The following is a 45,442-nucleotide window of genomic DNA, read 5'->3' as shown; positions in this document are numbered from 1 at the left end:
GCGCGGGGCGCGCCCCGCGCAACAGCGGCTCCCGGTCGCGGGGATGCATCCGCCGCTCCGTCTCCGGGCCGATCGGGCGCCGGTATTCCGGCCGCGCCGGAGCGGGCGTGAGGCCGCTCCCGCAAACGGTCTGGGACTCGAACGAGCATGCCCAGAGCCGCTCCCGGGTCCCGGTCGGCAGGACAGTGCGGGCGAGGCGGGTCTTGAGCAGGGTGCGCCAGATCAGCGAGGCATTGCCGAAGCTGCGGCTCCGGGCGATCTCGGCGCGGAACGAGGCGGGGTCGATCGGTCCCGACCAGCGCAACACGCCGAAGCCCGGCAGCCGGTCGGTGCTGACGTCGACGCTGAACGCCTCGGCCGGCTCGGCGCGCAGGAAGCCGTGCAGCCCATCGACCTGGAAGGGGGAGCGGATGCGCAGGACCTGACGCGGCCGCTCCTGCGGCACGCGCCCGGCGGCGTCGACCAGCGCGCACCAGGGCGCGGCCGAGCCGTCGAGGATCGGAATCTCGGTGCCCTCGACGGTGATCGCCGCATTGTCGATGCGGGAGGCCGAAAGGCTCGCCATCAGGTGCTCGATGGTGCGCAGCTTGCGGCCTTGCCCGAGATCGAGGGCGGTGCTCATCCGGCTCGCGACCCAGCGGGCGGTGACGGCCGGGACCTCGGCGCGGGTGTCGGTGACCGGGCAGCGCACGGCGAAGCGGATGCCGTGGCCGGCGGGGGCGGGCGCGATCGTCACGCGGGCGACCCGGCCGGTATGCAGGCCCGGGCCGCGCAGCCACACGCGCCGGCCCAGCGTCGCCTCACGCGACGCACCGTCCGCCGCGTGCGCGACGCCCTCGATCCTCATCCCGTTCGCCCGACCGTTCCGCCGGCCGATGCATCGGCCGTCGTCTGCTGTTCCCCAGGGGACAGCGCGGTTGTTCCGTGAGCGCGACGGCTAGGACAGCAGTCTCTTCGACCCCGGGACTTGGGCCGCGCAGGACCCGCCTTCGAGCGCGTGCACGCTCGATTGCGAGTCTGTTCTAAGGAGACTGGCGATGACTCGACACTCGGCCGTTCGGCCTAGTTCAAGCGCGTCGAGCCGGAGGCCGGGCGGCGCGCGTCGCCCGGGAACAGGTCGGTTCGATTGTCGACGGTGGCCGTATCTCTGCGGCATGTGCGAAAGCTGCTGCTACGACCCCCTCTCCACGGAACTCGGGCCGGCCCGAGTTTCACACCCCCATGCCCAAGTCGTGTAGGCCGGACTTGGGATGGGGAAGGGTGTCGCTCGGATGCGGGGCGCGAGAGGCGAACCGCGCTGCCGGAGAGGTCGCGCGCTCGATGAAGGGCGGGTCCCTGGATCCGCGTCGCGCTGCCCCTCTCGGCGGGACGTCGTCCCGCTGCGCTCACCGCCCGCCCTCGCAATGCAGGACTGTCCGGGGAAAATCATTTTTGAAATCAAATGCGGGATCGCCTCTCCCGAGTGGGAGAGGGCAGGGGCGATCGAAGATCGCGCGAGGGTGATACGCTTCAGTGTCAATCGCTGAGCGTGGTGCTGGTGGCGGAACAGCCCGAATTTTCTGCGGAACCGTAGCGCCCTCACGCGGGATCTTCGATGCCCTCTCCCCTCTCCCACTCGGGAGAGGGGCCACTTCTTTTCTCCGGACAGCCCCGCTCGCGACGGGGAAGGATTCCGACGCGTGGGCCTGGAACCGGTCAGCCCGCCTTCAGCGCCGTCCCGACCGCCTCGAGGCTCTGCAGCTTCTTGATCGGCCCGATCGCCGCGAGGGTCGGGGCGCCGGCGATGAGGGCGCGCCCGGCCGCCCGCACGTCGTCGGGGGTGACGGCGTCGACCTTGGCGATCACCTCGGCGGCCGGGATCACCCGGCCCCAGGCGAGGAGCTGGCGCGCCGTGCGCTCGATCCGGCCGCCCGGCGTCTCCAGCGCCGAGAGGAGGGCGACCTTGAGCTGCGCCTTGGCCCGGGCGAGCTCGGCCGCATCCACCGTCTCCGCCGCCTCGCGCAGGCAGGCCAGCGTCACCTCGACGAGGCCCGGCAGGTCGCTGCCCGCGGTGCCGGCGCCGATGCCGAACAGGCCGCAATCGCTGAACGGCCAGTGGAAGGCGTGGATCTCGTAGGCGAGGCCGCGGGTCTCGCGCACCTCGTGCCAGAGCCGCGAGGTCAGCCCGCCGCCGAGCACCTGCGCGAAGAGGTGGGTGGCGTAGTAGGCGTCGTCGCGGAACGACAGTCCGGGCAGGCCGAGGACGAGGTTGGCCTGCTCGAGCTTGCGCGGCATCCGCCGCTCGCCGCCGCGATACTCGCCCGGCACCGCCTCCGGCGCGTCGCTGGCCGGCATCGATCCGAAGTGCTTCTCCGCCGCCGCCACGATCGCGTCGTGCTCGACGGCCCCGGCCGCGGCGAGCACCATCCGGCCGGGGGTGTATTCGCGGGCGAGATAGGCCTCGATCGCGGCCCGGTCGAAGCTCTTGATCGTCTCCGGGCGCCCGAGGATCGGCCGGCCGATCGGCTGGTCGGGGAAGGCGGCTTCCGTGAAGGCGTCGTAGACGACGTCGTCCGGCGTATCCTCGACGGCGGCGTATTCCTGCAGGATCACGCCCTTCTCGCGGGCGAGCTCGCCGGCCTCGAAGGCCGAGCGGGTCAGGATGTCGCCGAGCACGTCGAGGGCCACCTCGGCATCCTCGCCGAGAACCCGGGCGGTGTAGCTCGTCTGCTCGACGCTGGTGGCGGCGTTGATCTCGCCGCCGACATTCTCGATGTCCTCGGCGATCTGGCGGGCCGAGCGCGTCGCCGTGCCCTTGAACGCCATGTGCTCGATGAGGTGGCTGAGCCCGTGCTCCTCCGGCCGCTCGTTGCGCGAGCCCGCCCCGATCCAGACCCCGAGGGTTGCGGTGGCGACGCCCGGCATCGCCTCGGTGGCGACGGTGAGCCCGTTGGGCAGCCGCGTGACCTTGAGGTCCGGCGAGGCGCCGAGCGTCGCGAAGTGCTGGTTCATGCGGCGCTCCTCAGGATGCGGGCGCGCTCGCGGATCGCCCTCTCGACCGCCGCCTCGTCGTTCGGCAGCACGGTGAAGCGCTCGCGCCGCTCCAGAAGGTCGGCGAGATGCGGCGGCAGGGCCGGGCGGATTCCGGTCGCCGCCTCGACCGCGTCCGGGAACTTCGCCGCATGCGCCGTCGCCAGGGCCACCACCGGCGTCGCCGGGTCGGTCGCCAGCAGCTTGCGGGCGGCGCGCACGCCGATGGCGCTGTGCGGATCGACGATCTGGCCGGTGCCGCGATAGACGTCGCGGATCTCGGCCACGACCGCGTCCTCGGGCACCGCCGCCGCGTCGAACTCGGACCGGATCCGCGCCAGCGTCGCCGGATCGAGCGTGAACGCGCCCGATTGCTTGAGGCCCGCCATCAGCCGGTTGACGGCGGCGGAATCGCGGTCGAGCGCCTCGAAGAGCAGCCGCTCGAAATTCGACGAGACCTGGATGTCCATCGACGGCGAGGTGGTCGGCGCCACGCCCCGCACCTCGTAGGTTCCCGTCGCCAGCGTGCGGGCCAGGATGTCGTTGGCGTTGGTGGCGACCATCAGCCGTCCGACCGGCAGGCCCATCCGCTTGGCCGCCCAGCCGGCCAGGATGTCGCCGAAATTGCCGGTCGGCACCGAGAACGAGACCGGCCGGTGCGGGCTGCCCAAAGCCACCGCGCTGGTGAAGTAGTAGACCGCCTGCGCGGCGACCCGGGCCCAGTTGATCGAGTTGACGCCCGACAGCCGCACCTCGTCCGCGAAGCGCGGGTGCTGGAACAGCGCCTTCACGATCGCCTGGCAGTCGTCGAAGGTGCCCTCGACCGCGAGCGCGTGGATGTTCTCGGCATCGACCGTGGTCATCTGCCTGCGCTGCACCTCGGAGACGCGGCCATGGGGATAGAGGATGAACACGTCGACGTTGTCGAGGCCGCGGAACGCCTCGACGGCGGCGCTGCCGGTATCGCCCGAGGTGGCGCCGACGATGGTGGCGCGGCTGCCCTTGGCCTTGAGCGCGTGGTCCATCAGCCGGCCGAGCAGCTGCATCGCCACGTCCTTGAAGGCGAGGGTCGGCCCGTGATGCAGCTCGAGCAGGAAGAGGTTGTCGCCGAGCTGGGTCAGGGGGCAGACCGCCGGGTGCCGGAAGGTGGCATAGGCCTGGTCGATCATCCGGTCGAAGTCGGCCTGGGCGATCTCGCCGTCGACGAGCGGCGAGAGCACGGTCTTGGCGGCCTCCGCATAGGGCCGGCCGGCGAGACCCGCGATGGTCTGCGGCGCGATCTGCGGCCAGTCCCGCGGGATGTACAGGCCGCCGTCGCGGGCGAGCCCGGCCAGCAGCGCGTCGGTGAAGGTCAGCGGCGCGGCGCTGCCGCGGGTCGAAACATGGAGCACGGTGATCAGTCCTGAGGCTGGCGCACGCCCTACACGAAACCGGCGCGCGCGTCAGCCCGCGGGTCAGGCGCTCGCGCCCGGCGCCTTGCGCAGGCGGCAGCCGGTGATCCGCCACGCGCCGTCCGCTCCGCGCTCCAGGGTGTAGAGCGCCTCCCAGTCGGCGCCCTCCTGGTCCTGGATGCGCACGCCCTGGGCGCGGCTCCCGTCGGGGCGCTCCTCGTCGGTGCCGAACTCGAAGCGGCGGTTGCGGTACACCGCCGCGTAGCCCTGCCGGACCATGCCGATGAAGATCTCGGGGCTGTCGAAGATCGACCGGATGGCAGGCGCCGCCTCGGCATAGGCCGCAGCGGCGTCGTCGTGCCGGAAGGCCTCCTGCTGGCGCAGGATCACCGCGCGGGCCGCATCCCGGTCGCTGCCGGCGGCGAGGGCGCCGTGGCCGACGGCGAGCAGGGTCATGAGGGCGACGAGGGTGCGCATGGATGGGACCCTCCCGGAGAACAGACTTCTCCGGGTGCCGCAGCGTAGCAGGCCCGCAGGCCTGCCACAATCAGAAGTCGTCTGCACCTTGGTCTTGTGCCCTGATCGGCCCCCCGCCCCCGATCGGCGGTCAGACCCCGCTCGCCTTGCGTCCCAGCTCCACCCCCCGCAGGTTGTTGGTGGTGCCCGGCCGGCCGAACGGGATGCCGGCCACCGCCACGACGAGGTCCGGCGCCTGCGCGAACCCTTCCTGGGCGGCGACCTCGGCGGCGCGGTCGACCATCGCCTCGTAGGACTCGATCTCCGGGCCGAGCACGGAATGGGCGCCCCAGTACAGGCTCAGGCGGCGCGACACCGCGGCGTCCGAGGTCGCGGCCAGGATCGGCACGTTGGGGCGCTTGCGGGCGATGCGGGCGGCGGTGGTGCCGCTCGACGTGAACGCGACGATCGCCGCCGCCTCGATCGCGTCGGCGAGGGTCGCGGCGGCGGCGGCGACGGCGTGGGGCGGGCTGTCCTCGACCTCCGGCTCGCTCGCCCGGACGAGCGAGCGGTAGAGCCGGTGCTGCTCGGTGCGGCGGATGATCCGGTCCATCATCGAGACCGCCTCGATCGGATACCGCCCCGCCGCCGATTCGGCCGAGAGCATCACCGCGTCGGCGCCGTCATAGACGGCCGTCGCGACGTCGGAGGCCTCGGCCCGGGTGGGCGAGGGCGCCCCGACCATCGATTCGAGCATCTGGGTCGCCACGATCACCGGCTTCACCGCCCGGCGGCAGGCGCGCACCAGCTCCTTCTGCCGGCCCGGCACGTCCTCGGGCGGCAATTCGACGCCGAGATCGCCGCGGGCCACCATGATCCCGTCGGCGATGCGGATGATGTCCTCGATGTGATCGAGCGCCGAGGGCTTCTCGATCTTCGCGATCAGCCCCGCCCGGCCGGCGATGAGACCGCGCGCCTCCATCACGTCGGAGGGGGTCTGGACGAAGGACAAGGCGACCCAGTCGACCCCGAGCTCGAGCCCGAAGGCGAGGTCGCGCCGGTCCTTCTCGGTGAGCGGCGAGAGGGCCAGCACCGTGCCCGGCAGGTTGACGCCCTTGCGGTCGGAGATCGGCCCGCCCACCACCACGTCGGCGTCGATCGCCGCGTCGTCGACGCCCGTGACCCGCACCCGGACCCGGCCGTCGTCGATCAGCAGCTCCTGGCCCGGCGCCACCGCGGCGAAGATCTCGGGATGGGGCAGGGGGATCGCGTCGGTGCCGCCCTCGCGGCCCTCGCGCACGAAGCGGATCCGGTCGCCGGTGGCGAGGTCGGCCTTGCCGCCCCGCAGGGTGCCGATGCGGATCTTCGGGCCCTGCAGGTCCTGCAGGATGCCGATCGGCCGGCCGGTCTCCTTCTCGAGCGCCCGGATCGCGGCGTGGACCCTGGCGTGGTCGTCGTGGGTGCCGTGGGAGAAGTTGAGCCGGAAGGTGTCGACCCCGGCGAGGAAGAGGGCTTTCAGCCGCTCCGGCGTGTTGCTGGCCGGGCCGACGGTGGCGACGATCTTGGCATGGCGGTGGCGACGCATGGGGCGCTCCTGGCTCGTCGACTGGTTCAGGGCTTGGTGCGGCGATAGAGGTTGGTGAAGCTGACATTCATGCCGCCGCAGGCGCTGTTGTCCTCGGCGAGCAGGAAGGGCGGGAGCAGCGTCAGGCGCAGGCGGCAATCGGACGGATCGCCGGCCGCGTAGGGCAGGGTGCCCTTGTCCCCCATGGTGAAGGCGAGGTCCGCCCCCTTCGGAGCGGCCTCGCCCTCGACCTGGCCGATATTGACCGCGCCGCGGCGGACGCGGTCGGGGTCGAGGGCGCCGTAGGTGGCGTCGCCCTTGACGTCGAGGGTGCCGGCGGCCCTCCCCGGCCGGATCACCAGGGTCTGTTCCGGCGCCGTCCAGGTGCCGGTCCAGTCCTTCGCGGCCGGGGCCGGGGAGGCGGGCGCCGGGGCGACCGCGCCGTCCGGCAGCCATCCGGAGCGGACCGCGCCCGTCTTCCCGACGTAAGTGGCGCAGACGAAGCCCGGCTGCGCGCCGCCGAGGATCACGAGGTTGCCCGGCACCAGGAAGGCCTTCTCGCGGCAGGCCGGATCGGGCCCGGGGCAGCCCTTGCGCCCGGATGCGCCCATGACGAACGGCACGCGGGCCTCGCCATCCTTGATGGTGCCGAGGCGCGGCCCGGTGCCGGCGCCGAGCGCGCCGTAATCGGTGCAGTCGCCCTCGGCCGCCAGGGCCGCTCCCGGCCCGGCGAGCCAGGCCAGCACGGCCAGCCCCGCGCGGCCCCGCATACCCCCTTGCCGTCTCCTGCCGCCCCGCCGTCCTCTGTCCTGCATCCCCGCGATCCCTCGCTCGTTGCGACACCGCCGCGGAAGCTAGGGCATCTTGGACCAAAGGAGCACCCGTCGGCGCCCGATTAGCATCGGCGCCGCAACGCCACGCCCTTGACGCAGGTTATGCTGCAACGCACCCTATCGCGCAGAAACCAAGTGGTAGCGATACAGACGGGGTATCGACGGTCATGCTGTTCCAGCCGCCCGTATTCGAGACGATCTTCCGCACTCCCGTCGAGCATCGGCTGGTGATCCGCGGCTCGCGCAGCCGCGGCGCCCCGCTCGACGGCGTGCGCTGGTATCACGACGAGTTCGACGCCGCCGGCAACCTGGTCGCCCGCTACGAGACGTATGACGAGGCCGACGAGACCGGGCGGGAGAGCTGCGGCTGGCGCCGCTACGACGCCGCCGGCCGGCTCGTCGCCCGGCACGAGGTGGCGATGCGGTGGTCGGCCCTCGTTCTCCTGAAGCAGTCGCGGCGCAATGCCGAGATCGCGCTGCAGCGCGGCAACCCACATGGTCACGCACCCGGCACTCCGGCCCCGCGCTCCCGGCAGGGGCTGGCGGCCTGACATCGTCCCGGTTCGTCCTTGACGGTTCGTCTTTGACCTTGGGGCCGGCCACGGCTACGATCCATACATGACCTTCCCGGTTCACAGCGCGCCGATGCGCCGAATTATCCACCCGGCCTGATCCGTCGGGCCGGTTTTCGGCTGTCTGCATCCCGCGAGCGTCTCTCACAAAACTCCCGACCGCTGTCGTCGCTCGCTTTGGCCGCGTCAGCGCAGCGGGAGTTTCGTGAGGCGCACTGAAACCAAGGCGCCGCCGGCGCCCCTGAAGGTCGTTTCGTCATGCCCGTCACCGACGCGGTGCTGCATCTGCTGTGCGGCAAGATCTCCTCTGGAAAATCGACCCTCGCGGCCAGCCTCGCCGCGCGACCCGGCACCATCCTGGTCCGGGAGGATGCCTGGCTCGCCGGCCTCTATCCGGGCGAGCAGACCACGCTGGCCGAGTACGCTCGCAACGCCAAGCGCCTGCGCGGCGTGATGGGGCCGCACCTCGTCGCGCTGCTGCGGGCCGGCCTGTCCGTGGTGCTCGATTTCCCGGCCAATACGCCGGAGAGCCGGGCCTGGATGCGGACGGTCTTTCGCGAGGCGGAGGCGGCGCACCAGCTCCATTACCTCGAAGCCGACGATGCCCTCTGCAAGGCCCGCCTGCATCGCCGCAATGCCGCCGGCACGCATGAATTCACGGTGAGTGACGAGGCGTTCGACCTGTTCACGCGCTACTTCGTGCCGCCGGCACCGGAGGAGGGATTCACGGTCCTGCATCATCGGCAGGCCGGCACAGGCCGGGAGGAAGCCTGAGCCGCCCCTGTCACCCCGCCGTCAGCCACACCAGGTGCCCGTCCGGATCCCGCAGCAGGGCGTCCGCACCGCCGGGCCGCGGAACCGGCCCGGCCGAGACGAGCCGCCCGGCATGGGCGGCGCAGGCCGCCGCCAGGGCCTCGGCGTCCGTCATCGCGATCACCAGGCGGGTCGCCGCGATGGCGTCGGGCGCGAGGCTGGAGGCCGGCCGCGGATGGTCGCCGCGGTAGCACAGCAGCTCGACATGGGGTGGCCGGCCGTCCGGGAAGCCGAGGCCGGTCACCTCCACGGTCGGGTCGGCGACGGCGTCGAGGCGGGCCTGTTCCGGCCCGGTATTGAGCGAGCGCGACGCGACGCGCAGCCCGAGGGACTCGTAGAACGCGACGCTGCGGGCGGTCTCGGCCACCGAGATCGCCGAGTGGTCGAGGCCGAGGCAGGGATCCGTCGCGCCCGGCCGCCGCCAGGCCTCGGGCGTCGCGTCCGGCGGGAAGGCCAGCAGTTCCAGCGGATGGCCTTCGGGATCGCGGAACTTGAACGCGGTCACGCCGCCGGAGGAGGCGGGAAGCCGGACCGGACCCTCGGTGGAGATCGGGCGCCAGCCGCCCCGGGCCGACAGGCGGGCATGGGCCGACCCCATGTCGGAGACGATGATGGCGCAGTGCTGGAACAGCGGGCTGAAGCCCGGCACGTCCCCCGGATAGGGCTGCCCCGCGGGCGTCACCGCCACGAGGTCGAGGGGCTGGCCGCCGAGCCGCAGGGGCACGGTGCGCGCCTGCGCGCCCTTCAGCCCGGTCACGGCGGCGAAGTCCGCGGCCGGCGGCGCCTCGGCATCGGTGAAGCCCAGCGCCTCGCGGTAGAAGCGCGCCAGGCCCTCCGGGTCGGCGGCGGTCAGGGCGATGCGGGCGAGGCGGCGCGCCGCCACGGGGGCTGTCATGAAGTCTGTCACGGGGTCTGCACCCCGCGCCGGTCGAGGAAGATGGCATAGAGCGTGTGCGAGCCGCCGATGAACAGCCGGTTCTTGGCCGGTCCGCCGAAGGTGATGTTCGAGACCCGGTGCGGCACCAGGATCTTGCCCATCAGCTTGCCCTCCGGGCTGAGGCAATGCACCCCGTCCCCGGCGCTCGACCAGACATTGCCGTCCTCGTCGACCCGCATCCCGTCGCAATAGCCCGGCTCGATCTTATGGAAGACGTCGCCGCCGGACAGCGCGCCATCGGGCGCGACGTCGAAGACCCGGATATGCTGGCGCGGGTTCGGCTTCGACTGGTCGCCGGTCTCGGCGACGTAGAGGCGGCGCTCGTCGGGCGAGAAGGCGAGGCCGTTCGGACCGTCGAAATCGCCGGCCATCACCTGGATCTCGTTCGTCCGCGGATCGAAGCGGTAGAGCGCCGGCGGCTGCTCCGAGGCCTGCCGCCCGCCCTCGTAGTCGTTGGAAATCCCGTAGACCGGATCGCTGAACCAGATCGTCCCGTCCGACTTCACCACCACGTCGTTCGGCGAGTTCAGGCGCTTGCCGGCATGGCCGTCGACGAGCGTCGTGACCGTGCCGTCGTACTCGGTGCGATACAGGCAGCGGCCGCGATGCGAGCAGGCGATCAGCCGGCCCTCGCGGTCGCGGGTCTGGCCGTTGGCGTAGTTCGAGGGCTGGCGGTAGACGGAGAAGCCCGCCCCCTCGATCCACCGCATGGTGCGGTTGCGCGGCAGGTCCTGGAACAGCAGGCAATCGGCGTCGCCCATCCAGACCGGCCCCTCGATCCAGCGGAAGCCGGAGCCGAGCTCTTCCAGGGGCGCGTTGCCCAGGATGTAGTGCTTGAAGCGCTCGTCGTGGATCTCGAACCCGTCCATGGCGTCACCGGAACCGGCAGGCCGCCCCGGTGGTCGGGGGCTTGTCGTACTGAACGATCATCAGCACGGCGGGCTCGTTCCCGACCGTGCCGGACCGGTGGCCCTTCTTGCCGTCGACCTCGCGCACGTTCTGGTCCTCGCCGAACGAGATCTCGCCCGGCCCCATCTCGACCCGTGTCCCGTCCATCGATTCGACGAACCAGCGGCCCGAGAGCGGGACGATCCATTGCGGCTTCGGGTTCGGGTGCCAGTCCCCGGTCCAGCCGACCGGCTGCACGGTCACGAACACGGTCGCGCCGTCATGGGTCTTCTGCCCCTGCCATTGCGGCGGGGCCGGCGGCGACATCGACTTCTCCTCGAACTCGGTGAAGGCGCACCGCGTCTGGTGGCTCACCCCGTCCGCGTCGGCCCAGAGGTGCCAGTAGGGGATGTTCGGCTTCCGATCGCTCATCGGGCGGTCTCGCTGACGCTGTAGGGCTTCGACGAGGCGAAGGGGTCGGAGAGGAACGTCCCGACCGTCGCCGCCCCGGTGCCGAAGGTGACGAGCAGGAACCCGCCGGCGAGCGCGAGGTTCTTCCAGAAGTCCCAGAAAAGCTCGCGGCCCTTGCCGCCGGACCAGAAATCCCCCGGCTTCCAGAACTGCTTCCAGAGGAGTGCGGTGACGCCGCAATAGCCGGCGAGCACGAAGGCGGCGAAGCGGTCGGCGATGCCGGTGAGGATGCCGAGCGACATCACCACCTCGACGAACAGGCCGACCAGGATCAGCACGGTGGCAGGGCCGGTGGCGTGCACCGCCTGCCTGGCCTGGCCCACCGCGCCACGAAAGTTCAGGATCTTGTCGAGGGCGCTGAACGGCAGGAAGAGCATCACCAGGAGGAGCCTGACCCCGAAGGCGACCGCGATGCTGAAGGTGTCCATCGATCCGGGAACCCTGCTACCTAGCGCATCTTCCGACGAAGTGGATATTGGTTCGTCGTAGAAAATGCAGTAAAATCAAGCATCTAGAGCGGCGTCCGATCGCAGCGCGATCGGGCGCCGCTCTACGGTGCGCTGCGAAAAGCTAACTGGGGCGGGTCGACGTTCGCGCCAGCCCCGCCATCTACGCCCTCAGCACGATCGAGCGGCCATGGATCATCCCCGCGCCTGCCGCAGGAAGAGGGAGCGTCGATGAGCGAGAACCGGCATTACGACGTCGTCATCGTCGGCTCGGGGCCGGGCGGCGGCACCATGGCATGGCGGCTGGCCCAGACCGGCAAGCGCATCCTGCTTCTGGAGCGCGGCGATTACCTGCCGCGGGAGCGGGAGAACTGGGACAGCCAGGCAGTCTTCGTCGAGGCCCGCTACCAGGCGCCGGAAACCTGGTACGGCGCCGACGGCTCCAGCTTCCATCCCGGCCTGCACTACTTCGTGGGCGGCAACAGCAAGGTCTACGGCTCGGTCCTGCTCCGCCTGCGCGAGAAGGATTTTTTCGAGATCCGCCATCCGGACGGCCTCTCGCCGGAATGGCCGGTGAAGTACGACGTGTTCGAACCCTATTACCAGGCGGCGGAGGAACTCTACTCCGTCCACGGCCTGCGCGGCGAGGACCCGACCGAGCCGCCGGCCCCGAAACCCTACGCCTATCCGCCGGTCACGCATGAACCGCGGATCCAGGAACTGTTCGACGGGCTGAAGCGCGAAGGCCACCACCCGTTCCACCTGCCTGTCGGCGTGCGGCTCGAGGAGCGGGACGGCAAGCCGCTGCCGCACTCGGCCTGCATCCGCTGCGACGCCTTCGACGGCTATCCCTGCATCACCAACGGCAAGGCGGACGCGCAGGTGATCTGCGTCGACCCGGCGCTCGCGGCGCATCCGAACCTCACCCTGATGACCAACGCCTATGTCGACCGGCTCCTGACCGATCCGGCGGGGCGCCGTGTCACCGGCGTCGAGGTCAAGCGCGGCGCGGCGACCGAGGTGTTCACCGGCGACATCGTGGTGGTGGCCTGCGGCGCGCTGTCCTCGGCGCTCCTCCTGCTGCGCTCAGGCAATGACGCCCACCCGCATGGGCTGGCCAACCGCTCAGGGCAAGTCGGCCGCAACTACATGCGCCACAACAATTCGACGGTGCTGGCGATCTCCCGCACCCCGAACCCGACCAAGTTCCAGAAGACGCTCGGCCTCAACGACTTCTATTTCGGCGCTGACGACTGGGAGTACCCCCTCGGCCACATCCAGATGGTCGGCAAGTCGGACGGGGTGCAGATCCACGGCGAGGGGCTGCCGGGTTTCCTGCAATGGTTCCCGGAGAAGCCGTTCGACTGGCTCGCCCGGCATTCCCTCGATTTCTGGCTCACCACCGAGGACCTGCCGATCCCGGAGAACCGGATCTTCTACGACGGGGCCAAGGTGCGGCTCGACCTCAAGCAGACCAACGAGGAGGCCCTGCACCGGTTGAAGGCCAAGCTGCGCGGCCTGTGCGCCAAGCTCGACATCCACCCGCACCTGTTCGACCGCTCGCTCTATCTCGGCAAGGACGTGCCGATCGGCGGCACCGCCCACCAGGCGGGGACGCTCCGCTTCGGTCCCGACCCGGCGACGTCGGTCCTCGACCTCGACTGCAAGGCGCACGAGCTCGACAACCTCTACGTCGCCGATGCGAGCTTCTTCCCGTCGATCGGGGCGGTGAACCCGACCCTGACGATCATCGCCAATTCGCTGCGGGTGGCCGACCACATCATCGGGCGGCTGGGAGCGTAGGGCCTCCGGCTGCGTTCACGGTGCCCATCTCCAAGCTGCCGCGAGCCCTGTCCCGGATCTCCGACTGCGACGCTCGGATCGTCCGGGACGGGGGCCGGCGGACTCGCATGACGCACGCCACCACGTACCCAGCGCATAGGTGCGCCGCCGCTTCCCAGGATATGACGGGAAAGCCCTCGACAAGGAGCCCCCGATGTCCCTGGACCCCGCCCTGCGTGACCGCATCGTCGCCGCCGTGGCCGAGAACTTTTCCGGGCAGGTCGCCTACACCCAGGCGCTGATGCGCTTTCCCTCGACCCGCGGGCAGGAGCAGGCGATCCAGGACTTCGTGTTCCGCACCTTCCGCGAGCGCGGCTATGCCATGGACCGCTTCGCGATGGACCGGGCGCAGATCGAGGCGCATCCGGGCGGCGCGACATTCTCTCCCGAGCATTCCGAGGCGCCGATCGTCGTCGGCATCCACCGGCCGCGGGAGGAGCGGGGGCGCTCGCTGATCCTCCAGGCCCATGTCGACGTGGTCCCGCCGGGGCCGGCCGACCTCTGGACCCATCCGCCCTTCGAGCCCGTGGTGGAGGGCGACTGGCTCTACGGCCGCGGCGGGGCCGACATGAAGGCCGGCCACGCCGCCAACCTGTTCGCCCTCGACGCCCTGCGGCGCATCGGCCTGCAGCCGGCCGCCACCGTGACCCTGCAATCGGTGGTCGAGGAGGAATCGACCGGCAACGGCGCCCTGATGACCCACCTGCGCGGCTACCGCGCCGACGCGGTGCTGATCCCCGAGCCCGAGGAGGAGATGCTGGTGCGCGCCAATACCGGCGTCTTGTGGTTCCGGGTCGAGGTCCGGGGCCGGCCGGTCCATGTGCGCGAGATGGGAACGGGGGCGAACGCCATCGATGCCGCCTACCGGGTGATCGGCGCCCTGCGGCAGCTCGAAGCGCGCTGGAACGCCGACAAGGCGGGCCGCCCGCATTTCGAAGGCGAGGCGCACCCGATCAACCTCAATATCGGCCGGATCGAGGGCGGCGACTGGGCCTCCTCGGTGCCGGCCTGGTGCCGGATCGATTGCCGCATCGCGATCTACCCGGGCACGAGCGCGGCCGAGGCCGCCCGCGAGATCGAGGCGGCGGTGGCGGCCTTCGCCCGCGACGACGCCTTCCTGTCGAACAGCCCGCCGCAGGTCAGCTTCCACGGCTTCTTCGCCGAGGGCTACGTGCTCGACGAGGGCTCGGAGGCGGAAGCGGTGCTCGGCCGGGCGCACGAGGCGGCGACGGGCTCGGCCCTCAGGAGCTTCATGACCGCCGGCTACCTCGATACCCGGGTCCACGCTCTCTACGACCGGGTGCCGGCGCTCTGCTACGGGCCGAAGAGCGAGAACATCCACGGCTTCGACGAGCGGGTGAGCCTCGCCTCGCTCCGGCGCATCACCACCGCCATGGCGCTGTTCGTCGCCGAGTGGTGCGGCACGGAAGCCGCCTGATCCCCTACCAGCGTCCGGCCCGGGGCGGGCGGGCGCTCTCGTAGGTCACCGGCAGGCCGCCGAACGCCTCCGGCCGGCTCGCCGGCCGGGCGCCGGGGACGAGGCGCACCACCAGGGTCTCGCCGGCGGCGGTCCGCCGGCGCGTCACCGCCGCCTGGCCCGGAGGCAGCCCGAGATGGTCGAGCAGCGCCCGGCGCAGGGCGACCGAGGCCCGCTCGCCCGAATCCTGCGCCATCTCGATGATCATCGCGCGCCGCCCGTCCCGTGACCGGAGACCAGGGTCATGCCGAGATCGTCAAGGATCGGTTTCAGCGGAAGCATGTAGCTCTCCTCGGCGCCGCGCCCCGAGAAGACAATGCCCACCGCCCGCCTGGCAGTTCCCGTCCCGGCGGTGACGAGGGCGCCGGAATCGCCGGCGAGCGCGAAGGGCCCGTCCTCGCCGCGCACGACGTAGACCGGATCGAAGAAGACCTGACCGCGGAACTCCGCATCCTCCTCCGCCGAGTGGAAGATCGTGGTGCGGTAGCTCACCGGGAACGGGCCGACGATCTGCGATTCGATCACCCCCCGGGTGAGGCCGGTGCTGCGGCCGACCTTCTCGACCGCCTCCTCCTCGACCGGGTCGGCGGCCTCCTCCGGCGTGTCGTGGTGGCCGCCCTGGCTCGACGACAGGGCCTCGGGATCGAGCAGGCAGAACACCGCCGCGTCGCGGTTGCGCCCGGGGGCGACGCTCGCGGGATCTCCCGGCACCAGGGCCAGGGCGCGGGCATGGTGGCCGAGGGTGCGCGGGTCGGGCAGGCCGGCGCCCACGTCCTTGATCCCCGGACCGACGATCGGCGCGCCGGGCCGGGCGTTCGAGCAGCCGCCGGTGACGTGGTTGGCCGAGAGGCCGTAGAGCACGCCCTCGCCGTCCCGCACCAGGCAGCCGAGGGTGCCGGCCTCCCGCACGTTGCCGAGGCTCACCGAGCTGCCGCAAGGGTAGCGCCCGCCGAGGCCCGCCCGCGGCAGCGGCGCGGCGAGCGCCGCCGGCAAGGCGGCGTCGAGCACCGGCGGCTTGGCGACGCGGAACAGCAGCTCGCCGGTGTCCCGGAAACCCTCGGCCACCTGCGCGCTCTCCGCGAGGGTGAGCGGGCGGGCGGTGTAGATCACCACCGCACCGTCCGCGCCCCGGCCCGGATTCATCCCCACGGCGACGATCGGCTTGCGGATGAAGGCCGTGGCGGCGCTCTCCGCGAAGGCGACGGTCGCGACCGCCATCGCCGGCCCGCCGGCGATCGGCAGCCGCCCGGCCTGGAGCAGGCGGTTGCGCTCGGCCCAGGCGCGCACGGACAGGGCCCGCTCCCGCAGGGCGCGGATTTTCCGGTCGGACGCCATCAGACCGCCCGGCTCACCGCGAAGGCCGGCGAGTCGTCCGGCCCGGTGGCGTGGGAGCCGGTGAAGACCAGCCGGTACTGGCCCGGGATCGCGGGTGCCTGGAGCTTGAGCCGGAGGACCTTGACCCGCGGACCGTCGTAGCGGACCGGCTGGGGCGGGCTCGCCGGGGCCTCGCTCGGCCCGGCGCCGGTCGAGCCGCGCACCGCGACCGCCCCGTCGATCTGCCGGGCCGGGTTGAGCGGGACGACGAGCACGTCGATCTCGGCATTCGGCGCGTAGGTGAACGCATCGACGGAGAGGCGCAGCCGCGGCGTCTCGTCGGCGGTGGCGAACGGGGTCGCCGGCAGGTGCTGGCCGAACAGGCGGTACAAGGTGGTCCGGAAGCGGTCGTCGGTGAAGAAGCCGGTATGGTCGCCCGGGGTGACGTCGTTCTGGGCGTTGCCCGGCACCGCGCTCCACAGCGGCACCGTGCCGTCGCCGGCATCGTCCGCCACGACCATCCGCAGGCGGCCGCCGGATTCGACGCGCAGGCAGGTGGCGTGCCCCGAGGCGCCGAGATGGACGAGGCGCAGATGGGCCGGCCGGGCCCCGGCGGCGAGGCGCCGGTGGGTCGCCTTGGCGACGGACAGGTTCCCGCTCGCGAGGCCGAGCGCCTTGGCGACCTTCGGGTCGTAGAGGTCGAGCGGGTCGGTGGCGTTGCGGCCGGTGTTCCACAGCACCTGCTGCCCCGGGGCGGGGAGGAGCTGGTAGAGCGCCGGGTAGCGCGAATCGGCGCCGATCACGCGCAGGTCCTCGGGGCTCAGGCCCAGCGTGCCCTCGAGGCCGAGCGCCCGGGCGAGCGCCAGCGGCGCGCCGAGCTGGGGGGCGGCGAGCAGCAGCAGGTCCTGGACCCGGGCGAGCCACGGCGCGCCGGCATGGGCCGGTTCCTCCACGGCGAGGCGCGCCACCAGGCCGCCCATCGAATGCGCGACGAGGCTCACCCGAGTCGCACCGTCCGCCACGGCCTTCTGGATGCGCTGCGCCAGGGCGGTGGCGGTGTCGCGGATGTCCAGGCGCCAGTCATACGCGAAGGGGACCAGCGTGCCGCCGCCCGCCAGGGTCGCGAGGTCGGCGAGGAGCGGTTCGTAGACCGCGCGCAGGCAGACCCGGTCGATCACCGCCGTGGCGACGACGGCGGGATCGACGAGCTTGTCGATGCGGCGATAGCCGAGGGTGATCTCGGTGATGGTCGGGGGCCACACCTCCTCGCCGCCGAGGCTGAGGCGCGACCCCAGGATGCCGGGGATGAAGATGATGACGTGCATGACCTCTCCTCCCGGACGGCGCGGCGCCGCCGGCCGTGGCCGCATCATCGCGCGGAATGGCCGTCGGGGCAGCATCGCCTTTCGGAAGAGTGTTGTCCCCGATCCCGGCGACATCCGGGAGGAGCGGCGGCGGGCCCCCGCTCGGGAGGAGCGGCGGCGGGCCCCCGCTCGGGAGGAGCGGCGGCGGGCCCCCGCTCGGGAGGAGCGGCGGCGGGCCCCCGCTCGGGAGGAGCGGCGGCGGGCCGCCGCTCCTCCGGTCCGCTCAATCGAAGCTGCGCTTCGATCCCGACCCGCCGAGGCTGATCTTGCGGGTCTGGGGCGCCGCCGGGGCGGCCTGGGCGGGCTTGGGCGGCGGCAGGTGGGCCTGTCCGTGGACCACGGCGCCGATCTCGCCGAGCGCCTTCACCAGGTCCTCCTTCCCGCAGGTGCGGGCGACCGTGAGGCCGAGCTTGTGGGTGTGGCTCTTGGCGTAGAGATAGCCCGCGAGCTTGGCGCGGGTCTCCACCGGCAGGGTGGCGAGGAGGTCCGGCAGGTCCTCCGGCTCGGCCCGGTAGATCTCCCCGAGGGTCGCGAGGGGGACGGGGCAGTCGCGGTCGGCTTCGGCGCCGCTGGTGGGGTGGCCCTGGATCATGATGCGTCCTCCGGCTGATGGCGTGCCGCCGAACCTAGGGCCGTCCGCCGGATGAAGAAACGGCGGGCCTTTCCGAATCGGGGCGCTCGCGCTCCGGCGCCTCGATGCCCTATGCTGACGCAGGAGACCAGGGGGGAGCGTGGCGCATCATGGCCGGGACCAGGGAAGCGACGACCGACGAGACGGCACGGCCGCAGGGCGACCTCACGGTGCGGACCATCGCGATGCCGGCGGACACCAACGCCAACGGCGACATCTTCGGCGGCTGGGTGATGTCGCAGATGGACCAGGCCGGCGGCATCGCCGGGGTCGAGCGGGCCCAGGGCCGCGTCGTCACCGTCGCCGTCGACGGCATGACCTTCCTGCGCCCGGTCCGGGTCGGCGACGTGCTCTGCGTCTACACCCAGGTGGTCGCCACCGGCCGCACCTCGATGCGGATCCAGATCGAGGCCTGGGCCCGGCGTTTCCGCACCCAGACCCGCGAGAAGGTGACCGTCGGCGTATTCACCTTCGTGGCGATCGACGACGAGGGCCGGCCGCGCCCGATCCCGCCGGCCGCGCCGGGCCTCTCGCCGTGAGCGTCGCCCACGCCGACCCGGAGACGTTCGCCTGCCAGGCCTGCGGCGCCTGCTGCGCCTACTCGGCCGAATGGCCCCGGTTCAGCACCGAGGACGATGCCGACATCGCGCGGATCCCGGCCGCCTATGTCGACGATCCGGCCGGGCGGATGCGCTGCGAGGGCGACCGTTGCTCCGCCCTCGACGGGCGCATCGGCGAGCACGTGGCGTGCAAGGTCTACGCCGTGCGCCCCGAGGTCTGCCGCACCTGCGAGCCCGGCGATCCGGAATGCCTGATCGCCCGGCGGCATCACGGCCTGCCGGTCTAGGCGCACGAGCCCTTGTGCCCGCGAGCCCTTGCGCAATGCTCCCCGGGGCGGCACATCCCCCGGATGATCGATCATCCGACCCGGGACGTCGGCTTCGGGGTCTACCTGCACTGGCCCTTCTGCGCCGCGAAGTGCCCCTATTGCGACTTCAACAGCCATGTCCGCCACGGGCGCCTGGACCAGGCGCGCTGGCGCGCCGCCTTCGCGCGGGAGATCGCCCATGCGGCCGCCCTCGCGCCGGGCCGGACCGTCACCAGCGTCTTCCTCGGCGGCGGCACGCCCTCGCTGATGGAGCCGGCGACGGTGGGTGCGCTCCTCGATGCGGTGGCGGGGGCCTGGACCATGGCGCCCGACGTCGAGGTGACGCTGGAGGCCAACCCGACCAGCGTCGAGGCCGGCCGCTTTCGCGGCTACCGGGCGGCGGGGGTCAACCGCGTCTCGCTGGGAGTGCAGGCCCTCGACGACGCCTCGCTCCGGAAGCTCGGCCGGCTCCACAGCACCGAGGAGGCGATGCGGGCGGTCGACACCGCCGCCGCCCATTTCGAGCGCTATTCCTTCGACCTGATCTATGCCCGGCCGGACCAGACGCCGGAGGCCTGGGCCTCGGAGCTGCGCGGGGCGATCGCCCGGGCGGCCGAGCACCTCTCCCTCTACCAGCTCACCATCGAGGAGGGCACGCCCTTCTACGGCCTCGCCGCCGCCGGCAAGCTCACCGTGCCGGACGACGACACGGCCCGCGCGCTCTACGACGTGACCCAGGAGGTTTGCGCGCGAGCCGGACTGCCGGCCTACGAGATCTCGAACCACGCCCGCCCCGGCGCCGAGTCGCGCCACAACCTGCTCTACTGGCGCTACGGCGAATATGCGGGAATCGGCCCCGGCGCCCACGGTCGCCTCGTCCTGCCCGAGGGTCGCACCGGCACCGCGACCGAGCGCAACCCGGAAGCCTGGCTCGCCCGGGCCGAGGGCGAGGGCCACGGCATCGTCGAGACGGAGCGTCTGAGCCCGGGCGACCAGGCCGACGAGTTCCTGATGATGGGACTGCGCCTGCGCGAGGGCATCGACCCGGCGCGCTACGCCGCGCTCGCGGGCCGGGCCCTCGACCCGGATCGCATCGCCGGACTGGTCGCAGCCGGGCTCGTCGCCCGCAGGCCGGATGGCCGTCTCGCCGCGACCCCGAAGGGCGCGCCGGTCCTCAACGCCGTGGTGGCCGAGCTCGCCGCCTGAGCCTGTCCCGGGGCCCGCTCCGGCAAGGGCTGCCCTCGCGACAGGGTCGGGCGGCGCCGACGAGCGTGAATCCGTCGATCGGCGGGACGGCGTCACCGGTTCCGCGTTGGGCCGCAGCGGCGACGGCGCCGCCTGACGATTCCACGACCGCGCCCCTGCCGTCCGGGACGGGCCGCTCCGTCCGCACGTCCCGGTAGAAGCCGACGGAATGGAAACTCACTCCAAGCGATTGATTTCACGGTGAGATGTCTGAACGCGGGATCGCCGCTCCTTGCAGCGATCCCGGGCAAGCCCGGGATCGCCTGGAGAGGAGGACCCGCGCCAACGCGAAGACCGTCTTCGACGGTTGCATCGGGTGAAGACAACCGACGCTTCGTTTCATCCGCAAAGGACCGCGAAGCCGGTGACGAAATGATACCAACGGCCTGGATGCTGACGCAGCGAGCCGATCCCGGGCAGGCCCAAGATCGACGAGGCCGTTGCTCCATCTCAGAATTTCGCCATCAATTCAAAGTCTTGGCGGAATTTTTATAATAGAAATAAAATCACTTTTATTGAATAATGGTGCTAATATAAGACAATTAAGATGGCTGTCAAGATCATGCCGTTGTGCCTTTCGGATCGGCGAATTGATCGTTCATACAAAAAACTCTTCCATAGACATCAATAAAAAATAACAATGAGATTTTCGTCGCCTAATTATTAGACTCGTTTCTACGACATCGTGTGATATTGGAGTGATCGACGCCGCAGCGACGCTGCGTCATGATAAGAATACTAAACTCATCAGGGGTTTATTATGGCTAAGACTGGTCTTTATCTCGTCGATCTCATTATTGGCAATGTCGGTGCGGAGGGTGCCCCGACCGTTCACTTCCGGGGCTCGGTGTACGCGCCGACGGGGGTGGTCAACGGATCGGCCGAGATCACGCAGGCCATCGCTCCGCCGCAGGGCGACATCCATGTGCCCCATGTCGACGGCGTGATCCGGCACGCGGGTCTCGGGGAGGACAAGCTCCTGGTCACCCTGAAAGGCACCTACACCGTGTCGGCTCTGCCGCCGAAGATCGGAACCTATCTCGGCTACTTCGAAGCGGTGCTCGTGGTCGACCACGACTGGAACGGCACGGCGTCGATCACCTACGAAGGCAAGACCATCGATAACCTGCCGGTGAGGAGCCAGGCCTGATCGAAGGCCGGCGCACAACGCCGGCTGCGGCCCCGGGTGCCTCGGCGCCCGGGGCCTTTCCGCGCGGATGGCGTCGCGTTGGGCCGTGACTCGCGGGCGGATCAGGTGCCCGATGGCCCGAGCGCCCGGGGTGCCGGGCTGACGATCGTCGTGCCGCCGCCGCGGATCTCGAACACCGCCAACGTCCGGTCGCTGGTGCCCTCCGGGCGGAACCGGAAGGTGCCGTCGATCCCGGCGAAGCCCGACGGGTTGGTGAGCGTCGTGTCGGCGAAGCGCTGCGACCCGTATTGCCGGTTCAGCGCCGCGGCGAGGGACACGGCGTCGTAGGCCAGTGTCGCGACCCGCACCGGCTCGGTCCCGAACCGGGCCCGGTAGCGCTGGCTGAAGCCGGTGAAGCCCGCCGGATCCGCCGCGGCGAACCAGCCGCCCTGCAGGGCCGGCAGGGCGAAGACCCGCGGGTCGTTCCACACCGCGGTTCCCACCGGCTTGACCCGGGCCGGGTTGAACCCAGCGCGGGTGAGCGCCGCTCCGGCGGCGTTCAGGCCCTCCGGCGTGTCGGGCAGGAACAGCGCGTCGGCCTGCGGCGCCGGGCCGGTGATCAGCGGGGCCAGGCGCCCGACCGAGGCGGCCGGGTTGCCGGCGGGATAGCGCTCGATCGCCACGACGCGGCCGCCGCGGCGGGCCACCGCCTCGCGGAACTGCGCCTCGACGACGTTGCCGTAGACCGTATCGGGGATCAGCGCCGCGAAGGAGCGCCGCCCCGCCGCCGTCGTCCCGTCGACGATGCGGTCGACCTCGGGCTGCGGCAGGAAGCTGAGCAGGTAGACGCCGCGCGCCGCCACGCTGACATCGGTCGAGAAGGCGATCACCGGCTTGCCGGAGGGCCGCACCGTGGCGGCGGCGGATTGCACGGTGGCGGAGAAGAGCGGGCCGATGACGAGTTCCGCCCCCTCGGCCAGCGCCGCGGCCGCCGCCTCCCGGGCGCCGTCGGGCGTGCTGCGGTCGTCCTTGACCAGGATCTTCAGGTCCGGGCTCTGGGATTCCTGGAGGGCGAGGTCGGCGGCGTTGCGCAACGCCGCGCCGACGGAGGCGCCGGGACCCGAGAGCGGCAGGATCAGCGCGACCTTGACGCTGCCGGTGCCGAGCGTCGCCGCGTCGCCGGACGGACCGGCCGGCCCCTCGACGGGCGCGGTCCGGGTGGCGACGACCGGGCTGTCGACCCCGCCGCAGGCGCCGAGCGACAGGGCGGCGAGCACCAGCGCGCCCCGCCCGAAACGTCTCAGAGTGTCGAGGCCGATGCCCCCCATCGCCCGCTCCTCCGGTCCGGCTCCTGCGCGCCGCGAATCAGTCGCGGCAACCGAGCGGCAACATCCGTGCCCGGTGCATAAAGTCTGCCGGCGAAAAGTAAACGACTGTTCCCGCACGCGCCGCCATGGCGCGAGGGCCGCCGGCCGTGGCAATGTCGCGGCGATGACCCAGCGCAGCGATGATTCCCGCCGACGGTCCCCGGACCGCGCGACCGGCCGGGGCCCGGCCGTCTACACCGCCTTCGGCCTCGCCGCCGAGGCCGAGCCCCTGTCCCCCGGCCTGCACGTGGTGGCGACGCCGATCGGCAACCTGAAGGACGTGACCTTCCGGGCGCTCTCCACCCTCGCCGCGGCGGACGCGGTGCTGGCGGAAGATACCCGCGTCACCCGCACGCTGCTCGCCCATTACGGAATCACCACGCCGCTCGTGGCCTACCACGAGCATTCGGGCGAGGGGGTGCGCGAGCGGATGATCGCCCGCATGAAGGACGGGGAGGCCCTGGCGCTGGTCTCGGATGCCGGCACGCCGCTGGTCTCGGATCCGGGCTTCAAGCTGGTCCAGGCCGCGATCGAGGCGGGCCTCGCCGTCACGCCGATCCCCGGCCCCTCGGCGGCGATCACCGCGCTCGTCGCGGCGGGCCTGCCGACCGACCGCTTCTTCTTCGAGGGCTTCCTGCCCCAGAAGAGCGGGGCGCGGCGCAACCGCCTGGCTTTGCTCGCGGGCGTGCCCGGCACCCTGGTGCTGTTCGAGGCGCCCCACCGCCTGCCCGAGATGCTGGCGGACGCCGCCGAGGTGCTGGGCGGCACACGCCCCGCCGCGGTGGCGCGCGAATTGACCAAGCTGTTCGAGACCGTGCGCCGGGGCGACCTCTCGGCCCTCGCCGCCGAATATGCCGCCTCCGGCCCGCCGAAGGGCGAGGTGGTGGTGGTGATCGGGACCGCGCCCGAGGACGCGCCGGGCCCGGAGCACGATGCCGATCTCGATGCCCGCCTGGAAGCGGCGCTTGCCCGCCACTCGATCAAGGACGCGGCCAGCCTCGTCGCCGACGAGACCGGCCTGAAGCGGCGCGAGGTCTATGCCCGCGCCCTGGTCCTCGCCCGCCGCGCCGACGATGCCGGCGAGGCCTGAGGCGGCGCGCCGCCGGCTCCATCTCGCCCGCGGCCGGCGGGCCGAGCTGCTGGCGGCCCTCGCCCTCCTTCTCAAGGGCTACCGGCCGCTGGCCTGGCGCGTCTCGATCGGCGGCGGCGAGATCGACCTGATCGTGCGCCGCGGGGACGTCGTCGCCTTCGTGGAGGTCAAGGCCCGGCCGACCCTGGAGGAGGCCTCCCTGTCGATCGATGCCCGCAAGCGCCGCCTCGTCTCCCGCGCCGTCCGGGCCTGGATCGCCCGGGAGCCGTGGAGCGCCGGCCTCACCCTGCGGGCCGACGCGGTGTTCGTGGCGCCGGGCCGCTGGCCCCGCCACGTCGTCTCGGCCTTCGAACTGGAGACGGTGCGTTAATCCAAATTCACCGATTGCGTTCATCCTGCGTGCAGCGCAGCATGCCTAAGCTCGCGGGTGCGATGAGGTCGAGGGGCGGGGAGGGCACGAGATGCGCAGCGGTTTCGGGTGCGAGTCCTGCGGATCTCCGGCCGTCCGCCTGCCGGCCGACCTGAACGACGACGCCATGATCCAGTGCGACGGCTGCGGCTGCACGCTGATGGCCTGGGGCGCGTTCAAGCGCCGGGTCGAGGCGCAGGAGGCGGCCGACGCCCGCGAGCCGGCGGAGCGGCTGTCTGTCCGCGCCGCGCAGCCGGCCGCGGGCTGAGGCCGGACGCCATCCCGATGTCAGTCGAGGCGAATTCAGGCGGGAACCGAACGGTCCGCCTCTGTCCGTGATTCCGGTTTCCGCCGCGCGGCCCGGAATGACGAGGAAAGTGTTGTCTCTGTCGAGGAAATCCGACGACGGCGCACAATATCCCGTCGCCTCGCCGAAGCGAGGTCGCGGATCTCTAGCCATATCGGGAGAGCCGGGCCCCGCGGGGCCGGCGCCTCAGCCCCCCGCCGCGATGGCGGCGATCAGGGTGCGCTTGAGGTCCTGCTGGCTGAAGGGCTTCTGCACCACCGGGCGATCGCGAAACGGTTCGCGGATCCCGGCGCCGCCATAGCCGGTGGAGAAGACGAGGGGCAGGCCGCGGCGCACGATCGCCTCGGCGACGGGGTAGATCGGCTCGCCGGCGACATTGACGTCGAGGATCGCGACCACGAAGCTCTCGCTCTCGGCCATCTCGAGCGCCTTGCTCAGCCGGGCCGCCGGACCCACGACCTCGCAGCCGAAATCGAGCAGCATGTCCTCCAGCAGCATCGAGATCGCCGCTTCGTCCTCCACCACGAGGACGCGGGCACCGTTCAGGAGGTCTTCGCTTGTTTCCGTGCCCACGCCGGAGTTCTTTCCCTCAACGCCCCGTACCGAGGCCCGATCGACCTGTCCCTGCCGCGGCGGCATCCGCGCGACCGTCAGGGGTTCCATCCGCCCGCAACCCATGCGGGGCCGCGCCGGCAGACAAGACCTGCGCCGGTGAGCCGTCGCCCGGAAAGCCAGACATGTCAAGCGCACGGACCTGGGACGCGATGCAGCGGCGCCGTGATACTCCCCACCCCTTGAATCGGCGGGGCCTGATCGCAGGGGGACTCGCCGGCATGGCCCTGGCCACGACGACCGCGCGGGCCGACCGGCCGGTCGTCGTGGCCTCGAAGTCCCACGGGGAGGGCATCCTGCTCGGCGAGGTGATGGTGATGGTGCTCCAGCGCCTCGGCGTGCCGGTGACGGCCCGGCTCCAGCTCGGCCCGACCCGCATCGTCCGCACCGCGCTGACCGCCGGCGAGATCGACGCCTATCCCGAATATACCGGCAACGTCGCCTTCTTCTCCGGCACCGATGCCGATCCGGTCTGGCGTCGGGCGGACACCGCCTATGCGGCGGCGAAGGCCTTCGATGCCGAGCGGGGACTCACCTGGCTCAAGGCCGCGCCGGCCAACAACACCTGGCAGATCGCCGTCCAGGGCGACCTCGCCCGGACCCAGCGCCTCGCCACGATGGCGGATTTCGCCGGCGCGGTCCGCCGCGGGCTGATCGAGCTCGCCGCCTCGGCGGAGTTCGTCGAGAGCCCCGCGGCCCTGCCGTCCTTCGAGCGGACCTACGATTTCGTGATGCCGCGGGAGCGGATCGTGATGCTGCCGGGCGGCGACACCGCGGTCACCTTGCGGGCGGCGGCGCAGGGCATCAGCGGGGTCAATGCCGGCATGGTCTACGGGACCGACGGGGCGATCGCGGCCCTCGACGTGGTGGTGATGAGCGACCCCGCCGGCGCGCAGATCGTCTACGAGCCGGCGCCCCTGTTCCGCACCGCGATCCTCGAGCGCTACCCCGCGATCGCGCCCGCCCTCGACCGGATCTTCGCCGGCCTCGACCTCGCGACCCTGCGCCGGCTGAACGCCCAGGTGGCGGTGGACGGCGACACCCCGGAGGCGGTCGCCCGCCGCTATCTCGGATCCCTCGCGCCATGACCTCCCTCGCGCCATGACATCCCGAATCCCATGACCTCCCGAACCCCATGACCGCCCGAACCCCATGACCTCCCGAACCATGACGCGGCCCGCCGCCTGGCTCCCGCTCGCCGCCGCGGGCCTCGCCGTCGCGGCGCTGGTCGGCCTGCCGTTCCTCACCCTGGCGCCGAACCGCCTCGTGCCGGGCAGCCCCGTCGGCAGCGGCCTTGCCGGGGCGGCGGCGGGCGGTCTCGCGCTTTTGGCGGCCTTGCTGCTCGCGGGTCCGGCGCGGCCCTGGCGCGCCCGCCTCGCCCTCCTGGCGGCGCTCGCCGCCTGGTGCGCGCTGCTCGTCGGGGCCGGGCAGGGGGCCGCCGGCCTCCTCGCGGGCAAGCCGCAAGCCGCCCGCGCCGCCCTCGGATCGGGGGCGTGGCTCGCCGGGCTGGCGCTCACGGGCCTTGCCGGGGAGGCGGCCCGGGCGGCCCTGCCCCGGCGGGGCGGCCTCGTCGCCGCCCTGCTCCTCCTCGGGCTCGTGAGCCTCGCCGCCTGGGCGGGCCTCCTCGGCTCCTTATCGCTCGCGGTCGAGTACCGGGTCCGGGCGGGCGCGGTGGGAGAGGCCGTCCTGCACCATATCGGGCTCGCCGGAGCGTCGCTGCTCCTCGCCCTCGCCGTCTCCGCTCCGCTGGCGCTCCTGCACCTGCGCGACGGGCCTGCCGCGCGCCTCGTCGACGGGCTCGTCAGCGGGATCCAGGTCGTGCCGGCCCTCGCGCTCTTCGCCGCCCTGGTGGCCGGCCTGTCGGGCCTGCTCACCCTGGTGCCGGCTCTGCGGGCCCTCGGCCTCTCGGCGATCGGGCCGGTGCCGGCGGTGATCGGCACCGCCGCCTATCTCTGCCTGCCGCTGGTGCGCGGCCTCGCCGCCGGCCTCGCGGCGGCGGATCCCGACGTGCTCGCCGCCGCCCGGGCGATGGGGCTCACGCGCCGTGACGTGCTGCTGCGGGTGCGCCTGCCGCTGGGCGCGCCGCTGCTGTGGGGCGCCCTGCGGGTCGCGGCGGTGCAGAGCGTCGGCTTCGCCACCCTCGGCGGCCTCGTCGGGGCCGGCGGGCTCGGGGCGCTGATCTTCGAGGGCATGGCGCAATTCGCCCAGGACCTGATCCTGCTCGGGGCGCTCCCGGTCATCGGCCTCGCCCTCGCGGTCGATGCCGGGCTCGCCCTGCTGGCCGGCCCCGCTTCCGGGGAGGAGCCGGCATGACCCGCACCCGCGACACCCGCGCCGTCCTGCCCCTCCTGCTGGGCATGAGCCTCGCGGCGCTCAGCCTGCCGGAGGTCGCCGGCCTCCTGGTCCGGATCCTCGGCCTCCAGGCCGGCACGCCGGTTCCGGCCGGGCGCCTCGCCTGGCTCGCCCGCCAGCATCTCGCCCTGGCGCTCGCGGGATTCGCCCTCGCGGGTGGGGCCGGGCTCGGTCTCGGCATCCTGGCGACCCGCGCCGCCGGAGCGCGCCTCCGGCCCACCCTCGACACCCTGGCGGCGGCGGCCCAGGCCGTCCCGCCGCTCGTGGTGGTCGCCCTCGCCCTGCCGGTGATCGGCTTCGGCGCAGCCCCGGTCCTGCTGGCGCTGGCCGCCTACGGGCTGATGCCGGTGATGCGCGGCACCGTCGGGGCGCTGGCCACGGTGCCGGAGGAGGTCCGCCGGGCGGCGATCGGCATGGGTCTCACCCCCGCGCAACGGCTGTTCCGGGTCGAGTTGCCGCTCGCCGCCGGACCGATCCTGGAGGCCCTGCGGGTGGTGCTGGTGCTCGCGGTGGCGACCGCTGCGATCGGGGCGCTCGCCGGCGCCCAGACCCTCGGTACGCCGATCATCGTCGGGTTGCAGAACCAGAACAACCTGGCGCTGGTCCAGGGCGCCGCGGCGGCCGCGTCGCTCGCCTTCCTGACCGACGCGGCGTGGCTTGCCGCGGCGGCGGGATTGGCCCGGCTGCTGCGGGGCTGAGGCTTTACGCCGCCAGTCCGCGCTTGCGCAACAGCGGCGCGGTGCTCGGCAGGCGGCCGCGGAAGGCCGTGTAGGCGCTGCGCGCGTCGCGCAGGTTGCCGGCGCCGTAGACGTAGGTCCGCAGCCGCTCGGCGGTGGTGGGATCGAAGATGTTCCCGGCCTCCCGGAAGGCATCGAAGGCGTCGGCGTCCAGCACCTCGGACCAGAGATAGCTGTAATAGCCCGCCGCGTAGCCTTCCCCGGCGAAGATGTGCTGGAAATGCGGGGTGCGGTGGCGCATCGCGATCTCGGCCGGCATGCCGATGCGGCGCAGGGACTCGGCCTCGAAGGCCAGCGGATCGATGCCGCTCTCGGCCTCCGGCGAGAGATGCAGGTCGAGGTCGACGATGGCAGACGCCGTGTATTCCACCGTGGCGAAGCCCTGGTTGAAGGTGCGGGCGGCGAGCAGCCGGCGCAGCAGGTCCTCGGGCATCGGCTCGCCGGTGCGGTAATGGCGGGCATGGGCCCGCAGCACTTCCGGCTGCTCCAGCCAGTGCTCGTAGAGCTGGGACGGCAGCTCGACGAAGTCGCCCGCCACCGCGGTGCCGGCCAGCAGCGGATAGGTCACGTTCGAGAGGAGCCCGTGCAGGGCGTGGCCGAATTCATGGAACAGCGTGCGGGCATCGTCGAAGGAGAGCAAGGCCGGCTCGCCCTCGCCCCCCTTGGCGAAGTTCATCACGTTGACGATGATCGGCGTCACCTCGCCGGTCAGGCGCTCCTGCGAGCGGAAGCCGCTCATCCAGGCGCCCGAGCGCTTGCTCGGCCGCGCGAAATAGTCGCCGAGGAACAGGCCGATCACCTGCCCGCCCCGGTCGGCGACCTCCCAGGCCCGCACCTCCGGGTGGTACCGCGGGCAATCCGGCAACTCCTTGAAGGAGAGGCCGAACAGGCGGTGCGCCGTGTCGAAGGCGGCCTGGATCATGCCCTCGAGGGGCAGGTACGGCTTGATCTCGCCCTCGTCGAGGGCGTGCTCGCGCCGGCGCAGGCGCTCGGCGTAGTGGCGCCAGTCCCAGGGAGCCAGGTCGAAGTTCTGGCCGTCCTCGCGGGCCAGCGCCTGGAGCTGGTCGCGCTCACGTTCAGCCCGGCTTCGGGCCGGCGCCCAGACCTCCTCCAGCAGGCCGATCGCGGCCTCGGCGTTGCCCGCCATCGTGTCGTCGAGGCGGAAGGCGGCGTAGCTGGAATAGCCGAGGAGGCGGGCCCGCTCGGCGCGCAAGCGCAGGGTCTCGGTGATGATCGCCCGGTTGTCGGTCTCCCCGCCATTCTCGCCGCGGCGAATCCAGGCGGCATAGGCGCGCTCGCGCAAGTCGCGACGGGTCGAGAAGACCAGGAATGGGTCGATCAGCGAGCGCGACAGCGTGACGACGTGCCGGCCCGGCAGGCCGCGCTCCTCGGCGGCCCGGCTTGCTGCGGCGCGCAGGAAGGGCGGCAGGCCGGCGAGATCGTCCTCACCGGTCAGTTCCAGGGTGAAGGCGCCCTCGTCGGCGAGCAGGTTCTGGCTGAACTGGGTGCCGAGTTCGGCGAGCCGCGCCGCGATGGCGGCCATCCGCTCCTTCGCCTCGGCGTCCAACTCGGCCCCGGCGCGGCGGAAGCGCAGGCGGTAGCGCTCGCGCACCCGCTTCTGCTCGTCGGACAGGCCGTCCTCGGTGATGGCGGAGACCCGCGCCCACAGGTTGGCGTTGAGGTAGATGGCGCTGCCGTGACGGGCGAGCCGCGGCGACACCGCCCGCTCGACGGCCTGCAGCTCGGGGTTGGTGTGGCTGCCGGCGAGGTTGAAGAAGGTCGAGGAGACCCGCCGCAGGGCCTGGCCGGAACGCTCCATCGCCTCGATCGTGTTGGCGAAGGTCGGCGGCTCGGGATTGCCGGCGATGGCGTCGATCTCGGCGACGTGCTGGGCCAGCGCCCGGTCGAAGGCCGGCTCGTAATGCGCGGGCGCGATGCGCTCGAAGGGCGGCAGCCCGTGGGGCGTGGTCCAGGCCGGCTCGGAGAAGGGGTTGGGCTCGTGCTCCGCCGTGACGCCGCGCATGCTGATCCTCTCGCTCGAAGGGCGCGCGACGATAGACCCTGGGGCGGAGGGCGCAAGCGCGGCGAGAGGCGCAAGCGGCGAGAGGCGCGGGAACGGCCACGCTTGTCCGTCCGTTGAGGAGCGGGACCGTCCGAGGCTGTTTCAGGAGCAAGGCATGGCGCGGGATCCCCTCTCCCACACGGGCGAGGGGGGACCCGCGCCTCTTCCTTTCCTGACGCAGTGAAGCTCAGGCAAGGGGGAACGCGATGCCGGGTACGATCGTGGGGCGGGTCCTGGCTGCGCTGGTGGGCGCGACTCTCGTGGCGTGTACGGCATCCGCGCAATCGCCCGCCGCTCCGCCACCGTTGAGCCGGGTCCCAGCCGATCAGGTGCCGCTGCCGCCGCCCCGGCCCGAGGAGAGGCGGGAGCCGCCGGCCGAGAATTCCACGTCCAAGGACTCCACGTCCAAGGATTCAGCCTCCAAAGACCCGGCCGCCAAGGACACGCCCGCCAAGGACACGCCCGCAGCGCCCGTCCCGGAGCCTGCGCCACTCCCGCCCGAGCGCCCCGCCGGCCTGCCCTCCGGCCCGGCGCCGACCCCCGCCGCCATCGTGCCGGACGACACCGCCTGCCTGCGCCGGCTCGAACGCCTGGGCGTCAAGGCCGAGCCGGTGGCGCCCCTCGCGGACGGGATGTGCGGGGCGGCCAGGCCGCTGCGTGTGACCGAGCTGCCGGACGGCGTCCCGCTCGCCCCCGCCGCCACCCTCACTTGCGTTGCCGCGGAGGCGCTCGGCCGCTGGAGCACCGAGGTGCGGGTGATCGCCGAGCGCACCCTCTCCAAGGCGCCGCAGAAGGTCCAGATCGGCGGCTCCTACGAATGCCGCGGCCAGAACCACGATCCGGCCGCCAAGCTCAGCGAGCACGCCTATGCCAACGGGGTCGACGTGATGGGCTTCGTCTTCGAGGGGAGGGCGCCCGTCACGGTCGGGGCGACGCGGGAGGGCACGCCCGAGGCGGCGTTCGAGGCCGCCGTCAGGGCCCGCGCCTGCAGCTTCTTCCGCACCGTGCTCGGGCCCGGTTCCGACGCCGCCCACGCCAACCACCTCCATCTCGACGAGCGCGAGCGCACGGCCGGCCACCGCCTGTGCCAATGAGCGCGGAAAATCCGGGAACGGGACGAAGCGTCCGGCGCTTTTAGGCCTTGCTGGTTTCGTGTGCAGGAGAGTGTCGGATGCGGATGGCGGCGAGGCTCGGGGCGGCTCTGCTGGTGATGGGGCTCGCGGGCGCGGCCGGCGCCGCGGAATCGCCCCTGACGTTGGAGGCGATCAACCAGGCACAGTTCGGCACCTCGGATGGCCAGGGGAAGGGCGGAGAGAAAGGCAAGGAGAGCGGCAGGGCCAAGGAGACGAAGTCGAAGGCCGCCGACAAGCGGGCCGACCCGCTGACGGTGCGGGTGCAGGTGCTCCTCGACCGGGCCGGCTTCTCGCCGGGCGCCATCGACGGGCGCGACGGCGACAACCTGCGCGGCGCGCTCGCGGGCTTTGCCAAGGCCAAGGGCCAGTCCTTCTCCGGGCGCCTCGACGACAATCTCTGGCAGGCCCTGTCCGGCACGAGCCAGGACCCCGCGATGACCGAGTACACGCTGACCGAGCAGGACGTCGCCGGCCCGTTCGTAGAAGAGATCCCGCCGAAGATGGAGGAGCAGGCCGACCTGAAGGCGCTCTCCTACACGTCGCCCGCCGAGATGCTGGCCGAGCGCTTCCACATGAGCAAGGGATTGCTGGAAGCCCTCAATCCCGACAAGCCGCTCACCAAGGCCGGCACGGTGATCACCGTCGCGGCGGTGCCGCCGCTGGAGACCGGGCGCATTCCGGCGAAGGAGCTGCCCGAGGCGCCGAAGGTCACCCGCATCGAGGTCGACAAGGACGCGCTCCAGGTGCGGGCCTATGGCGAGGACGGCACGCTGGTCCACCTCTACCCGGCCTCGATCGGCAGCGAGGAGAAACCGGCACCGAGCGGCGTCCTGAAGGTCGAGGCCGTCGCCTTCGATCCGACCTACACCTACAACCCGAAATACGAGTTCCAGGGCGTCGAGGCGAAGCACAAGTTCACCATCAAGCCCGGTCCGAACAACCCGGTCGGCGTGGTGTGGATCGACCTCTCGGGTAACGACGGCTACGGCATCCACGGCACGCCCGACCCCGAGAAGGTCGGCAAGACCGAATCGCATGGCTGCGTCCGGCTCACCAACTGGGACGCGCGCGACTTGGCGAAACACGTCCAGAAGGGCGCCAAGGTCGATTTCGGGAAGTAGTCCCAGCCCCGCGGCATCAATCCAGAAAGTCGCGAGATGCCCCTCTCCCAAACGGGAGAGGGGCATCTCGCTCTACATTCGAACGTTGAAGCCTGTCCGAGCCGGGCCCGATCAGGCTCCCTCGACCTCTCCACCATCCCCATCGACGTCGGCCTCCGCCTCGCCTTCGCCCTCGATATGCTCCACCGACACCACCTTCTCGGTCTTGTCGGTGTTGAACACCGTGACGCCCTGCGAGGCGCGGCCGACGACCCGGATGTCGTCGACGGGCACGCGGATCAGCTTGCCGGCATCGGTCACCAGCATGATCTGGTCGCTGGTCTCGACCGGGAAGGAGGCGACGAGGCTGCCGTTGCGGGCATTGACCTCCATCGCCTTGATGCCCTTACCGCCGCGGCCGGAGATCCGGTACTCGAAGGACGAGGTGCGCTTGCCGTAGCCGCGCTCCGACAGGGTGAGGACGAACTGCTCCGCCGCCCCCATGGCGATGTAGCGGTCCTGCTCCAGGTCGATCGAGGCCGCGGCCTCCTCGGCCTCGGGCTCGGGCGCCGCCGGCAGCTCGATCGCCTCGCCGGTGGCGCGCCGGTCGGCATTGGCGCGCTTCATGTAGGCCTGCCGCTCCTCGGGCGAGGCCTCGAAGTGGCGCAGGATCGTCATCGAGATGACGCGGTCATCCTTGGCGAGGTTGATGCCGCGCACGCCGGTCGAGTCGCGGCCCTTGAACACCCGCACGTCGGTGACGGGGAAGCGGATGCACTGGCCCGCCGCCGTGGTCAGCAGCACGTCGTCGGCCTCGGTGCAGATCTCGACATGGACGATGTGGTCGCCCTCGTCGAGCTTCATGGCGATCTTGCCGTTGCGGTTCACCTGCACGAAGTCGGACAGCTTGTTGCGCCGCACGCTGCCGCTCGCCGTCGCGAACATCACGTCCAGGGTCTCCCAGGACGCCTCGTCCTCGGGCAGCGGCATGATCGTGGTGATGCGCTCCTTGCCCTGGTCGAGGGGCAGGATGTTGACCAGCGCCTTGCCGCGCGCGTTCGGCGCCGCGAGCGGCAGCCGCCACACCTTCTCCTTGTAGGCCTGGCCCTGCGAGGAGAAGAACAAAACCGGCGTGTGGGTGTTGGCGACGAACAGCCGGGTGACGAAATCCTCGTCGCGCATCGACATGCCGGCCCGGCCCTTGCCGCCGCGGCGCTGGGCCCGGTAGGTCGAGAGCGGCACCCGCTTGATGTAGCCGGCGTGCGACACGGTCACGACCATGTCCTCGCGCTGGATCAGGTCCTCGTCCTCGACGCTGGAATCCCAGTCCAGGATCTCGGTCTTGCGCGGGGTCGCGTATTCGGCCCGGACCTCCGCCAGCTCGTGCTTGACGATGCCCATGATGCGGGCGCGCGAGCGAAGGATGTCGAGGTAGTCGGCGATCTCGTCGGCGAGCCGCTTCAGCTCGTCGCCGATCTCGTCGCGGCCGAGCGCGGTCAGGCGTTGCAGGCGCAGGTCCAGGATGGCGCGGGCCTGGGTCTCGGACAGGCGGTAGGTGCCGGCCTCGCTCACCCGGTGGCGTGGATCGTCCACGAGGGCGATCAGCGGTGCGATGTCCTCCGCCGGCCAGTCGCGGGCCATCAGGGCCTCGCGGGCGGTGTTCGGATCGGGCGAGGTGCGGATCAGCCGGATCACCTCGTCGATATTGGCGACCGCGATGGCGAGGCCGCACAACACGTGGGCCCGCTCGCGGGCCTTGTTCAGCAGGAACTTGGTGCGGCGGGAGACGACCTCCTCGCGGAAGTCGATGAAGGCCTGGATCAGGTCCTTGAGGTTGAGGAGCTCCGGCCGCCCGCCGTTCAGCGCCACCATGTTGCAGCCGAAGCTCGTCTGCAGCGGGGTGTAGCGGTAGAGCTGGTTGAGCACCACGTCGGCCACGGCGTCGCGCTTCAGCTCGACGACGATGCGCATGCCGTCGCGGTCGGATTCGTCGCGCAGGTCGGCGATGCCCTCGACGCGCTTCTCGCGCACCAGATCGGCGATCTTCTCGACGAGGGATGCCTTGTTCACCTGATACGGGATCTCGGTGAAGATCAGCGCCTCGCGCTCCTTGCGCAGCTCCTCGATGTGGGACTTCGCCCGCATGATCACCGAGCCGCGGCCGGTCATGTAGGCCGAGCGGGTGCCCGAGCGCCCGAGGATCGAGCCGCCGGTGGGGAAGTCCGGGCCCGGGATGATGTCGTTCAGGCCCTCGATGGTGATGGCCGGATCGTCGATGAGGGCGATGCAGCCGTCGATCACCTCGCCGAGGTTGTGCGGCGGGATGTTGGTCGCCATGCCGACCGCGATGCCGCCGGCGCCGTTGACGAGGAGGTTCGGGAAGCGGGCGGGCAGGACCGCCGGCTCGTCCTTCGACTCGTCGTAGTTCGGGTTGAAGTCGACCGTGTCCTTGTCGATGTCCTCGAGGAGGGCCATCGAGGGTTTCGCCAGGCGCGATTCGGTGTAGCGCATCGCGGCGGGCGGGTCGCCGTCGATCGAGCCGAAGTTGCCCTGGCCGTCCACCAGCATCAGCCGCATGGCGAAGTCTTGCGCCATGCGGACGAGGGCGTCGTAGATCGACTGGTCGCCGTGCGGGTGATACTGACCCATCACGTCGCCGACGATGCGGGCCGACTTCACGTACTTGCGATCCGGCAGGTAGCCGTTCTCGTACATGGAGTACAGGATGCGGCGGTGCACGGGCTTGAGGCCGTCGCGCGCATCCGGCAGGGCCCGGCTGACGATGACGCTCATCGCGTAGGCCAGGTAGGACTGGCGCATCTCGTCGGTGATCGAGACGGGCTTGATGTCGGTCGCGGGCGGCGGCGCGCCGGTCGGGTCGTTCTCTGCCAAGGTCTGTCTCTCGTCGCGGCCCGCGCGGGCTCACATCCTCTTGCCGGACGGCTTAGCCGATTTGCGCCACCGGCACCAGCGTCAAGCGCGGAAGGCGAAGCAAATCAGCATCTTAGATGGGCGTTCCGGGGATGTTCCACAAGCCCGCCGGACGCCGGTGGACGAGTGTCCCGCGAACTCGTTAGAGATTGGCAAAGGATGCGGGAATCGGGCGCCGGTCTTCGAGGCCGCCCGAAGCGGGAGGCCGCCGCCGATGGACGCCGTCATCGATCAGGACCCGGCCGGCGACCGGCCGGAGGCGCGCCGCAAGGCCGGCTCGCGCCTGTGCCGCCCGTCAGGGCGGGTGATCGACGCGCCTGGGCGCCGGGTCGCCACGGCCCGATGATTCCGCCGATCCCGCACCGGCGTTGGCCGGTCATCTCGGCCCTCGGCATCGTGCAGATCCTCGCCTGGGGCTGCAGCTATTACCTGCTGACGGTGCTCGGCCCATCGATCGCGGCGGAGACCGGCTGGGGGCTGCCCTGGATCTTCGGCAGCCTTACCGCCGGCATGCTGGCGGCGGGCGCCGTCGCGCCGACGGCGGGCCGGATGATCGGCCGGCACGGCGGGCGGCCGGTCCTGGCGGTGTCGACCGGGCTCCTCGCCGCCGGGCTCGTGCTCCTCGGCCTCGCCCCGAACCTGCCGGTCTTCGGCCTCGCCTGGCTGGTGATCGGACTCGGGATGGGATCGGGGCTCTACGACGCCGCCTTCGCGACCCTCGGGCGGCTCTACGGCGCCGATGCGCGGCCGTCGATCACCGCGCTGACCCTGTGGGGCGGCTTCTCCAGCACCCTGTGCTGGCCGCTCTCGGCCTTCCTGCTCGCCCATCTCGGCTGGCGCGGCACCTGCCTGACCTATGCGGCGCTGGAACTCGGCATCTGCCTGCCGCTGATCCTCGGCCTGATCCCGCCCGCCGCCCCGCGGCCGGTCGCGATGGGCGGCCGGTCCGACGCGGTGTCGCTCGATCCCGCCGAGCGGCCGGTCTTCCTGGTCCTCGCCGCCCTGGTGACCTGCACCGGCATCGCCACCTCGATCTTCTCCGTCCACCTGCTGACCTTGCTCCAGGATCGCGGCCTGTCGCTGGCGGCGGCGGTGTCCCTCGGCACCCTGGTCGGGCCGTCGCAGGTCGGGGCGCGGCTCCTCGAAGTCGCCAATCGCAGCCGGCACCACCCGATCTGGACCCTCACCGGCGCCGTGGCGCTGATGGCGGTCGGGCTCGTTCTGCTGTGGGGCGGATTCTTGAGTCTCGCGCTCGTGCTGGTGATCTACGGTGCCGGCAATGGGCTCTACTCGATCGGTCGCGGCACCCTGCCGCTCGCGCTGTTCGGGCCCGAGCGCTACGCGGCCCTGCTCGGCCGCCTGGCGAAGCCGAACCTCGCCGCGCAGGCTCTTGCCCCGTCCGCAGGCGCCTACCTGATCGCCCATGCAGGGGCCGACGCGACGCTGATGGCGCTGGCGGTGCTGGGCCTGATCGACCTCGCCCTGGTCGCCCTGCTGTGGCGGGCCCGGCGCCGCGCTGCCGCGCCGGTCCGGGCCGTCGACGAAAAGCCCCTCCCGCAGGGCGGAAGGGGCTGAAAGCAGGTCGGGCGCGGCTCGCGCCCGACGATCGCACAGTGGCAGGTCGGGCGCGGCTCGCGTCCGACGATCGCTCAGTGAGTGGTGATGGTCTCGGCCGCCGCGGCGGCGCGACGCCGGCGCGGAGCCGGCTTCGCCAAGGCCCCGGCCACCTCGGCCACGGTCTTGGCCGCGGCGCTCTTGGTGGCCGGCTTGCGGGCCGCCGGCTTGCGCACGGGCTTGGCGAGAATGTCCTCCGCGCCGGCCGGTGCCTCGGTCACGGTCCGCAGTTCCCGCTCGGCCAGGAGCCAGTAATGCTCGTCGCGGCCCGGCGCGCGGCCGTCCCGCTCCCACAGGGCGTAGGCCCGCTCGCGGATGCTGGTCTCGAAGTGATCCATCCCGACCTCCTCGGTGTTCATGTTGAGCGGACCATCGCGGCTCGTGGTTAAGGAAGCCCTAACGACCACTCTCGACCTGATCGGGCGACCTGATCGGGCATGGCGCGGGATCGTCCCTCCGGTCCGGGAGCGACGATCACGCGCCCCTTCTCTCCCGGGACGGGCTTGCGTCTGCCGGAGAGGCAGCGCGGCTGACGGATGCGGGAGGCGAGGGCAGCGGGCCGGGGCATCCCGCTCGCGCATGATGGTCCGGCCCGCCGGTGACACCGTCCGAGCGGGAGCGGCAGGAACGGCGTGACGGTCGCGAGCCTGGACCCGCCCCGCGGCCCTGTCCTCGACCCAGGTTAACTCGGCGGTCGAGTCCCGACCCTCAACTGCTGTAACAATGTTGCAATCTCCCGCGCGGCGGCCTAGGTGAGGCGCATCGTCGGGCGTGGGACCTTTTCGCGATGGGCAGGCTGAGGATCGGGATGCTGCTGCTGGCCCTGGGGCTGGCATGGACCGCGCCGGTGCGGGCGGAGGCGCCCGTCCGGGTGGTGGCCACGTTCTCGATCCTCGGCGACCTCGTGCGCCAGATCGGCGGCGACCGGGTCGCCGTGACCACCCTGGTCGGACCGAACGGCGATGCGCACAGCTTCGTGCCCGCCCCGGCCGACGCGCAGGCGGTGGCGGCGGCACGCCTCGTCGTGGTCAACGGCCTCGGCTTCGAGGGCTGGATCGACCGGCTGATCAAGGCCTCCGGCACCAAGGCCGCCATGGTCGTCGCCTCGAAGGGCATCGCCCCGATCGAGGAGGAGGACGACGGCCACAGCCACAATCACGACCACGCCGTCGATCCGCATGCCTGGCAGAACGTCGCCAATGCCAAGCGCTACGTCGCGAATATCCGCGACGGCTTGGCGAGCGTCGATCCCGCGGGGAACGCGGCCTACCAGGCCAGCGCGGCCGCCTACCTCGCGAAGCTCGACGCCCTTGATGCCGAGGTGCGCGCCGCGCTCGCCGGCATCCCGGAGGCGCGCCGGCGCATCGTCACCACCCATGACGCCTTCGGGTATTTCTCGCGGGCCTACGGGATGCGCTTCCTCGCCCCCCAGGGCGTGTCGAGCCAGAGCGAGGCCACCGCCCGCGACGTCGCGGCGATCATCCGGCAGGTCCGCCGCGACAAGATCCCGGCGGTCTTCCTCGAAAACGTCTCGGACCCGCGGCTGATGCAGCAGATCGCCCGCGAGAGCGGGGCCAAGGCGGGCGGGCGCGTCTTCTCCGACGCCTTGTCCGAGCCTGGCGGCCCGGCCCCGACCTATCTCGAGATGATGCGCCACAACGTGAAGGAATTCGCCGCGGCGCTCAGCGGGTGAGGGCGCCCCCTCACCGCAGGTCGAGCGTCAGGCTCCGGAACCGCTTGCCGTCCCGCGACTCCTCGCACGGCTTGCCGTCGGACCCGATCGCCTCGCCGTCATCGCTCAAGACCTGGACCCGGTCGCCGGCGGGGCCGACCAGCACCGCCTCGGGCTGGAAGTCGGGAATTCCGGCGAAGGCCGCGGCGGCGCCCTCGACCCGGACCGGCTTGGCCGCCGGATCGCCCGACCAGCGATAGAGGTCGAACGGCTCGCCGCCGCCCCCGGCTCCGCCCGCGAGGATCAGATACAGCTTGGCGTCCGGCGCGTAGGCGAGGTCACGGATGCCGCGGCCCTTGAGATCGAGGGCGACCGGGGGCCCGAGGCGCGGGGCGGCTCCGGCGACGGCCTCGGCCGGGTTCTCCAGCGGCACCAGCAGGGCGTTCGCGTCGGTGTCGAGCGGGTTGCGCAGGCCGAGCCAGAGGGACTTCTGGTCCGGCCGCGGCGCCATCCCCTCGATGTTGAAGCCCTTGCGCTTGGGGTCGAGGTCGTCCCGGGCCGGCACGTCGAGGCCGATCCGCGCGGCGAACAGGGGCGACAGGGACGCGAAGGCCTGCGGCAGGCCTTTGACCGCGCGGCCCTTCTGCGCCAGGGCCGGCACGCCGCCCGATTCCGTCACCGTCAGGGCGACGAGGCGCCCGCGGCCGGGGCTCTGCTTGCCGCCGCGCCGGCGGCTATGCGAGCCGAGCACGTAGAGGTCGGGGCCGAGCCAGGCCGCGGATTCGAGGTCGGCCTTGCGGTCCTCGGGCGAGAGGCCGAGCAGAGGCCCGAGATCGGCACCGCCGAGCGGCAGCGCGTCGCCGCTCGTTCCGGCCCGGTAGAGCCCCGCCACCGTCGATTCGTCGTCGACCACCAGGAACCGGTCGCCGACGGTGCCGCGCGGATAGGGCACGGCCCCGGACGCCTCGCACATCCCGCGATGCTCCAGCAGCGGGCCGACCTTCACCGGCTCGGCCGAGGCGGCGGAGACCGCGAGCGACGAGACCAGGAGCGCGAGGAGCGGCAGGGGGCGGGGCATCGAGACTCTCGGATCGGGCTGAATGCTGAGGCCGGCCGGATCGGCGCTCCGACCAACGGCTCTCAGGATCATCCCGGGGCCGCGGAGGATGAGACGATCGTCGCGGGAGGTGAACGAAGTCTCGCGGAAAGAGAGCCCCGGCTCCGCGATAATCGCCTCACCCCCCGGTCATCGGCGGGAAGAACGCCACCTCGCTCGCCCCGGCGAGCGCCGTCCCGGGCTTGGCATGGACCCGGTCGACGGCGGCGCGGACGACGCCCTCGGTCTCGAAGGCGTAGGCGTATTCCTCGCCCCGGCCCTTCAGCCAGGCGACGAGGTCGGCGACGGTCGCCACCTCCGGCGGCAGGTCGAGGATCTCCTCGGGGCGGCCGATCCGCTCGCGGACCCAGGCGAAGTAGACGAGCTTCATCGTGTCTCGCTCATCTCTCGTCGTCGATGACGTGACGGATGCCGGAGCGCATGTAGTCGTAGCCGGTATAGAGCGTCAGGGCCGCGGCGAGCCAGAGCAGCACCAGCCCGACGGTGCCGTTGCCGGGCAGGACCCGCTCGCCGGCCGGGCCGGCGATCAGCACGCCGAGGGCCACGAGCTGCACCGCGGTCTTCCATTTGGCGACCCGGCTCACCGGCACGCCGACCTTCAGCTCGGCCAGGTACTCGCGAAGCCCTGAGACCAAGATCTCGCGGCACAGGATCACGATCGCGGCCCAGAGCGACCAGCCGCGGATCGTCCCGTCGGCGCAGAGCATCAGCAGGCTCGCGGCGACGAGGAGCTTGTCGGCGATCGGGTCGAGCATGCGCCCGAGCGCCGAACTCTGCGCGTAGGTGCGGGCGACGTAGCCGTCGAGATAGTCGGTGATCGCGGCGGCGACGAAGACCGCGACGGCGATCCAGCGGGCGGTGTCGTCCTGCGGCCAGAACAGCAGCGCCACCACCACCGGAACCGCGACCAGGCGGCCGTAGGTCAGGAGGTTGGCGAGGTTCAGGGCCGTCGAGCGGCGCCGGGGCAGGACCACGTTCATCGCCACCGGTGAAACCACGCGGGGGGAGGGGGCGTCAACAGACCTCGTCCCGGACTCGGCGTCACGCATCCCTCCAGCCTCGCATCCATGTCACGGATCCGCATGAAAAAAGTCGTAGATCGCCCGGGCGGTCGCGGCGTTCACGCCCGGCGCCTTGGCGAGGTCCTCCAGGGCCGCCCGCTGGATCGCCTTCACCGTGCCGAAATGGTGCAGGAGCGCGCGCTTGCGGGTCGGCCCGACGCCCGGGATCTCGTCGAGGGGGTTCTTCACCATCTCGCGCTTGCGCTTGGCCCGGTGCGCCCCGATGGCGAAGCGGTGCGCCTCGTCGCGCAGCCGCTGGACGAAGTAGAGGGTCGGGTCGCGCGGCGGCAGCCGGAACGGCGCCTGGCCGGGCACGAAGAAGGTCTCGCGCCCGGCATCCCGGTCGCGCCCCTTGGCGATGCCGACGAGCGGCACGTCGGTGACGCCGACCTCGTCGAGGGCCTTGCGGGCCGCCTCGAGCTGGCCGCGGCCGCCGTCGATCAGCACCAGGTCGGGCCAGGCCGGGAAGGCCTCGGTATCGGCCGGGTCCGGCGCGGGCTCGGGCTCCGCCGGCCCGCCCTCGGCGGCGGCGCGGGCGGCCTCGGCCCGGGTGCGCGGATGCTCCTTGACCAGCCGCGCGAAGCGGCGCTGCAGCACCTCGCGCATCATGCCGTAATCGTCGCCCGGCTTCACCTCCTCGGACTTGATGGTGAAGGTCCGGTAGTGGGTCTTCATGAAGCCGGTCGGTCCCGCGACGATCATCGCGCCGACGGCGTTCGTGCCCATGATGTGCGAGTTGTCGTAGACCTCGATCCGCCGCGGCGCGGCGCCGAGCCCGAACGACGTGCCGAGGGCCGCGAGCAGCTTGCCCTGCGAGGCGGTGTCGGCGAGGCGCCGGGCCAGCGCCTCGCGGGCGTTGCGGGCGGCGTACTCGACGAGGTTCTTGCGCTCGGCCCGCTTCGGACAATGGATCTCGACCCGGTTCTCGCTCTTGGTCGAGAGGGCGGCGGCCAGAAGCTCCGCATCCTCGATCTCGTGCGAGGTCAGGACCAGCCGCGGCGCCGGCTTGTCGTCGTAGAACTGGGCCAGGAACGAGGCCAGCACCTCGGCCGGCGTCATGCTGCGGTCGGCCTTGGGGAAATAGGCCCGGTTGCCCCAGTTCTGCCAGTTGCGGAAGAAGAACACCTCGATGCAGAACTGGCCGGCCTGCTCGTCGAGGGCGAAGACGTCGGCCTCCTCGATGCCCTGCGTGTTCACGCCCTGCACGCCCTGGATGGCGGCGAGCGCGGCGATGCGGTCGCGGTAGCGCGCCGCCTTCTCGAATTCCCAGGCGTCGGAGGCGGCCTGCATCTCGGCGGCCATGCGCTCCTTCACGGCGTTCGACTTGCCCGACAGGAAGCCCCGCGCCTCCGCCGCGAGCGCGGCGTAGTCCTCGACCGAGATCTCGTGGGTGCAGGGGCCCGAGCAGCGCTTGATCTGGTAGAGCAGGCAGGGCCGCGTGCGGTTCTCGAAATAGCTGTCGGAGCAGGAGCGCAGCAGGAAGGCGCGCTGGAGCGCGTTCACCGTGCGGTTCACCGCCCAGACGCTGGCGAAGGGGCCGTAATAATGCCCGGCCCGGCGCCGGGCGCCGCGATGCTTCACGAGTTGCGGCGCGTCGGAATCGGCGGTGAGCAGGATGTAGGGCAGGGACTTGTCGTCCCGCATCAGCACGTTGAAGCGGGGCTTGAGCTGCTTGATGAGGTTGGCCTCGAGCAGCAGGGCCTCGGTCTCGGTCGCCGTGGTGACGAACTCCATCGAGGCCGTCTCGGCGATCATCCGGGCGATGCGGTTGGTATGCGCCTGGCCCCGCGCGTAGGAGCCAACCCGGTTCTTCAGGTTCTTGGCCTTGCCGACATAGAGCACGTCGCCCTTGGCGTCGAACATCCGGTAGACGCCCGGCGAGGTCGGCAGCGTGGTCCAGAACCGGCGGATCACCGCCGTGCCGGCCTGGATCGCGCCCGCGCCGGCATCGAGGTCGAAATCGATCTCGGGGGCGGTGTCGAGGGCGTCCACGGCCTCGTCGTCCTCGATCGCGTCGAGGGCGTCGGGCGGCACGTCGTTCCCAGGCTGTCGGCTCATGCTGGCGATGTAGGCGGCCTTCGCGCCGCTGGAAAGACCGCGGCCAGGCGCTAAAAGGCCTCCCTTGAGCCTGCGCCGTCGAAGGACCGCCCCGTGACGCCCTGCCCCGCATGACGCTCCGCGATTGCCGGACGCCCCGGATCCCGCGCCTGCGGCGCGACCTGCCGCGGGTGCGGACGGTCGAGGACGTCCTCTACCTGCCGCACAGCGCGGGCCGGGGCCAGCCCTCGGCCCTGTTCGACGCCGCGCGCCGTTGTTTCGTGCCCGAGAGCGTGGATTACCGCGGGACCGGCACCACGCCCTCCTGGCAGCGCACCGACTGGCCGCAGGAATGGCCGGAGGGCGTGCCGGCGAGCGTGCCCGAGGCGCCCGAGGAGACCTACCTGTTCCTCGGCGGCGCCCACCTGCATTACGGGCACTTCCTGGTCACCACCCTGCCGCGGTTCTGGCCGCTGCTGCGGGCTCGGGGCCCGGCGCCGATCCTGTGCTACGCCCCGGCCCATGACGGCCTCTGGCAGCCCTACCGTTTCGCCATCGACATCCTGGCGCGGCTGGGCCTCGCAGTGCGCGACATCCACGCCTTCGACGCACCGATGCGCCTGCGCCGCGCGATCGTGCCGGCGCCGGCCTTCCAGGAGGAGGCCTTCGCCCACACGGTTTTTCGCGATCTGTGCCGGGAGATCGGGGCCGGCTGCTACGCTCCGGAGGAGGTCGATGCCGAGGACCGGCCGGCCTACCTCGCCAAGACCCGGCTCGCCGGCGGCGTGCGGCGCTTCGCCAACGAGGAGGCGGTGACGGAGATCCTGGCGCGGGAGGGCGTCGAGATCCTGCACCCGGAGGCGATGAGCTTCCCGGAGCAGGTCCGGCTCTTCGCCCGCCGGCGCGTGGTGGCAGGCTCCCTCGGCTCGGCCCTGCACACCGCGCTCTTCGCGCCGTCCGGGCGGCGGGTGGTGGCGCTGAGCTCCGGGCCGGCGATCAACCCGACCTTCCTGCTCGTCGACGCCTTGTGCGGCAACGCCGTGTCGTACCTCCACCAGCCGGGCACGGCGGAGACGGAGCGCGGGGCCTTCGGCGTCCAGCACGCCCTCGCCGATCCGCGGGCGGCGGCCGACGGGTTGCTGCGGCGGATGGAGACGATGGCGGCCGCGCCGGCCGGGCGGGGGATGTTGTCCGCGGCGTGGTCGCGGCTCGGCTGGAGGGCCGGGCGTGGACCGGCCTAAGCAGATCGCGCAAAAGGGGCTGCCGGTTCTGCGGAAACACTCTGCGACACCCCAAAGCCTGAGCGGACGAAGCGTCGGCCTGCCCACAATCGACGACATGGCCTGAGAGCGTGTTCGTGGGAGTCGACGATTTTCCCGCTCGCGACCTCATCCGGAGGTGCTGGCGATCGGAAATCGCGTGCGACCGTCAGGGAGCCTCGGAGGAGGGCTCCAGAATTCTGTGCGCTCCCTGGAGCCCTCCTTCGAGGTCAGTCATTGTCAATCGACTGACACCGCAGGATGAGGTCGTGGGTGGGAGGGCCGATCGCCTCAGGGCTCCACGCTGCTGTCGTGTCCCATAAGGCCTGCCGAAGCACGTTTGCTCGGCGTGCCGAGCAGATCGGGGAGGCCGTCGATACGGTTGAGCCTCGACGGCGACGGCGTGCAGGATGACCGATGGACGGGTCTCGGCCCCCGCCCGGTCGATCGTCAGTCGAACAGCGCGTCGATGTCGCTCTGGTCGACGTGGCCCGGATCCTCGTCGAGCTTCGGCCCGTTGAGCAGGCTGCTCTCGTCGTCGATGTTGACCCCGGCGCGCTCTCCGATGAGGTCCTTGAAGGCTTCGAGGCCGCCCCAGGCCTCGATCATCCGGTCGATGTGATCCTCGACGAACTTCAGCACGCTGACGATCTTGCTGATGCGCTGGCCGGTCAGGTCCTGGAAGTTGCAGGCCTCGTAGAGCACCACGGTGCGATCGAGGATCGCGTCGACGTCGGAATGGTCCTTCAGGCCGCCATTCGAGCGCAGCATCGAGGCATGGGTCTCGATATCCTCGACCGCGGCCAGGATGGTGGTGGTGGCCCGCTCGGTGGCGTCGACCACGGCATCCAGCTCGCCGGCGGCCCGGCGCACGCCCTTGCCGTCGAAGTCCTGCCGGTGCAGCACCGCGATCTCGTGCTTGGTCCGGCCGATCGCGGCCTTCATCACGTCGAGCTCGGTGCGCATGCCGTAGATCTCGGCCATTTCCCGCCGGCAAGCGTCGATCACGTCGCCGGTGGTGGTCTCGGTCAGCCGCTTCAGTTCGTTGACCGTCGCCAGGATCTCAGAGATCCGGTCGTCGTTGACCGAGGGCGGCGGAGGCGCCGCATCGGCCGGAGCATAGGAAACGCCGAGACTTTCCTCGATGCGGAAGCGCTTGTTCTTCATGAGTCCGAGAGAGCCTGCAACCGCGGCCGCATCGCACGGCCCACTGGGACAGTGTCCCGAAGATTGATTGCGAATTGCTGAATGGCCGCCCGGATCCGCCGCCGCGGTGACGAAGGATTCACGATGCGGCAGAATTAACGATTTGCCGCAAGGATTTAGGGAAGC

At 71.7% G+C, this 45,442-nt stretch carries 44 protein-coding genes; 20 read left to right on the top strand and 24 right to left on the bottom strand.

Annotation, left to right across the window (positions count from 1 at the left end; all coding sequences use genetic code 11):
- From VQ03_RS03820 to VQ03_RS03795, 6 genes are all read right to left on the bottom strand, one after another.
- On the bottom strand, positions 1-847 hold an 847-nt coding region (locus VQ03_RS03820), incomplete at its 3' end, for a UDP-3-O-acyl-N-acetylglucosamine deacetylase (protein WP_048449529.1).
- Positions 848-1,695: 848 nt separating this feature from the next.
- Positions 1,696-2,991 carry a M16 family metallopeptidase gene (locus tag VQ03_RS03815; RefSeq protein ID WP_048449528.1) on the bottom strand — a complete coding sequence of 432 codons (1,296 nt, stop codon included), beginning with the start codon at positions 2,989-2,991 and terminating at the stop codon, positions 1,696-1,698.
- Positions 2,988-4,400: a threonine synthase gene (thrC, locus tag VQ03_RS03810; protein ID WP_048449527.1), complete on the bottom strand. Its 1,413-nt coding sequence runs from the start codon at positions 4,398-4,400 to the stop codon at positions 2,988-2,990. The genes VQ03_RS03815 and thrC overlap by 4 nt, the downstream gene beginning before the upstream one ends.
- Before the next feature lie 63 nt (positions 4,401-4,463).
- Complete coding sequence (locus VQ03_RS03805) at positions 4,464-4,877, bottom strand: DUF4864 domain-containing protein (RefSeq protein WP_053078387.1); 414 nt, start codon at positions 4,875-4,877, stop codon at positions 4,464-4,466.
- Between the two features lie 130 nt (positions 4,878-5,007).
- Positions 5,008-6,441 (bottom strand): pyruvate kinase, encoded by a 1,434-nt coding sequence (gene pyk / locus VQ03_RS03800; RefSeq protein WP_048449526.1) that lies wholly within the window; start codon positions 6,439-6,441, stop codon positions 5,008-5,010.
- 26 nt (positions 6,442-6,467) lie between these two features.
- Positions 6,468-7,190 (bottom strand): hypothetical protein, encoded by a 723-nt coding sequence (locus VQ03_RS03795; RefSeq protein WP_048449525.1) that lies wholly within the window; start codon positions 7,188-7,190, stop codon positions 6,468-6,470.
- A gap of 230 nt (positions 7,191-7,420) precedes the next feature.
- On the opposite strand from VQ03_RS03795, the gene VQ03_RS03790 reads away from it, so the two are divergent.
- A complete protein-coding gene (locus tag VQ03_RS03790) occupies positions 7,421-7,804 on the top strand; it encodes a hypothetical protein (protein ID WP_245291947.1) in 384 nt (127 codons plus the stop codon).
- A 279-nt stretch (positions 7,805-8,083) separates the two neighbouring features.
- Positions 8,084-8,599, top strand: coding sequence for a P-loop nucleotide/nucleoside kinase family protein (locus VQ03_RS03785; protein WP_048449524.1), 516 nt, complete (start codon positions 8,084-8,086; stop codon positions 8,597-8,599).
- A gap of 10 nt (positions 8,600-8,609) precedes the next feature.
- On the opposite strand, the gene VQ03_RS03780 is transcribed toward VQ03_RS03785, so the two are convergent.
- From VQ03_RS03780 to VQ03_RS03765, 4 genes are read right to left on the bottom strand one after another with little or no spacing between them, the layout of a single operon-like run.
- Entirely contained in the window at positions 8,610-9,533 is a 924-nt protein-coding gene (locus VQ03_RS03780) for a VOC family protein (protein ID WP_083467753.1), read from the bottom strand.
- Between the two features lie 8 nt (positions 9,534-9,541).
- Positions 9,542-10,444: an SMP-30/gluconolactonase/LRE family protein gene (locus VQ03_RS03775; protein WP_048449523.1), complete on the bottom strand. Its 903-nt coding sequence runs from the start codon at positions 10,442-10,444 to the stop codon at positions 9,542-9,544.
- 4 nt (positions 10,445-10,448) lie between these two features.
- Complete coding sequence (locus VQ03_RS03770; RefSeq protein ID WP_048449522.1) at positions 10,449-10,895, bottom strand: cupin domain-containing protein; 447 nt, start codon at positions 10,893-10,895, stop codon at positions 10,449-10,451.
- On the bottom strand, positions 10,892-11,362 hold the full coding sequence (locus VQ03_RS03765) for a DoxX family protein (protein ID WP_048449521.1): 471 nt from the start codon (positions 11,360-11,362) through the stop codon (positions 10,892-10,894). The genes VQ03_RS03770 and VQ03_RS03765 overlap by 4 nt, the downstream gene beginning before the upstream one ends.
- A 249-nt stretch (positions 11,363-11,611) precedes the next feature.
- Between VQ03_RS03765 and VQ03_RS03760 the strand changes: the two genes are divergently transcribed.
- Positions 11,612-13,183, top strand: a complete 1,572-nt coding sequence (locus VQ03_RS03760; protein ID WP_048449520.1) for a GMC oxidoreductase — start codon at positions 11,612-11,614, stop codon at positions 13,181-13,183.
- Positions 13,184-13,376: 193 nt separating this feature from the next.
- Positions 13,377-14,660, top strand: a complete 1,284-nt coding sequence (locus VQ03_RS03755) for an ArgE/DapE family deacylase (protein ID WP_048449519.1) — start codon at positions 13,377-13,379, stop codon at positions 14,658-14,660.
- A gap of 4 nt (positions 14,661-14,664) precedes the next feature.
- On the opposite strand, the gene VQ03_RS03750 is transcribed toward VQ03_RS03755, so the two are convergent.
- From VQ03_RS03750 to VQ03_RS03735, 4 genes are all read right to left on the bottom strand, one after another.
- Positions 14,665-14,907 (bottom strand): hypothetical protein, encoded by a 243-nt coding sequence (locus VQ03_RS03750; protein WP_048449518.1) that lies wholly within the window; start codon positions 14,905-14,907, stop codon positions 14,665-14,667.
- Positions 14,904-16,034, bottom strand: a complete 1,131-nt coding sequence (locus VQ03_RS03745; protein ID WP_053078385.1) for a hypothetical protein — start codon at positions 16,032-16,034, stop codon at positions 14,904-14,906. The genes VQ03_RS03750 and VQ03_RS03745 overlap by 4 nt, the downstream gene beginning before the upstream one ends.
- Positions 16,034-17,338 carry an esterase/lipase family protein gene (locus VQ03_RS03740; RefSeq protein ID WP_048449517.1) on the bottom strand — a complete coding sequence of 435 codons (1,305 nt, stop codon included), beginning with the start codon at positions 17,336-17,338 and terminating at the stop codon, positions 16,034-16,036. The genes VQ03_RS03745 and VQ03_RS03740 overlap by 1 nt, the downstream gene beginning before the upstream one ends.
- Positions 17,339-17,600: 262 nt before the next feature.
- The gene (locus VQ03_RS03735; protein WP_048449516.1) at positions 17,601-17,969 is read right to left on the bottom strand and encodes a hypothetical protein; all 369 of its coding nucleotides are present in this window, start codon (positions 17,967-17,969) and stop codon (positions 17,601-17,603) included.
- 149 nt (positions 17,970-18,118) lie between these two features.
- Here VQ03_RS03735 and yciA point away from each other — a divergent pair, with 149 nt between their 5' ends.
- The 4 genes from yciA (at position 18,119) to VQ03_RS03715 (ending at position 21,271) form a co-directional block, all read left to right on the top strand.
- Positions 18,119-18,547 carry an acyl-CoA thioester hydrolase YciA gene (gene yciA / locus VQ03_RS03730; RefSeq protein ID WP_048449515.1) on the top strand — a complete coding sequence of 143 codons (429 nt, stop codon included), beginning with the start codon at positions 18,119-18,121 and terminating at the stop codon, positions 18,545-18,547.
- Entirely contained in the window at positions 18,544-18,855 is a 312-nt protein-coding gene (locus tag VQ03_RS03725) for a YkgJ family cysteine cluster protein (RefSeq protein WP_048449514.1), read from the top strand. Before yciA ends, VQ03_RS03725 begins: the two co-directional genes overlap by 4 nt.
- 63 nt (positions 18,856-18,918) lie before the next feature.
- On the top strand, positions 18,919-20,082 hold the full coding sequence (gene hemW, locus VQ03_RS03720) for a radical SAM family heme chaperone HemW (RefSeq protein WP_048449513.1): 1,164 nt from the start codon (positions 18,919-18,921) through the stop codon (positions 20,080-20,082).
- A gap of 799 nt (positions 20,083-20,881) precedes the next feature.
- A complete protein-coding gene (locus tag VQ03_RS03715) occupies positions 20,882-21,271 on the top strand; it encodes a DUF1842 domain-containing protein (RefSeq protein ID WP_048449512.1) in 390 nt (129 codons plus the stop codon).
- 101 nt (positions 21,272-21,372) lie between these two features.
- Here the strand turns inward: VQ03_RS03715 and VQ03_RS03710 are convergent, their stop codons facing one another.
- Entirely contained in the window at positions 21,373-22,578 is a 1,206-nt protein-coding gene (locus tag VQ03_RS03710) for a penicillin-binding protein activator (RefSeq protein WP_048449511.1), read from the bottom strand.
- Between the two features lie 163 nt (positions 22,579-22,741).
- Between VQ03_RS03710 and rsmI the strand changes: the two genes are divergently transcribed.
- The 3 genes from rsmI to VQ03_RS03695 all read left to right on the top strand — a co-directional run bounded on the left by rsmI (position 22,742) and on the right by VQ03_RS03695 (position 24,384).
- A complete protein-coding gene (gene rsmI, locus VQ03_RS03705; protein WP_048449510.1) occupies positions 22,742-23,707 on the top strand; it encodes a 16S rRNA (cytidine(1402)-2'-O)-methyltransferase in 966 nt (321 codons plus the stop codon).
- On the top strand, positions 23,691-24,077 hold the full coding sequence (locus VQ03_RS03700; RefSeq protein ID WP_157063939.1) for a YraN family protein: 387 nt from the start codon (positions 23,691-23,693) through the stop codon (positions 24,075-24,077). Before rsmI ends, VQ03_RS03700 begins: the two co-directional genes overlap by 17 nt.
- Before the next feature lie 91 nt (positions 24,078-24,168).
- Positions 24,169-24,384 carry a hypothetical protein gene (locus VQ03_RS03695; RefSeq protein WP_048449508.1) on the top strand — a complete coding sequence of 72 codons (216 nt, stop codon included), beginning with the start codon at positions 24,169-24,171 and terminating at the stop codon, positions 24,382-24,384.
- A 225-nt stretch (positions 24,385-24,609) separates the two neighbouring features.
- On the opposite strand, the gene VQ03_RS03690 is transcribed toward VQ03_RS03695, so the two are convergent.
- A complete protein-coding gene (locus VQ03_RS03690) occupies positions 24,610-24,921 on the bottom strand; it encodes a response regulator (RefSeq protein ID WP_425339940.1) in 312 nt (103 codons plus the stop codon).
- Positions 24,922-25,256: 335 nt separating this feature from the next.
- On the opposite strand from VQ03_RS03690, the gene VQ03_RS03685 reads away from it, so the two are divergent.
- The 3 genes from VQ03_RS03685 (at position 25,257) to VQ03_RS03675 (ending at position 28,085) form a co-directional block, all read left to right on the top strand.
- The gene (locus tag VQ03_RS03685) at positions 25,257-26,123 is read left to right on the top strand and encodes a glycine betaine ABC transporter substrate-binding protein (RefSeq protein WP_245291946.1); all 867 of its coding nucleotides are present in this window, start codon (positions 25,257-25,259) and stop codon (positions 26,121-26,123) included.
- A 79-nt stretch (positions 26,124-26,202) separates the two neighbouring features.
- Positions 26,203-27,348: an ABC transporter permease subunit gene (locus VQ03_RS03680; RefSeq protein WP_208605473.1), complete on the top strand. Its 1,146-nt coding sequence runs from the start codon at positions 26,203-26,205 to the stop codon at positions 27,346-27,348.
- Entirely contained in the window at positions 27,345-28,085 is a 741-nt protein-coding gene (locus VQ03_RS03675) for an ABC transporter permease (protein WP_048449505.1), read from the top strand. The genes VQ03_RS03680 and VQ03_RS03675 overlap by 4 nt, the downstream gene beginning before the upstream one ends.
- Before the next feature lie 4 nt (positions 28,086-28,089).
- Here VQ03_RS03675 and VQ03_RS03670 read toward each other — a convergent pair whose 3' ends face one another.
- Entirely contained in the window at positions 28,090-30,147 is a 2,058-nt protein-coding gene (locus tag VQ03_RS03670; RefSeq protein WP_048449504.1) for a M3 family metallopeptidase, read from the bottom strand.
- A 245-nt stretch (positions 30,148-30,392) separates the two neighbouring features.
- On the opposite strand from VQ03_RS03670, the gene VQ03_RS03665 reads away from it, so the two are divergent.
- Entirely contained in the window at positions 30,393-31,280 is an 888-nt protein-coding gene (locus tag VQ03_RS03665; RefSeq protein WP_048449503.1) for an extensin-like domain-containing protein, read from the top strand.
- A 77-nt stretch (positions 31,281-31,357) separates the two neighbouring features.
- Positions 31,358-32,440, top strand: coding sequence for a L,D-transpeptidase family protein (locus VQ03_RS03660; protein WP_048449502.1), 1,083 nt, complete (start codon positions 31,358-31,360; stop codon positions 32,438-32,440).
- A 111-nt stretch (positions 32,441-32,551) separates the two neighbouring features.
- On the opposite strand, the gene gyrA is transcribed toward VQ03_RS03660, so the two are convergent.
- A complete protein-coding gene (gene gyrA / locus VQ03_RS03655) occupies positions 32,552-35,311 on the bottom strand; it encodes a DNA gyrase subunit A (protein WP_048449501.1) in 2,760 nt (919 codons plus the stop codon).
- Positions 35,312-35,564: 253 nt separating this feature from the next.
- Here gyrA and VQ03_RS34950 point away from each other — a divergent pair, with 253 nt between their 5' ends.
- Both VQ03_RS34950 and VQ03_RS03650 read left to right on the top strand, forming a co-directional pair.
- Positions 35,565-35,696, top strand: a complete 132-nt coding sequence (locus VQ03_RS34950) for a hypothetical protein (protein ID WP_280948432.1) — start codon at positions 35,565-35,567, stop codon at positions 35,694-35,696.
- Positions 35,693-36,925, top strand: a complete 1,233-nt coding sequence (locus tag VQ03_RS03650) for an MFS transporter (RefSeq protein ID WP_048449500.1) — start codon at positions 35,693-35,695, stop codon at positions 36,923-36,925. The genes VQ03_RS34950 and VQ03_RS03650 overlap by 4 nt, the downstream gene beginning before the upstream one ends.
- Before the next feature lie 74 nt (positions 36,926-36,999).
- On the opposite strand, the gene VQ03_RS03645 is transcribed toward VQ03_RS03650, so the two are convergent.
- Entirely contained in the window at positions 37,000-37,302 is a 303-nt protein-coding gene (locus VQ03_RS03645) for a DUF2934 domain-containing protein (protein ID WP_048449537.1), read from the bottom strand.
- A 449-nt stretch (positions 37,303-37,751) separates the two neighbouring features.
- On the opposite strand from VQ03_RS03645, the gene VQ03_RS03640 reads away from it, so the two are divergent.
- Complete coding sequence (locus tag VQ03_RS03640; protein ID WP_048449499.1) at positions 37,752-38,657, top strand: metal ABC transporter solute-binding protein, Zn/Mn family; 906 nt, start codon at positions 37,752-37,754, stop codon at positions 38,655-38,657.
- 10 nt (positions 38,658-38,667) lie between these two features.
- Here VQ03_RS03640 and VQ03_RS03635 read toward each other — a convergent pair whose 3' ends face one another.
- The 4 genes from VQ03_RS03635 to uvrC form a co-directional block, all read right to left on the bottom strand.
- Positions 38,668-39,714: a DUF3616 domain-containing protein gene (locus tag VQ03_RS03635; RefSeq protein WP_048449498.1), complete on the bottom strand. Its 1,047-nt coding sequence runs from the start codon at positions 39,712-39,714 to the stop codon at positions 38,668-38,670.
- 157 nt (positions 39,715-39,871) lie between these two features.
- Positions 39,872-40,123 carry a molybdopterin converting factor subunit 1 gene (gene moaD, locus VQ03_RS03630; RefSeq protein ID WP_048449497.1) on the bottom strand — a complete coding sequence of 84 codons (252 nt, stop codon included), beginning with the start codon at positions 40,121-40,123 and terminating at the stop codon, positions 39,872-39,874.
- 10 nt (positions 40,124-40,133) lie between these two features.
- Positions 40,134-40,733 carry a CDP-diacylglycerol--glycerol-3-phosphate 3-phosphatidyltransferase gene (gene pgsA, locus VQ03_RS03625; protein WP_048449496.1) on the bottom strand — a complete coding sequence of 200 codons (600 nt, stop codon included), beginning with the start codon at positions 40,731-40,733 and terminating at the stop codon, positions 40,134-40,136.
- 90 nt (positions 40,734-40,823) lie between these two features.
- On the bottom strand, positions 40,824-42,872 hold the full coding sequence (gene uvrC / locus VQ03_RS03620) for an excinuclease ABC subunit UvrC (RefSeq protein WP_048449495.1): 2,049 nt from the start codon (positions 42,870-42,872) through the stop codon (positions 40,824-40,826).
- A gap of 110 nt (positions 42,873-42,982) precedes the next feature.
- Here uvrC and VQ03_RS03615 point away from each other — a divergent pair, with 110 nt between their 5' ends.
- Positions 42,983-44,092, top strand: coding sequence for a glycosyltransferase family 61 protein (locus tag VQ03_RS03615; RefSeq protein WP_053078383.1), 1,110 nt, complete (start codon positions 42,983-42,985; stop codon positions 44,090-44,092).
- 468 nt (positions 44,093-44,560) lie between these two features.
- On the opposite strand, the gene VQ03_RS03610 is transcribed toward VQ03_RS03615, so the two are convergent.
- Positions 44,561-45,277 carry a chemotaxis protein gene (locus tag VQ03_RS03610; protein ID WP_048449494.1) on the bottom strand — a complete coding sequence of 239 codons (717 nt, stop codon included), beginning with the start codon at positions 45,275-45,277 and terminating at the stop codon, positions 44,561-44,563.
- Positions 45,278-45,442: the final 165 nt, after the last annotated feature.

Origin of the sequence: Methylobacterium tarhaniae (assembly GCF_001043955.1) — a bacterium.
GTDB lineage: Bacteria > Pseudomonadota > Alphaproteobacteria > Rhizobiales > Beijerinckiaceae > Methylobacterium > Methylobacterium tarhaniae.
The sequence above is the reverse complement of the archived record's forward strand: the minus strand, read 5'-3'. Positions and strand labels throughout refer to the sequence as shown.

Excerpts from the sequence above, each read along its gene's own strand:
- VQ03_RS03815 (WP_048449528.1), bottom strand. The coding sequence starts at position 2,991 with ATGAACCAGCACTTCGCGACGCTCGGCGCCTCGCCGGACCTCAAGGTC.
- VQ03_RS03805 (WP_053078387.1), bottom strand. The coding sequence starts at position 4,877 with ATGCGCACCCTCGTCGCCCTCATGACCCTGCTCGCCGTCGGCCACGGC.
- pyk (WP_048449526.1), bottom strand. The coding sequence starts at position 6,441 with ATGCGTCGCCACCGCCATGCCAAGATCGTCGCCACCGTCGGCCCGGCC.
- VQ03_RS03795 (WP_048449525.1), bottom strand. The coding sequence starts at position 7,190 with ATGCGGGGCCGCGCGGGGCTGGCCGTGCTGGCCTGGCTCGCCGGGCCG.
- VQ03_RS03790 (WP_245291947.1), top strand. The coding sequence starts at position 7,421 with ATGCTGTTCCAGCCGCCCGTATTCGAGACGATCTTCCGCACTCCCGTC.
- VQ03_RS03785 (WP_048449524.1), top strand. The coding sequence starts at position 8,084 with ATGCCCGTCACCGACGCGGTGCTGCATCTGCTGTGCGGCAAGATCTCC.
- VQ03_RS03780 (WP_083467753.1), bottom strand. The coding sequence starts at position 9,533 with ATGACAGCCCCCGTGGCGGCGCGCCGCCTCGCCCGCATCGCCCTGACC.
- VQ03_RS03775 (WP_048449523.1), bottom strand. The coding sequence starts at position 10,444 with ATGGACGGGTTCGAGATCCACGACGAGCGCTTCAAGCACTACATCCTG.
- VQ03_RS03770 (WP_048449522.1), bottom strand. The coding sequence starts at position 10,895 with ATGAGCGATCGGAAGCCGAACATCCCCTACTGGCACCTCTGGGCCGAC.
- VQ03_RS03765 (WP_048449521.1), bottom strand. The coding sequence starts at position 11,362 with ATGGACACCTTCAGCATCGCGGTCGCCTTCGGGGTCAGGCTCCTCCTG.
- VQ03_RS03760 (WP_048449520.1), top strand. The coding sequence starts at position 11,612 with ATGAGCGAGAACCGGCATTACGACGTCGTCATCGTCGGCTCGGGGCCG.
- VQ03_RS03755 (WP_048449519.1), top strand. The coding sequence starts at position 13,377 with ATGTCCCTGGACCCCGCCCTGCGTGACCGCATCGTCGCCGCCGTGGCC.
- VQ03_RS03750 (WP_048449518.1), bottom strand. The coding sequence starts at position 14,907 with ATGATCATCGAGATGGCGCAGGATTCGGGCGAGCGGGCCTCGGTCGCC.
- VQ03_RS03745 (WP_053078385.1), bottom strand. The coding sequence starts at position 16,034 with ATGGCGTCCGACCGGAAAATCCGCGCCCTGCGGGAGCGGGCCCTGTCC.
- VQ03_RS03740 (WP_048449517.1), bottom strand. The coding sequence starts at position 17,338 with ATGCACGTCATCATCTTCATCCCCGGCATCCTGGGGTCGCGCCTCAGC.
- VQ03_RS03735 (WP_048449516.1), bottom strand. The coding sequence starts at position 17,969 with ATGATCCAGGGCCACCCCACCAGCGGCGCCGAAGCCGACCGCGACTGC.
- yciA (WP_048449515.1), top strand. The coding sequence starts at position 18,119 with ATGGCCGGGACCAGGGAAGCGACGACCGACGAGACGGCACGGCCGCAG.
- hemW (WP_048449513.1), top strand. The coding sequence starts at position 18,919 with ATGATCGATCATCCGACCCGGGACGTCGGCTTCGGGGTCTACCTGCAC.
- VQ03_RS03715 (WP_048449512.1), top strand. The coding sequence starts at position 20,882 with ATGGCTAAGACTGGTCTTTATCTCGTCGATCTCATTATTGGCAATGTC.
- VQ03_RS03710 (WP_048449511.1), bottom strand. The coding sequence starts at position 22,578 with ATGGGGGGCATCGGCCTCGACACTCTGAGACGTTTCGGGCGGGGCGCG.
- rsmI (WP_048449510.1), top strand. The coding sequence starts at position 22,742 with ATGACCCAGCGCAGCGATGATTCCCGCCGACGGTCCCCGGACCGCGCG.
- VQ03_RS03700 (WP_157063939.1), top strand. The coding sequence starts at position 23,691 with ATGCCGGCGAGGCCTGAGGCGGCGCGCCGCCGGCTCCATCTCGCCCGC.
- VQ03_RS03695 (WP_048449508.1), top strand. The coding sequence starts at position 24,169 with ATGCGCAGCGGTTTCGGGTGCGAGTCCTGCGGATCTCCGGCCGTCCGC.
- VQ03_RS03690 (WP_425339940.1), bottom strand. The coding sequence starts at position 24,921 with ATGCTGCTGGAGGACATGCTGCTCGATTTCGGCTGCGAGGTCGTGGGT.
- VQ03_RS03685 (WP_245291946.1), top strand. The coding sequence starts at position 25,257 with ATGGCCCTGGCCACGACGACCGCGCGGGCCGACCGGCCGGTCGTCGTG.
- VQ03_RS03680 (WP_208605473.1), top strand. The coding sequence starts at position 26,203 with ATGACGCGGCCCGCCGCCTGGCTCCCGCTCGCCGCCGCGGGCCTCGCC.
- VQ03_RS03675 (WP_048449505.1), top strand. The coding sequence starts at position 27,345 with ATGACCCGCACCCGCGACACCCGCGCCGTCCTGCCCCTCCTGCTGGGC.
- VQ03_RS03670 (WP_048449504.1), bottom strand. The coding sequence starts at position 30,147 with ATGCGCGGCGTCACGGCGGAGCACGAGCCCAACCCCTTCTCCGAGCCG.
- VQ03_RS03665 (WP_048449503.1), top strand. The coding sequence starts at position 30,393 with ATGCCGGGTACGATCGTGGGGCGGGTCCTGGCTGCGCTGGTGGGCGCG.
- VQ03_RS03660 (WP_048449502.1), top strand. The coding sequence starts at position 31,358 with ATGCGGATGGCGGCGAGGCTCGGGGCGGCTCTGCTGGTGATGGGGCTC.
- VQ03_RS34950 (WP_280948432.1), top strand. The coding sequence starts at position 35,565 with ATGGACGCCGTCATCGATCAGGACCCGGCCGGCGACCGGCCGGAGGCG.
- VQ03_RS03650 (WP_048449500.1), top strand. The coding sequence starts at position 35,693 with ATGATTCCGCCGATCCCGCACCGGCGTTGGCCGGTCATCTCGGCCCTC.
- VQ03_RS03645 (WP_048449537.1), bottom strand. The coding sequence starts at position 37,302 with ATGGATCACTTCGAGACCAGCATCCGCGAGCGGGCCTACGCCCTGTGG.
- VQ03_RS03640 (WP_048449499.1), top strand. The coding sequence starts at position 37,752 with ATGGGCAGGCTGAGGATCGGGATGCTGCTGCTGGCCCTGGGGCTGGCA.
- VQ03_RS03635 (WP_048449498.1), bottom strand. The coding sequence starts at position 39,714 with ATGCCCCGCCCCCTGCCGCTCCTCGCGCTCCTGGTCTCGTCGCTCGCG.
- moaD (WP_048449497.1), bottom strand. The coding sequence starts at position 40,123 with ATGAAGCTCGTCTACTTCGCCTGGGTCCGCGAGCGGATCGGCCGCCCC.
- pgsA (WP_048449496.1), bottom strand. The coding sequence starts at position 40,733 with ATGAACGTGGTCCTGCCCCGGCGCCGCTCGACGGCCCTGAACCTCGCC.
- uvrC (WP_048449495.1), bottom strand. The coding sequence starts at position 42,872 with ATGAGCCGACAGCCTGGGAACGACGTGCCGCCCGACGCCCTCGACGCG.
- VQ03_RS03615 (WP_053078383.1), top strand. The coding sequence starts at position 42,983 with ATGACGCTCCGCGATTGCCGGACGCCCCGGATCCCGCGCCTGCGGCGC.
- VQ03_RS03610 (WP_048449494.1), bottom strand. The coding sequence starts at position 45,277 with ATGAAGAACAAGCGCTTCCGCATCGAGGAAAGTCTCGGCGTTTCCTAT.